The organism is Mesorhizobium delmotii, assembly GCF_900149755.1.
In the GTDB taxonomy this organism is placed as follows: domain Bacteria; phylum Pseudomonadota; class Alphaproteobacteria; order Rhizobiales; family Rhizobiaceae; genus Mesorhizobium; species Mesorhizobium delmotii.
Genome location: NZ_FUIG01000029.1, coordinates 108,938 through 166,608, shown reverse-complemented (window position 1 = coordinate 166,608; position 57,671 = coordinate 108,938). Strand labels below are relative to the sequence as shown.

General features: G+C 60.5%; 42 protein-coding genes, 4 pseudogenes and 1 riboswitch (1 of these 47 cut by a window edge). Of the genes and pseudogenes, 25 read left to right on the top strand and 21 right to left on the bottom strand.

Going from position 1 to position 57,671, the window contains the following annotated elements; genetic code table 11:
• The 9 genes from BQ8482_RS19525 to queC form a co-directional block, all read right to left on the bottom strand.
• A protein-coding gene (locus tag BQ8482_RS19525; RefSeq protein ID WP_244602884.1) for a chromosome partitioning protein ParB crosses the window boundary here: on the bottom strand, window positions 1–945 show its 5' portion. The gene continues 450 nt to the left of window position 1, outside the view; 945 of the gene's 1,395 nt are visible here — the first part of the coding sequence; it begins with the start codon at window positions 943–945; the stop codon falls past the left edge of the window.
• A complete protein-coding gene (locus BQ8482_RS39400) occupies window positions 915–1,091 on the bottom strand; it encodes a hypothetical protein (RefSeq protein WP_483237935.1) in 177 nt (58 codons plus the stop codon). The genes BQ8482_RS19525 and BQ8482_RS39400 overlap by 31 nt, the downstream gene beginning before the upstream one ends.
• Window positions 1,092–1,301: 210 nt before the next feature.
• Window positions 1,302–1,721, bottom strand: a complete 420-nt coding sequence (locus BQ8482_RS19520; RefSeq protein ID WP_123149120.1) for a DUF2958 domain-containing protein — start codon at window positions 1,719–1,721, stop codon at window positions 1,302–1,304.
• Window positions 1,722–1,857: 136 nt separating this feature from the next.
• Entirely contained in the window at window positions 1,858–2,820 is a 963-nt protein-coding gene (locus tag BQ8482_RS19515; RefSeq protein ID WP_123149119.1) for an ArdC family protein, read from the bottom strand.
• Between the two features lie 401 nt (window positions 2,821–3,221).
• On the bottom strand, window positions 3,222–3,938 hold the full coding sequence (locus tag BQ8482_RS19510) for a DsbA family protein (protein ID WP_123149118.1): 717 nt from the start codon (window positions 3,936–3,938) through the stop codon (window positions 3,222–3,224).
• A gap of 255 nt (window positions 3,939–4,193) precedes the next feature.
• On the bottom strand, window positions 4,194–5,243 hold the full coding sequence (locus tag BQ8482_RS19505) for a cation:dicarboxylate symporter family transporter (RefSeq protein WP_425294114.1): 1,050 nt from the start codon (window positions 5,241–5,243) through the stop codon (window positions 4,194–4,196).
• 338 nt (window positions 5,244–5,581) lie between these two features.
• Window positions 5,582–6,316, bottom strand: coding sequence for a 7-carboxy-7-deazaguanine synthase QueE (gene queE, locus BQ8482_RS19500; protein ID WP_123149117.1), 735 nt, complete (start codon window positions 6,314–6,316; stop codon window positions 5,582–5,584).
• The gene (gene queD / locus BQ8482_RS19495) at window positions 6,313–6,669 is read right to left on the bottom strand and encodes a 6-carboxytetrahydropterin synthase QueD (protein ID WP_123149116.1); all 357 of its coding nucleotides are present in this window, start codon (window positions 6,667–6,669) and stop codon (window positions 6,313–6,315) included. Before queD ends, queE begins: the two co-directional genes overlap by 4 nt.
• Window positions 6,669–7,367, bottom strand: a complete 699-nt coding sequence (gene queC, locus BQ8482_RS19490) for a 7-cyano-7-deazaguanine synthase QueC (protein ID WP_123149148.1) — start codon at window positions 7,365–7,367, stop codon at window positions 6,669–6,671. The genes queD and queC overlap by 1 nt, the downstream gene beginning before the upstream one ends.
• A 470-nt stretch (window positions 7,368–7,837) precedes the next feature.
• On the opposite strand from queC, the gene BQ8482_RS19485 reads away from it, so the two are divergent.
• From BQ8482_RS19485 to BQ8482_RS19470, 4 genes are all read left to right on the top strand, one after another.
• A complete protein-coding gene (locus BQ8482_RS19485) occupies window positions 7,838–8,227 on the top strand; it encodes a hypothetical protein (protein ID WP_123149115.1) in 390 nt (129 codons plus the stop codon).
• 561 nt (window positions 8,228–8,788) lie between these two features.
• A complete protein-coding gene (gene bluB / locus BQ8482_RS19480) occupies window positions 8,789–9,424 on the top strand; it encodes a 5,6-dimethylbenzimidazole synthase (protein ID WP_123149114.1) in 636 nt (211 codons plus the stop codon).
• A 78-nt stretch (window positions 9,425–9,502) separates the two neighbouring features.
• Complete coding sequence (locus tag BQ8482_RS40605; protein WP_425294113.1) at window positions 9,503–9,796, top strand: hypothetical protein; 294 nt, start codon at window positions 9,503–9,505, stop codon at window positions 9,794–9,796.
• Window positions 9,797–10,312: 516 nt separating this feature from the next.
• Window positions 10,313–11,971, top strand: coding sequence for a DUF6538 domain-containing protein (locus tag BQ8482_RS19470; RefSeq protein ID WP_244602881.1), 1,659 nt, complete (start codon window positions 10,313–10,315; stop codon window positions 11,969–11,971).
• 370 nt (window positions 11,972–12,341) lie between these two features.
• On the opposite strand, the gene BQ8482_RS19465 is transcribed toward BQ8482_RS19470, so the two are convergent.
• The 4 genes from BQ8482_RS19465 to BQ8482_RS19450 form a co-directional block, all read right to left on the bottom strand.
• On the bottom strand, window positions 12,342–13,793 hold the full coding sequence (locus tag BQ8482_RS19465; RefSeq protein WP_123149111.1) for an argonaute/piwi family protein: 1,452 nt from the start codon (window positions 13,791–13,793) through the stop codon (window positions 12,342–12,344).
• Window positions 13,793–15,550, bottom strand: a complete 1,758-nt coding sequence (locus BQ8482_RS19460; RefSeq protein WP_123149110.1) for an SIR2 family protein — start codon at window positions 15,548–15,550, stop codon at window positions 13,793–13,795. The genes BQ8482_RS19465 and BQ8482_RS19460 overlap by 1 nt, the downstream gene beginning before the upstream one ends.
• A 675-nt stretch (window positions 15,551–16,225) precedes the next feature.
• On the bottom strand, window positions 16,226–16,945 hold the full coding sequence (locus BQ8482_RS19455; protein ID WP_133254797.1) for a hypothetical protein: 720 nt from the start codon (window positions 16,943–16,945) through the stop codon (window positions 16,226–16,228).
• Window positions 16,942–18,306 carry an NAD(P)-binding protein gene (locus BQ8482_RS19450; protein ID WP_123149108.1) on the bottom strand — a complete coding sequence of 455 codons (1,365 nt, stop codon included), beginning with the start codon at window positions 18,304–18,306 and terminating at the stop codon, window positions 16,942–16,944. The genes BQ8482_RS19455 and BQ8482_RS19450 overlap by 4 nt, the downstream gene beginning before the upstream one ends.
• A gap of 377 nt (window positions 18,307–18,683) precedes the next feature.
• Between BQ8482_RS19450 and BQ8482_RS19445 the strand changes: the two genes are divergently transcribed.
• The 6 genes and pseudogenes from BQ8482_RS19445 to BQ8482_RS19420 all read left to right on the top strand — a co-directional run.
• Window positions 18,684–19,892, top strand: a complete 1,209-nt coding sequence (locus BQ8482_RS19445; RefSeq protein ID WP_123149107.1) for a Druantia anti-phage system protein DruA — start codon at window positions 18,684–18,686, stop codon at window positions 19,890–19,892.
• A gap of 31 nt (window positions 19,893–19,923) precedes the next feature.
• Window positions 19,924–22,668, top strand: coding sequence for a hypothetical protein (locus BQ8482_RS19440; protein ID WP_133254796.1), 2,745 nt, complete (start codon window positions 19,924–19,926; stop codon window positions 22,666–22,668).
• Window positions 22,668–23,738, top strand: coding sequence for a hypothetical protein (locus BQ8482_RS19435; protein WP_133254795.1), 1,071 nt, complete (start codon window positions 22,668–22,670; stop codon window positions 23,736–23,738). The genes BQ8482_RS19440 and BQ8482_RS19435 overlap by 1 nt, the downstream gene beginning before the upstream one ends.
• Window positions 23,735–29,323 carry a DEAD/DEAH box helicase gene (locus BQ8482_RS19430; RefSeq protein ID WP_123149104.1) on the top strand — a complete coding sequence of 1,863 codons (5,589 nt, stop codon included), beginning with the start codon at window positions 23,735–23,737 and terminating at the stop codon, window positions 29,321–29,323. Before BQ8482_RS19435 ends, BQ8482_RS19430 begins: the two co-directional genes overlap by 4 nt.
• Window positions 29,324–29,479: 156 nt before the next feature.
• Window positions 29,480–30,631: a hypothetical protein gene (locus BQ8482_RS19425; RefSeq protein WP_123149103.1), complete on the top strand. Its 1,152-nt coding sequence runs from the start codon at window positions 29,480–29,482 to the stop codon at window positions 30,629–30,631.
• A 196-nt stretch (window positions 30,632–30,827) separates the two neighbouring features.
• Window positions 30,828–31,460, top strand: a pseudogene (locus BQ8482_RS19420) (IS110 family RNA-guided transposase); the annotation flags it as partial.
• On the opposite strand, the pseudogene BQ8482_RS19415 reads toward BQ8482_RS19420, so the two are convergent.
• Window positions 31,458–32,410, bottom strand: a pseudogene (locus tag BQ8482_RS19415) (IS481 family transposase). The pseudogenes BQ8482_RS19420 and BQ8482_RS19415 sit on opposite strands and share 3 nt — an antisense overlap.
• A 78-nt stretch (window positions 32,411–32,488) precedes the next feature.
• Between BQ8482_RS19415 and BQ8482_RS19410 the strand changes: the two are divergent.
• Window positions 32,489–32,887: pseudogene (locus BQ8482_RS19410) on the top strand (transposase); the annotation flags it as partial.
• 450 nt (window positions 32,888–33,337) lie between these two features.
• Entirely contained in the window at window positions 33,338–33,907 is a 570-nt protein-coding gene (locus BQ8482_RS19405) for a recombinase family protein (protein WP_123149102.1), read from the top strand.
• A gap of 414 nt (window positions 33,908–34,321) precedes the next feature.
• On the opposite strand, the gene ligD is transcribed toward BQ8482_RS19405, so the two are convergent.
• The gene (gene ligD / locus BQ8482_RS38670) at window positions 34,322–34,552 is read right to left on the bottom strand and encodes a non-homologous end-joining DNA ligase LigD (RefSeq protein WP_208867764.1); all 231 of its coding nucleotides are present in this window, start codon (window positions 34,550–34,552) and stop codon (window positions 34,322–34,324) included.
• A 219-nt stretch (window positions 34,553–34,771) separates the two neighbouring features.
• On the opposite strand from ligD, the pseudogene BQ8482_RS19395 reads away from it, so the two are divergent.
• A pseudogene (locus tag BQ8482_RS19395) lies at window positions 34,772–35,236 on the top strand (IS110 family RNA-guided transposase); the annotation flags it as partial.
• A 515-nt stretch (window positions 35,237–35,751) separates the two neighbouring features.
• On the opposite strand, the gene BQ8482_RS19390 reads toward BQ8482_RS19395, so the two are convergent.
• The 4 genes from BQ8482_RS19390 to panB all read right to left on the bottom strand — a co-directional run bounded on the left by BQ8482_RS19390 (window position 35,752) and on the right by panB (window position 39,045).
• Entirely contained in the window at window positions 35,752–36,381 is a 630-nt protein-coding gene (locus BQ8482_RS19390; RefSeq protein ID WP_123149100.1) for an acyl-homoserine-lactone synthase, read from the bottom strand.
• Window positions 36,382–36,475: 94 nt separating this feature from the next.
• Window positions 36,476–37,201, bottom strand: coding sequence for a LuxR family transcriptional regulator (locus BQ8482_RS19385; RefSeq protein ID WP_123149099.1), 726 nt, complete (start codon window positions 37,199–37,201; stop codon window positions 36,476–36,478).
• Between the two features lie 111 nt (window positions 37,202–37,312).
• Window positions 37,313–38,212 (bottom strand): pantoate--beta-alanine ligase, encoded by a 900-nt coding sequence (panC, locus tag BQ8482_RS19380; RefSeq protein ID WP_123149098.1) that lies wholly within the window; start codon window positions 38,210–38,212, stop codon window positions 37,313–37,315.
• Window positions 38,209–39,045, bottom strand: a complete 837-nt coding sequence (gene panB / locus BQ8482_RS19375; RefSeq protein ID WP_123149097.1) for a 3-methyl-2-oxobutanoate hydroxymethyltransferase — start codon at window positions 39,043–39,045, stop codon at window positions 38,209–38,211. The genes panC and panB overlap by 4 nt, the downstream gene beginning before the upstream one ends.
• A gap of 175 nt (window positions 39,046–39,220) precedes the next feature.
• On the opposite strand from panB, the gene BQ8482_RS19370 reads away from it, so the two are divergent.
• From BQ8482_RS19370 to BQ8482_RS19325, 10 genes are all read left to right on the top strand, one after another.
• The gene (locus BQ8482_RS19370) at window positions 39,221–40,183 is read left to right on the top strand and encodes an NUDIX hydrolase (RefSeq protein ID WP_123149096.1); all 963 of its coding nucleotides are present in this window, start codon (window positions 39,221–39,223) and stop codon (window positions 40,181–40,183) included.
• Window positions 40,184–40,247: 64 nt separating this feature from the next.
• Window positions 40,248–41,222 carry a quinolinate synthase NadA gene (nadA, locus tag BQ8482_RS19365; RefSeq protein ID WP_077376319.1) on the top strand — a complete coding sequence of 325 codons (975 nt, stop codon included), beginning with the start codon at window positions 40,248–40,250 and terminating at the stop codon, window positions 41,220–41,222.
• The gene (locus tag BQ8482_RS19360; RefSeq protein WP_123149095.1) at window positions 41,219–42,766 is read left to right on the top strand and encodes an L-aspartate oxidase; all 1,548 of its coding nucleotides are present in this window, start codon (window positions 41,219–41,221) and stop codon (window positions 42,764–42,766) included. Before nadA ends, BQ8482_RS19360 begins: the two co-directional genes overlap by 4 nt.
• Window positions 42,763–43,650 (top strand): carboxylating nicotinate-nucleotide diphosphorylase, encoded by an 888-nt coding sequence (nadC, locus tag BQ8482_RS19355; protein WP_123149094.1) that lies wholly within the window; start codon window positions 42,763–42,765, stop codon window positions 43,648–43,650. Before BQ8482_RS19360 ends, nadC begins: the two co-directional genes overlap by 4 nt.
• Window positions 43,651–43,876: 226 nt before the next feature.
• Window positions 43,877–44,845: a biotin synthase BioB gene (gene bioB / locus BQ8482_RS19350; RefSeq protein WP_208867775.1), complete on the top strand. Its 969-nt coding sequence runs from the start codon at window positions 43,877–43,879 to the stop codon at window positions 44,843–44,845.
• On the top strand, window positions 44,842–45,981 hold the full coding sequence (locus BQ8482_RS19345; RefSeq protein ID WP_123149093.1) for an 8-amino-7-oxononanoate synthase: 1,140 nt from the start codon (window positions 44,842–44,844) through the stop codon (window positions 45,979–45,981). Before bioB ends, BQ8482_RS19345 begins: the two co-directional genes overlap by 4 nt.
• A complete protein-coding gene (bioD, locus tag BQ8482_RS19340) occupies window positions 45,978–46,613 on the top strand; it encodes a dethiobiotin synthase (protein ID WP_123149092.1) in 636 nt (211 codons plus the stop codon). Before BQ8482_RS19345 ends, bioD begins: the two co-directional genes overlap by 4 nt.
• The gene (locus BQ8482_RS19335; protein WP_123149147.1) at window positions 46,613–47,878 is read left to right on the top strand and encodes an adenosylmethionine--8-amino-7-oxononanoate transaminase; all 1,266 of its coding nucleotides are present in this window, start codon (window positions 46,613–46,615) and stop codon (window positions 47,876–47,878) included. Before bioD ends, BQ8482_RS19335 begins: the two co-directional genes overlap by 1 nt.
• A complete protein-coding gene (locus BQ8482_RS19330) occupies window positions 47,875–48,858 on the top strand; it encodes a beta-ketoacyl-ACP synthase III (RefSeq protein WP_123149091.1) in 984 nt (327 codons plus the stop codon). Before BQ8482_RS19335 ends, BQ8482_RS19330 begins: the two co-directional genes overlap by 4 nt.
• A 325-nt stretch (window positions 48,859–49,183) precedes the next feature.
• Window positions 49,184–50,830, top strand: coding sequence for an MFS transporter (locus BQ8482_RS19325; protein ID WP_077376298.1), 1,647 nt, complete (start codon window positions 49,184–49,186; stop codon window positions 50,828–50,830).
• 478 nt (window positions 50,831–51,308) lie between these two features.
• Here BQ8482_RS19325 and BQ8482_RS19320 read toward each other — a convergent pair whose 3' ends face one another.
• Window positions 51,309–52,595 (bottom strand): type II toxin-antitoxin system HipA family toxin, encoded by a 1,287-nt coding sequence (locus BQ8482_RS19320; protein ID WP_123149090.1) that lies wholly within the window; start codon window positions 52,593–52,595, stop codon window positions 51,309–51,311.
• On the bottom strand, window positions 52,592–52,924 hold the full coding sequence (locus tag BQ8482_RS19315; protein ID WP_123149089.1) for a helix-turn-helix domain-containing protein: 333 nt from the start codon (window positions 52,922–52,924) through the stop codon (window positions 52,592–52,594). Before BQ8482_RS19315 ends, BQ8482_RS19320 begins: the two co-directional genes overlap by 4 nt.
• 913 nt (window positions 52,925–53,837) lie before the next feature.
• Here BQ8482_RS19315 and BQ8482_RS19310 point away from each other — a divergent pair.
• Together BQ8482_RS19310 and thiC are read left to right on the top strand one after the other, a co-directional pair.
• A complete protein-coding gene (locus BQ8482_RS19310) occupies window positions 53,838–54,998 on the top strand; it encodes a porin (RefSeq protein ID WP_123149088.1) in 1,161 nt (386 codons plus the stop codon).
• 1,036 nt (window positions 54,999–56,034) lie between these two features.
• Window positions 56,035–56,151: riboswitch (TPP riboswitch) on the top strand.
• A gap of 103 nt (window positions 56,152–56,254) precedes the next feature.
• A partial coding sequence (gene thiC / locus BQ8482_RS19305) for a phosphomethylpyrimidine synthase ThiC (RefSeq protein ID WP_123149145.1) occupies window positions 56,255–57,671 on the top strand: 1,417 nt, incomplete at its 3' end.

Sequence of the window (57,671 nt, the reverse complement as noted above, 5' to 3'; positions counted from 1 at the left end):
GCCAGCGATTGTGCCGTCCTCATCCGGCTGCCCAAGCAGCGCCACGACCTCGCGCCGTTTTTCGGCGAACGCGGCCTCGGCCTTGCAGGCTGCCAGGCTAGCGGCCACGATCTCGTGGGCGGCACGCTGCGGTTCGCGGCGAACCTGCCACAGGCCGGAACCGGCTATTGCATGCGCCACCATCAGGCGAAGTGCTGCGCCCGGATGGTCGAGCAGGCCAAAGCGCACGGCGGCATGACGGTGCAGATCGACATAGTTCTGCATCGGTCCGGTGAGTTCGGGCCGCGACGGTTTCGCGGCCGTCTCCTCTGCGCCCTCGCCATTCGCGCGGGCGCGGCGAGCCTCCTTGCGCGATAGCCAGCCCTCGTGACACTCGACCTCGCCGCGATGCGAGACTGATATGAAGACCTTGCCGCCCTTCTTCTTCGGCGTCTTTTCGTGGTCCCATGAGTGGAAATGCTGACCCGGTTCGAGCACGATCACCTCGCTCCAACCGTGTTCCAGACAGGCGTCGCGCTTGGCGGCAATCGCCTCGTTCTGCTTTTGCCAGAACAGGTCGGCGTCGGCGAAATAACTTTCCTCGCCAAACAGATCGGAGACGATCAGGCCGGGATAATCCTCGATGGCAAACAGCGCCACCTTGGTGGAGATTGACTGTCCACCGAACAGCCATTGCTTCAACTGATAGCCGCGTGGCGCGTATTGCCCCGGATCGGCAAACAGCGCCAGCCAATCCTTCTGCTGGGCTTTCGAAGCCATGGTGAGATAGCGAGCGGTTTCGGTGTCGATTTCGTCCCGCCGATAGGCTTCGCGGATTTTGGGCAGCAGTTCGCCAAGCGCCAGAATGCGCTTCACCTGAAGCTCCGTAATGCCGAAGGTGCCGGCGATCTCCGGAACTGTGCGGCCTTCTCTGATCAGCCGTGAGAACGTCTCCCATTGCGACACTTCGTCGGGGCGTCCTCGCCAGCCTCCATGATGGCGCAGGGCAAGGGATCGGCTTTACCTCGCTCGTCGGCGAGCGATTTCGCGGCGAAATAGCGTCGCCGTCCGGCGACGATCTCGAAGCTTTCCGGCGAGCCGTTGGGCCGCACCAGAAGCGGCACGAGGACGCCGCGCGCGCGGACGGACGGCAGAATGTCGGACAGGTCGGGCGCGGCGTTTACCGTGGCGCATGTTGAGGGCGGAAATATTCAGTCGGTCGAGCGGAATATGGGCAAGCTGCATGTCTTTCTCCTTCGTTTGGGGTGCGATTGTCCCCGCCGGGGAGACCGAAGGCCGATGCGGCGGGGACGGGTTTGCGCCTAGCGGCGCTCTGGTTCCGCCGCGTCTGGCGGAAGCTCGGAAAGGGATTTGGCAAGTGCTTCCGCTGCCTGCCGCAGAAGCCGCTCGGCTTCGGTGATCTGGCCGGCGCTGCGCGCGGCCTCCGCATAAACGGACAGCGGAAAACGCGCTATGAAATAAAGGTCGCGCTCGATGCCCAGTCCGAGCGGACCCTTGATGGATTCGAGTTCGGCAAGGCTGACGCTGCCGAGTTCAGGGAAGCCGAAGCCGAGGTCGCAAAGGCCGAACAGCGTGTCGCCGTCGGCATCGAGTTCGCTCAAGAGCCAGGTCGCAGGACCGGCCGGATCGAACAGTTTCACGACCGGTGCGTGGTCGGTTTCGGTGTCGGCAGCGCCATTGGCGAGGAGACGGGCGCGCAGTTCATCGGTGATCAGGATCATTGCGGAATTCCTTCAAGACGGTTCTGGCTGAATTGAGAGCGGCTTTTTGAAACAGGCGGATCGAGCGACTTGCGCGCCGCGCGGGCGCATCGGCGCGCCATAAGCGCTAGGCGGTTGCGCATGGCGAGGAGCGCGCTCATGCGGCGATCTCGGCATGCGCCTCGCCTTCGACGTCGGCATTGAGGCCAAGCAGGAAATCGGCGGCTTTCGAGGCATGGCTGGCCGCGCGGAAAATGGCGCGATTGTCCTCGCGCAGAACCGTCAGCCATGAGCCGATGTAATCGGAATGGCGCACGGTCGGCTCGACGCCGAGACTGCTGCATATGAAGGCTGCGGCCATCTCGGCGACCAGTTCCTCGCGCGCATAGGTCCTGGAGCCGAATGAGCCTGACAGGTCGCGCGCGAGTCGCGTCGGGTGGCCGGTCCAGTGGCCAAGCTCGTGAAAGCAGGTCCGGTAATAGTCGATCTGGTGGAAGAAAGCCGGCTGGGGCGGCACCTGGATGGTGTCGCTGCCGGGCATGTAGAAAGCGCGATCGCCACCGATACGGAAATCCGCACCGCTTCTGCGAATAAGTTGCTCGGCCTGCGGGACGATTTCGCGCGCCGGCAGCGGCTCGGCGGCGGCATGGAGATGGTCGGGAAGATTATCGCACTGTTCGACATTGAAGACGGTAAAGCGCTTCAAAAAAGGCACGGCCTGCGGTTCGTCGCCATCGGCCTTGGCGCGTTCCTTTTCGTCCTTGGGAATAAAGCGGTCAGCGTGAACGATGGTCGTGCCGCGCTCGCCCTTCCTGACATTGCCGCCAAGGGCAAGCGCCTGCCGGAAGGTCAGCCAGTTCTGGCTGGGGTATGAGCGCTCGATGACGGCACCCCACAGGATCAGGATATTGATGCCGGAATAGCGGCGCTGGGTGGCTGCATTCCTGGGCAGGCCAAGGGCTGCCTTTGCCCTGCCCCAGGGCTTGACCCATGGCACGGTGCCGCGCTCCAGTTCGGCAACGATGCGGTCTGTGATCTCCTGATAGAGGCTGGCGACTGAGCGCCCGCCCTTGCCCGCGCCAGCCTCGCGGCTGCCGGAATGCTTGTTGTTTGCACGCATTGTCTGGTCCTCCGTTCGCCAATCGCGCCCTCCCCCGGAAGCGGGGTGGGCGGCGAAAGCGACCGAAAAGGCCCGCCGTAGAAGGCAGACCGCATCCGAAGGACCGGAACGAAGAGGAGGACCCGGAGCGGCAAGCGGAGGGTTGCGGGATGCCGCGGCTGGCCTAGAAGGGAGTGCCGCCCACCCCGTGCCACCGGGGAAGGCCACCACAAAAATCGACGCCGGCCAGCTGGCCGGCGACCGTCAGCAGCCGACAGGCTGCCCGCGTCAGGGGGCGAAGCCGGATGGCCGAGACCGCCTGAGCCTGTCGAAGAAAAGCGGGCTCGGTGCACGAGCACCCGGCGCGCGCCTTCAGGCGCGCGGGCGCTCAGGACTCTGGTCCCCGAGAGCAGTTGATGCGGTCAAAATGCCGATTTTGCAGCTGTGGAAGACTGAACCTTGGCGTTTGCGCGCACATCGGCGATGCAGCGTTGCAGCCCGGCCAACTCGACCACCCCGGCTATCACTTCGTCGCCGACCACCAACGCCGGCGTGCCGGTGATGTACAGCTCGTTGGCGAGCGCGCGATCGCGTGCGATGGCGTCGGTGATGGCCGGGCCTTGCATGTCCCGCTTGAGCTGCTCAACATCGAGGCCGACACGTGCCGCAACGGCTAGGGTGGTTCTTTGGTTCACCAAGCCGGGAAAAGCAAAAAGGGTGCGATTGAACGCCTCATATTTTCCCTGTTTGCGGGAGGCGAGCGCCGCGCGCGCGGCGAATTCGGAAGCAGGTCCCAGGACCGGGAGCTGTTTACGCACAATCCTCAGATTGGGATCATGCTTGAGGGCTTGCTGGAGAATGAGGTCCATTTGCTTGCACAGCGGGCAGTTGTAGTCGAGGAATGAGACCAGGGGGACGTCGCCCTGCGGATTGCCGGCGATTGGCGAGGCGAGGTCGTTGAGGAGTGCGTCGCGATGTTGCGGAATGAGTATCCTCAAGTCCGCCGCGAGCAAGGCGTTCATCTCCGAGCCGTTGCAGGTCGTCAACCTATCTGGCTGTCGCTTTAGCGTTCCCAGCACGGACAGGGCGAGGACTAGGAAACCGATTACGGCGACAAGGCCGGCGTTTTGCTTGGACATGGGTCGGGCTCCAATCAGCCGTTAACGGGGCAGCAACGGCTGGCCTTTTGGCGTGAAAGTTGGTCGTCGCTTTGGATCGCTTGCCCGGCAGTTCCCGCAGTATCGGCAGTCGCGGGGGGCTCACAATGTCGATGCCGGCGCCATCTGGCGGTTGCTTTATGACGGCTTCGCTCCAATGGGCTGACTGCAATAGCTGAGCGGCGTTCGCGAGTTGCCAGCCGAGACCACCGGTCATCACGCCGGGCGATCTGCCCTTCAACGCCCGAGCGCCGAAGGACCCGCTCGTGAGAGCCTTTGCCAATCGTCCATCATCCGGCTCGCCCTGCTCCGGGCGACAACGAGCCTTCCCACTGCGTTGCCGAGAAAAATGGTCAGCACACGGCACTCCGACACAAAGTGGTCGACGCGAAGAATAAGCGTCACGCCGGCAGCTGGGGCGGTCGGAACGACAAAGAGCGCCGCAGCCAACGTGAGGAGGCCCGCACCGGTAATGCGAGTTGTTCCCTTCGAAGAGAGCAAGGCGACGAACAGCAGCAGGATCCGACCGCCGATCGACAGATCCGTGTTCGTCGCCTGGGCGAGGAAGAGGGGGGCCAGCGCCATGTAGATATTGGTGCCGTGCAGATTGAATGAATATCCGGCCGGGATGCCGAGGCCCACGACCGACCGCCTGGCGCTCGCCCCTTCGACGGGCGCGGCCCTCATCAGAATGCCGACCAGCTTGAACACCGGCGCAAGGAGCGCCTGAAGCAAAGAAAGCACAGGCTTGCCGGTGTCGCCGACCATCGCCAGAGCGATGCCGAACAGGACCGAGAAGAACAGGACCTGCAGGATATCGCCTTCGGCGAAGGCACCAACGATTGACGGCATCAGCAAGCCGGTCACGAACTGCTCGTGGATCTTCGCCGCATAGCCCTTCACGGCCTGAGCATCGAGCGAGGCTGGATCGATGTTGAGGCCGGCACCTGGCTGAACGACATTTGCGACAATGAGACCGACAATCAATGCGAGGCTCGAGAAGGTGAGAAAATAGATCATTGCCTTGCCGGCGACCCGGCCGACCTTCTTGAGATCGTTCATGCCGCCGATGCCGGTCGCAATTGTCAGGAAGATGACAGGCGCGATGATGATCTTCACGAGCTTGATGAAAGCATCGCCGAGCGGCTTCAGAGCCTCTCCGGTCCCCGGATAGAAAAAGCCAACAGCGACGCCAAGGGCGACGGCGGCAAGCACCTGAACGTAAAGCCGCGCAATATGGGGCTTACGAGGCCCGGCGTTCGCGCTGTGGACTTGTGGAGCTAACACCGTTTCTCTCCCTGCCGGATCGGGGCGGGCTCTTCCTCGCTTCAAGGCCTCTCACTGGCGGCGCTCCGGTCGAACGCTGCTGCCATCTCGGGCGCAAGTGCCGTGCCAAGCAGCGGCGGCGCGATAACGCGCAGGACCGCTCACGCAGTGCCGCATTCGCCGCAGGCGCGTGCCCTCTTAAAAACAAGGGCAGACCGTCGGCGGACATGCGGCCTGGCAGCGGCCGAAAGGTCGTCGAGGCAACCTGTTTGCCTTGGTGGCTGCGATCGGGATCTAGATGGTCAACATCTGGCCGGTCGAACCGAAAATCCGCGGGCGCATTTCCCGCACAGGCGCGACTAAACGCCTCTCCTGTTTCCCCAGAGCATAACGTGCAACTGCGGCAACACGCGTGCTTCGAACCACCTGTCGTGTGTCACCTTTTCCACAAGCCACTCCATGCGTTTTATTATTCCGTCCAGGTCGACAGGTGCGTCTTCATTGCCAGGGCGCGGTGGCGTGTGATTGCCGGGTTGCAGATAGACCGGAAGGCGCGGAAATCGCGCCGCGGCGTCTTTGGCGTAGGCGTAGTCATTCTCGTCGAAAACAACGAGCTTGAGCACGATTTGCGGCTTCTCCTGCGCTGCTTCTATGCACGCCCCGAATGCAGCCCAGTTCGTCCTCATCTCGCTTGACGGCGGCTTTGGGCTGAGAACCAGCACATCAAGATCCGCAAACCAGTCCCTGACCACCGAACCCTGGGTTTCCAGCGCAAAACGGTAACCTTCACCATGGCCTCGCTCGATCAGCGCACCGAAGGGCTGAATGGCCGGATTGCCGCCTGACAGCGACACCATCACTGGCCGGCCACCGGAAAGCCCAACGACGCTTTGCCACACCGCATCGATTGGCATCATCTTCCATTCGTGGCGGAATTGACTGTCCACCGCATGGAGGCTGTCGCACCAGGAGCACCGGTAGTCACACCCGCCGGTTCTGATGAAGACTGTAGGCAAACCGATGAGCACTCCCTCGCCCTGGATCGTGGGCCCAAATATCTCGCTCACACGGATTGCGGGACACGTGTCCGTCACGGCCGGTATTCCGCCCAGGTTTTCGGGGTTTCGCTCACCCGCACGGCCGCGGTTTCCGGCAGGAGTGCCTTGCACCATTCATAGAAATGTCTGGCCAAGTATTCCGCCGTGACTTGCTCATGTCCCAGCACCTCGTTGAGGTGCCGATGGTCGAGGCTCTCGTCGATATAGCGTTTGAACGGCGCCAGATCGTGATAATCGCGCACGAAGCCGTGCGCGTCCAGGTCCTTCGCCGAAAGTTCCACTTCGACGATGTAGTTATGCCCGTGCAGGCGCGCGCACTGATGATCCGGCGGCAAAGAGGTGAGCTGGTGCGAGGCCGAGAAGTGGAATTCCTTGGTGATGCGGAACATCAGGCGCTCCTCCTCCGCAGCGCCTCGAGCCAGAAGACAGGGTCTTCGTAGTCGGTAGGATCAGCGTGCCCCGCGAGATGAAACGCCTCGCGCCGCTCCACGCAGGTCCCGCACCGTCCGCAGTGACGCTCGCCGCCCTTGTAACACGACCAGGTCTCCGCAAATGGCGTTCCGTGTCTTGCTCCATCCCGGACGATGTCGCCCTTTGTGAGGTTGACGTAAGGCGTATAAAGGCGAATCTCTGCGTAGCCTTCCAGCGCGCGGTCTTGCATCATCTGGAAAGCTTCGATGAAGGCCGGACGGCAATCTGGATAGATGAAATGGTCCCCACCATGTACGGCCATCGCCACCGCCTCGGCCTTGTGCGCGGTGGCGAGACCGAAGGCAATTGCCAACATGATGGCGTTTCGGTTCGGCACTACCGTGATCTTCATCGTGTCTTCGGCGTAGTGGCCGTCCGGCACGTCGAGATTATCGGTGAGCGCTGAGCCGGAAAGGCCGCGGCCGATTTCGGGGATGTTGATGATCTGGTGCATAGTGTTCAGTCGCTCCGCGCAGAGAGCGGCGAAGCCCAATTCTTTCCTGTGCCGTTGGCCGTAATCGAAAGACAGGAGGCCGGCGAGCTCGTGCTCCGCTGCCACGCTGTGAGCAAGGGAAACGGAGTCCAATCCGCCGGAGCAGATGACGAGAGTCTTCATCGTGGTATCCTTGTTTTGACCGGGTAAGGCTGCGACCGGAGATTTCTCTGCGGTCCCCCTACCCCAGCGAGTCAACTTTGTGAACCCGGTGGAGTCTGATCGCTGACATGCCGTGGCGCACCGGGCGCCGACAGCGGGCTCTTTCATTGATGTCCAAACCCAAGAAGCGACCTCGAGGCATTGCTGGGAAAGAAGCTGACCTATCCAAACCTGCGTTAGGGATGCTTGCATAGGCCACACGCGAATTGGCGAAGTGACGAGGAAGGTACGGAGTTCGTTAACGGCGGGGGTGCAGAAGCCCAAGTTCAAGGACAGTGCGCGCGCCCCGCTTCAGGATCAGTTCGATCTGGAACACGAATCCGTCGGTTGCCGAGTGGCAAAACCAGCTGAAGGATTGGTCGTGAGCCGGCACCTGTGAACAAGCCGTGTGCGTCGTTGCAATCACTCCTATATTGCGCGCAATAGCCTACATGGCGTTGGATGAACTGGATTTGGCGATTTTCAAGATGGCGGTCGAAAGCGTCCGCTCACTTTCCCTAAGCTTCAACCAAAAAGCCGCAGAGATAGCCACGAGGAGCCACGGTGTCCTGGTTTTCGACGTGCGGGTCGATGGTGACTCGGAGGTCCAGCGGATCGCAGCCATCCGATATCGAGCCGACCAGACGGGCGTGGTCGCGTTGGACAGACAAGGCCTTGTTACCCGCTCTTGCATGGTCAATGGCACTTTTTCACATTTCATTTCGCCATTGGAGAACTGGGCCAGCATGCCCCTGTCTATGCAGGCCAAGATCGATGTCACCGTCCATGCCGGTCTCTTCCTAGGCGCCTTGCGAAATGCCGGTCATATGCTTGGCAGCTAGCATATGACCGGAATGCATCTGTGGATTTTTGGATCCGCCTGCGCGTCCGAGCGGCCGGCCACCGAGGCTCTGTGGCGCGCGGATATGTCCGGGGAGAGCGCGACGATCTGCTGCACACGTTCGGATATACCTCACGCGCACGAGCCGCGCTCCTTAGTTACCTTCTCCTTCACGTTATAGGGATTGCGCGAAAATATTCCGCCGGTGGGCCTGCTTGGCGGTTACGCCGCGCTTCTGCAGTTAATCGAGCAGGAAAAGCGCGCAATCAGTGGAGATCCACGAGAACTGGCTCGAGGCGACCCGCTACCTCAACATGGATCATCTGCGCGAGCACAAGAAGGAGAACCTGAGGGCATTGGCCGCCTGAGACGCGGCCCGCCATGTCCGCCGCTCCGCTAAATACGGGGCTGCGCGGCGGATACGCCAACGTCACCGCTAATGCCACGCCATTTTTGCAGAACTTGACGCACGCAACCTACTGCCCTACTGCCCTACTGCCCTACTGCCCTGCTGCCTTATTGCCCTACTCCCCTACTTTCTTCGCAAAGGCAGTACGACACCATGACGTCAGACCCGGAATTTCCGGACGATTTTCGCGCCGATCTGGCCAATCTCTTCCTGTGGCGGCGAGACGTGAGGCGATTCAAGCCGACGCCGCTCCCCGAAGGCGCGCTGGAACGGCTGCTTGACATCTCCAGCATTGCGCCCTCGGTCGGGCTGAGCCAGCCCTGGCGTTTCGTCATGGTCGAGAGTGCGGAATGCCGCGCCGCCGTCAGGACATGCTTCGAGCGCTGCAATGCGGAGGCGCTCGCATCGTTCGGCGGCGAACGCGCCGCGCTCTATGCGCGCCTGAAGCTCGCCGGCTTGAACGAAGCGCCTTGTCAATTCGCGGTTTTCGCCGACCGCGCGACAGAACAGGGACATGGGCTCGGCCGTTTAACCATGCCCGCGACCATCGAATATTCGGCGGTGATGGCGATCCATACCTTTTGGCTGGCGGCGCGCGCCGAAGGAATAGGCATGGGCTGGGTATCGATCCTCGACCCGGCTGAAGTGGCAACGATCCTGGACGCGCCGCCGGAGTGGACGCTGATCGGTTACTTCTGCGTCGGCTACCCGAGCGAGAACCACAGCGTGCCGGAACTGGAACGGGAAGGCTGGGAAATCCGGCGCGCTTCGATTGTGATAAGGCGGTAGTGCAACGGCGACGCTGCCATCTCCCCCCTTGTGTCGGCCAGCGGGGAAACAATAGACCTGCACGCTTATTGGGATCGAATGTTCGGTGGCTATGTTTCGTGCCCGGAGCGATCTTCGATGCAAACGACAAGGCTGGTATTTCAAAGCTTCAGGTCGACCAAGCGAAGGCCAAGGTGCTGGATCCGGATGTCTGGGCGCAGGAGAGTTTTGTCCTTGGCAAGAAAGTTCGCCTATGCGGATCCTGTGCTGAGTGAGGGCACCTTGTCAGTGCTCGGCCGAACCTACGAAACTGATGCACGCAACGTCGCGAAAAGCCAAGCAGCGCTTGCTCCAGCCAGGTTGGCAAATGTCTTGAATGACGCATTCAAATGAGCGCCGGAACTGCCGGTAGAGGTCTGGGCTGCATTATGACAGCAGCGTCATCAGATCACATTCATGTGGTCAATGGTGTCGGTCCTCGGCTTCTGAAGCGAGTTCGCGTTCGCTTACATCGCCCTGTACATACACTCCGGGCAATTTGCGTGGCACGGCACTCCAACATCCAAAAGATCAAGATGCTTCGCCCAGAAATGCGAGGGGGCAAAGCGAGTTGAGACTGTAACTCAGAAGCGCCTCGCTGGTACAACTGGGAAAGCCGGCGCGAAAGCCGGATTCCAAGATGCTAGACAGCCAACGGAACACCAACTCAGTTGATTGCTACGCGACCTGCTCGCCGACAGACCCAACGGGCAACAAGTCTTCCCCTGGGTCAGGCCGCGTCCAATATGTCCTGGTCCGCCTCTGGGCACCATCACCCTCCTAAGGTGTTGATGCAGCTGAAAAACCAGCAAAATTATATGCTTAGGGCTACCCGAGTGCTACACACAGGTGTTACACATGGTCCTAGCTATGAGCCGTCCTGTCAAACATCGTAAGACCGGCGTTTACTGGTTCCGCAAGCGGGTACCAGCCGATATCGCTTTGTTGACTGGTCGCAAAGAAGTCAACAGGACGCTTCGAACGAAGGACCCCAACGAGGCAAAGCGAAAATTCGCAGAAGTCCTTGCGGAACACGAACGTGAGTGGGCGCAGCTTCGGCTAGGAAACGGCTCGGTTGATGGACGCAGCCCTGCTGCTGGCGTAGATCCGCTCACACCGCGCCTAATTACCGACCGTGAGGCGCACCTTCTTGCCACGGCTGTGCACGATGAGTGGCTTGCGAAATTCTACGATAATCCGAGTGAACAGCTGCACTGGCACACCGATCTGTACGAGGGCATGTGGAAGAAGTACCCGTTGCCGTCAACCGATCCCGTTGCTGGAGTGGAAGGCATTGCTGATCCCATCCCAGGGACAATGCCAATCGAGAACATCTTTTGGAAATCGATGAGGGATGGATGCATTAGTAGCGCCAAGAATATCCTGACCGAAAATGACTTCAGCGATGACGCCTGGAGCGTTCAAAAGACTGCACGTGCAGTGGCCGCCGCCCTGCAAAGAGCCAGCTTAACGCTGCAAAGGCTTGAACACGGCGAGTTTGAGCCAGGAGAGGAACCAAGTTGCCTTCATCGTTCGGCAGTTATTCAGGCAGCTTCAAAGGAGAACTCTGACACAGCGACCTTGACTGGGCTCGTGGACGGCTGGTGGAAGGAGAGCAAAGCAGCGGGCAGAAAACCGAGCACCTACGAAAGCTACAGGGACGCCTTTGCCTATCTTGCTCGGTTTCTGAAACACAACGATGCAACGAAGGTTACGGCCAAGGATGTCATCGCCTTCAAAGATCACCGACTGAGCACACCTTCGCCGAAGACCGGAAAGATGATTTCCGCCAAAACGGTCAAGGATAGCAATCTCTCGGCTCTGAAAGTCGTCTTCGGCTGGGGGGTCGCCAACGGACTCGTCGCTCATAACCCAGCTGTGGGTGTGACCTTGAAGGTCGGAAAACCTGCTCGCCATAGATCGAAGGGCTTTTCTGATGAAGAGGCCAAAACAATCCTTTCTGGCGCGATATTTCTTGAGCGGGGGCAGGAAAATCCGAAGACATTTGCGGCGAAGCGTTGGATTCCTTGGTTGTGCGCATTTACGGGAGCTCGCGTCGGCGAACTGGCCCAGTTGAGAAAGCAGGACGTCTCGTTGCGCGGTGACGTGTGGGTAATTCGCATTACCCCTGAAGCTGGAACGGTCAAAACCAATGAGGCCCGCGAAGTACCCCTACATCGGCAGGTGATCGATCTAGGATTCCCCGCTTTTGTGCAAGATGCTGCAAGCGGCCACCTCTTTTTGAATGTCGACTCGTCAGAAAATGTTCGGGGGGCTTTGCGCGGCCTGAAAAACCGGCTCGCCGAGTTCGGACGCACCTTTGTGGCAGATCCGCATGTGGCACCCAACCACGGCTGGCGTCACCGCTTCAAAACAATTGGCATGGAGGCTGGTATCCCTCCCCGCATTCTAGATGCAATTCAGGGTCAGGCAGCTAGGTCGGTTGCCGACACTTATGGGGAAGTAACACTGAGGACAATGGCCGGCGAGATCGCGAAATTGCCCTGCTACTCATTAGAAGCTCAATGACTGGTGAATGTGGATTGCTCAGGAGGTTGCACGGCGCGCTATGTGTTCGAATACCGCTCTCTCCGCCACTTTGACTGCTAGCCAGTTGAAATAGCTATAACTTTATTGATCGCCTACATCGAAGCCCTCATTTTACCCCACATTTTGAACAGGATAAGATCGGACCGCTACGGATGTCGTCGGACGATCAGTAAGGCAGTTGTCGAAGCGACGACTGGCGCCACGCACAGCCAGACGGGTGAGATCCGATCACCGCACAGCTAGCGGAATGTCCGGATTTGAGCGGATGTGTTGAGTTAGCTACCATCCGCGCGACGGGGACGGGCTGATCCCATCAGGCGAACCCAGCGGCGGTGAGGGCCAAAGAAGCTCACATGAATAAGCGATAGGGATAGACGTTCCTCGGCAGGTCCGGGACATTCGCTATCGTGCGCGCTAGTTTCTGCGAATAGCGGATGCTAACCGGCACCGGGTCGTAGAGCGCGTCGTTGTTCCAATCCATCTTGGTCAGTGCTAGCGCCTCGTGGGCGGTCAATTCGAGCGGTCCACTGCCGGCATGACGGATCAGTTGCAGCGGGCGCGGGATGCTCTTCTTGCCTTGATAATAATCGCCCTTGGTCGAGACCTCCGGCGCGTTGCCCGCGACCCAGACTAGCGCGGAATTGCCGGACCGCACCACCATCGTTCCCCGCGGCACCGGATAGCCTGACGGTCTGGTAGGGGGCCTGGGCAAGCCCGACTCGATCAGCCAGACGCCGCGCCAACAGGATGCCGAACTGACCTCGATGCACTCGATTTCCGGGACGCTAGCCAGCGCATCGAACGCCCCTTCGATCTCGCCGTCCTTGAAGGCCGTGGTCTTGTGGATGACCATTCGCCTAGGCAGGTTGCCGCCGTTGCGGCCCTGGTAGAGTTCTAGGCTACGGGCAAGAACGGCGCGCATGTCGTCGCGGCTCAGGAACGGATTTCTTCGCGCCTCGGCAACGTCGGCCACGGGGTCCTGGGCCTCGAAGGCCACGAACTGCATGCCGCCGCCATCCATATCGAACACCTGCGAACAGCAAGTCACATAATGGGCATCCCGCTGGTCCCCGCGTAGCGCATAGGCCAGCCCGATATATGCGGTATCGGCCGGCACGCCCTTCAGCGGCGCCAGCTTCCACGGCGTGCCTGCTGCCTTCACGTAGAGGGCGGTCGCCAGCCGCCATGCGAGCGACCCCTTATGGGTGAACGTGAAGGCACGGTCGTTCAGCACTTGGGTTGGAATATTATATCTGGCACCCAGTGCTTTGAGTGCATCATGGGCGTCGAAGAATTTGCCGCGAGTGGCCGGATTCCAACTGTCAGGGAAGTGAACCAAAACGACATCAAACGCGTTGCGAAGCATATCGAGCCGCCGCAGTGCCGCCTCCATCGCGAGGTAGAGCCGGGTTTGCGGATCGCCCTCGCCGGGCAGCTCGTGCAGATGCTCGGGCCATTTGATGTGAGCGTCGCGTGGGGCCGACTCTAGGGCTACATTGAAGAGCCGCTCAAACCCCGGATATTGCGGAACATATTCGGACCTGTCAGTCGGGCGATGCACGTTGCGCAGCAACAGCATCAAGTCGCCGCGTCGCTTAAAGGCGCTCTCCGGACCTACGGTCGCGATCCTTATCCGGGAGGTGAAGCCGCCGAACGACCCCTTCGAATAGGGCCCGAAATTCGCAAGCCCCCGGAGCGGATGAACGTCGACCTGACTGGAATCCGAAGGCGAGAAGGACAGGTACGGCTCGTCTAGCAGCGTGAACGGCGGAAGTTTTGTCAACGAGGCAGGGGAGCTCATTACGTGGTCCTGTCAAAATAGACGTGGTGATGGCCCGGCCGGCTCCAGCCGGTCACCGGGGACACCTGGAACACGGCATCAATCCCGGCGCCCTCCTCCAGCCCGAACGCCCGCTTCGTCCCGCCGCTGACGTTGGTCAGAAGCTGGGCCCAGCCAGCGATGATGCTCGCCCAGTTCTTGTTGTAGCGCTGCGCCCACCGTTCACGCCGCCAGTCGCCCGCAGGGTCACCGCTGCGGTCAGGACGCGCGCCCATGGGATCCGCATTGGAGAATTCCTCACGCCCCGGATTCCCATTCTGGGGCTCCTCGGCCCGCGGGATATTCACGAAGGTGTACGGCTCGAAGCCGCACCACCAGCGCCCGTCGACCATGTCCAGCTTCAGAAACACACCTTCCTGGAATGGAAATCCGGTGCCCGGAACGGTACCGGTCAAATCGCTCTTATAGGCGCTCCGGAGGTTAGACAGCGCGTGTGCGTCCCGACGGGCCCGCTCCAGATCGTCTGCTTCGCGGGGTGGGGCAATAACGAGGGAATGTCCGGCACGCTTGTAGCGCGGAATGAGCGGGAGGCGTCGTGCCAAGCCCCTGACGAGGGCGTCGTAAAGGAGGCCCATCGCCCAGCTATCGGCGACCGGATCCAGTTTGACCTCGCCATCCAGCGTCGCACCGAGTGGCGCTAGCGTATCGAGGATATCCCGATCTTTGCCGAAGACGGCCAGTTCCCTGCCTTGCGCCGCAACCGTCGCCCGAACACTGTTCTCCTTCAGCAATTCTCGGACGGCGGCGGAGGTCGTGGATTGTGCCAGTCTAATGCGCCGCGCCGTAGGCGGCATCCTTTCAACCAGAAGGGAGGAATACCGCAGGACGGGGAAGGCTCGGGCTTCGGTGGTTGGCATTTGCACCGGCACCAGGCGTGGTGTCGGACGCCCCTCCATCACCCTATCGAAGAGGGCCCGGGGCAGATCAGTCGTCTTGATGATGTTGGCAGCAAGTTCGTCGAAGGTCGCGCACTCGACGACAGCAACCTCAACGCCGACCGCCTGGGCCCGGCTCAGGAATTCATTGACTACGGGCAGCAGGCGCGAGGCTGACGAGCTTAGCCAATACAGCCCGTTGGGAAATGGCGCCGGCGTATCGAGAACGGCGGTCAGTGCCTCCATGATCGAGGCGTCGCGACCGCTATAGCCTACAAAGGCCATCCCGAACCGCTTACCGGCTTCCACCAGCACATGCCGCATCTGGTCGTCCTGCTCCTCCAACTCCGATCCCGTATTCTTGATCGCTATCGACTGATAATCGCCGTGAAGCTTCGCCACCAACGGCCAGTCCGACTCATTGAGGCAACGCATGGCCCGGCCAGCAGAATCGATCGCCGCTACTGCCGGCCGGTGCTGGTCTGGGACAGGGAGAATCACGTTTGCCGAAAGTGCCGACTCCTCGATCAGTGGATCGAAGTTCGTCGTAAATACGCAGTCGACTTTGCCAGCCGCCATCAGGCTCCCAAGCACCTTGTGCCCGAAGCAGGGCGTGCCCTTGGAGATCGCGTCGTCGATATATTGCCGGCGATGCCGGGGTTGCGGATATACCGCTTCGAAGGCCTTGGCATATTCCGTCGGGTCGCCGTCAGGGGGCAGCAGCAACGTTTTCCGGAAGAAGGCATCGATCCGCTCGATCCAAATCGGATCCGCCGTGTCAATCTCCCGCTTCGAAAGGTTGGTCTCACGGCAGAATATCTGTGCCTTGAAATCCCGGATCATGGCATAGCCGGTCGGAATACCGGAGGCGGCCGATGCCCCGGCGCCGAGGAACCATGCAACCAGATTTGGCCTGAGATCGAAGGCGGTCGCGAACTGAGTGGCGGATATCGTCGGGAGGGGATTGATGATGTTGTTCCTTCAATCGATATCGAAAGACGATAATATTTGGGGACGGCCGATTTCTGTAAAGTCATTCCGGCCAATTTACGCAGTGATGGTCCAAGACCCAGACCCCGTGCGAAAGTAGTTCGCTCACAAGCGCCTGTCTCCAATGCTGGGGAAGTCACGCATGGGTCGGACCCCGGCATATCGCTTACGCGTCGACAATGCCGGGCACGCGGTAGATCTATTCGAAGGCAGGCCACAAAGGCTCGCCACCGGTAGCGGTTGAATGCCCGCTCTTGCGGAGCGCCATCATATGCAACTTTCGGCCCGTTAGCGGCAAGAAAGGGTAGCAAAGCTGCCACTGCCGTAAGCCGATGAACTACTTAGGCGCGGAGCCGTATTGTCACTTCGAAGCCCCGGCTCCAGGCATTGTGGTCACTCGATGCCGGCCCAAATGTTGCGTAGTGGAGCGCGGGCTGAGTGACGCGGCAGGGTCCGGCGATGATGTTCAAAGCTGACACAAAGACGCTCTGCATTGAGACGCCCCAAACTGAGTCGACACCGGAGGCGCTAGCTCCCGGCTTCGAAATTGAGCGATGTAAGCTGAGCAAATTTTGGCGTCACATGGTCTTCAAGTACCTGCTGAAGTCTTGGATAGACGGTTGATGAATCTTCAACAGCCTTCCCTCGCGTCAGTTCGTAATTTCTAATTCCTGGAAGCGACTGCTCGGTTAGATTGTCAAGTAGCAGGCAAAATTCATCGCACATACCAACTAGGCAATTAAGTCGGTCGTCATCGGCAAAAGCGTTGAACGAAAAACTATCGGCATAGAGTATCGCAGCCACAGATTCGTCTGGAGACCTCATCGGAATTGCTAGATAGGACAGAGCTACCGTTTTGATATCGCGATTATCGCCAATGTCCTTCATATCCTCCTTCAAGTCGCTCAGTAAAGCATCGGAGGTCGGGTAAGCTCGCGTTCTCACTATCCTTTGGAGGGCAAAGGCTTTTCCCATGATGCCCGTAGTGACAGCGTTCATCCTACCGGCGGCATTTGAGTTGTACGGAATTCCTGAGTAGGCGCTCAGTTGCTGCAGATATTCTCCCCCCTCACGATTGACGGCACGATGGAGCACAACCCGAGTTCTGTCAGCGATACCCAAACTGCGCAGATATCCTGCTATGGCTGCGGTGAACGGCAGCGCCACCAGTTGCGATGCGCCCGGGACTGGCTCGGGGTGTTCTATTTTGCTTTGCTTAGGCTCGAATGGATGAACAGCAGGTGTCATGGCGCTAATCCTCTTGGATCAGGAGAAAAGAAGCCCGGCAGCCAGAGCTCCTCGGACGATTGATCGTCATTTTTCTTCAATGTCGTCAATCTCGCCTCCACCTTGGTATGGTCCGAGAAGAGACTGAGAATATGTGCATATGAGCCAGTCCCGTGACGCTGCACGATATGACTTTTCGGGATACCCTGCCGCTTCGCAAAATGAGCAATCGGCTCCAAGGTTATTGCAAATGCACCTGCATCATAAAGCAAGTACAGAAGAAACCTATTCAAAAAAGAACTCTTATTCTCGAAGAGACGATCGACACTCCAGTCCTCGCCCTCCTCGGGCTTCACGTGTAAAACCGCGCGCACGTCTTTGCGCAGCCGAGATCGCAACCTTTCTGTTGCGGTCTCAAGGTGTCTGGCCAGCGATTTTGGCGCGTTGTCGAGCATTTTCTTGACGTTGCCTGGCAGGCGACCACCGGCCGGTCCAATCAGTGTTCGCAATTCCTTTTCAACATCGTCAAGATCGCCTAAAAGTAGCTCCGCAAGTATGGTGTCTTGACGGAAACGCTCGATCGTCAAGCGGCAGAGATCCACCAAACCTCCGTCGCCATGGCCTGATACGACAAACACCGGCCTTGCTCCAGTTAGAACCGGCTGCCCCAAAGTGTCATTTCGCCAATAAGAAGCCGAGGCAACAGCCCCTTGGGTTAGCTGCCCGGCTTCCAAGCCAAACCCTGCAGCAACTACGATGGTGTCGTAACTTTGACGGTTACCGGCGGGTTCACCGGCGCGAAAGTGTCGTCCGGCCCGGTTAGCGGCCAAACCCAACCACTCCACTTCGCCCCGATGGGCGTCTACTCTGAGGTGACCCAAGCCGAGAAATACTTTAGGAACAAGCCCACCGCTGCCCTCATTCTCCGTGCAGCGGTCACCGAACGTGTCAAGCATTTTGGCGGCAACGTCTGAAGCCTTACCTGCGTTCCAGTTTAATACCGGTAGGCTGGCACTCGGCCTGCGACTTCCCGCTGCCGGCCAGTTATATATGAAGGGATGCAACCACCGCGTGTCGGAGCCTTGCTGGAGCGGGCACAAATCCCACCTCTGCTCAAATAGCGTCACGTGCACCCCGGTGAAGGACGATATCGCCGCAGCGAATGTTAAGCCTGCTGCGCCGCCGCCGATGACCGCGACATTGGTTAGAGCTCGTCGCCCCTGAACGTTAAGTTCCTGCAGCGCCCAGGCTAGGTTCAATGCTCGAACTTGTTGTTGATAAACCGTCACGCCCTTTGACAAACTGCCGAGGACAAACACCTTCGTCGTGACCTCATGCGTAGAGGCAACCTCGGAGGGGGCAATAGTGACACCGCGCATCATGACGATGAGATGTGCGTCAACAGGGACGCGGGATCAAGGCGAAAATTTCGCTGTCAGCAAGGGCCAGCTTTACTCCTGACATTGGCGGGCTACTCAACATGGCTTTGGCCCGGCCGAGTCGGCTTCGCGTAACCCCGAACCGATGCTGTTACACGTGGTGGCTGGACTTCAACTCAGATCACGCTGGCGACTACCTCGCCAAGGTTCTTGCGAAGCCTCATTTCGTCTAGCGGACATTCTGCTTTTTTGCCCATCCCGAGTGAAACCGTTCCCTTTGCTTTATCCATCCACAGCGCAAGAAATAAGTTTAGCGACGACAATCACGGCTTGTAGTTGCGTCTATAGAATGTTCAAAATCCATTTGGCCGGAGGGGACTATGATTTCTAAGCAGGCGCGTGTAGCGCAGCCATTTAGTGCTGAGGCGAAGTTAAAGCGCGCTCTCCGCAATCATTTGCGTACGCTCGGTTTTGCGAAAGACGACAATGGCGACCTCGTACTTCCTGACGGTGGAAAGGAAGTCGTGCGCAACCTCCATCGCAGCCAGTGGCGCGAGAAGATGACCGCTGCTCTGCCCCTCATTGCACGAGCACTTCCAAAGGCGTTGCCGCACTTTGCCAATGGCGCGGAGATCGATCCCACGAAGATCAAATTCCGCCTGATCCTGGTGCGCAGCCGCACGGCCGAAGCCGACCTGTTTCGCATCGCCACACTGACTTGGTCGGTCCCGGTATCCCCGGGGTTTGGCCGGCGCATGCGGTACCTCGTTTGGGATGATGGCCACAGCCGCCTAGCAGGCGTTATCGCCCTTGGTGATCCAGTTTACAATCTCTCCGTCCGTGACAACGAGATCGGCTGGGACGTTCACGACCGCGCCAGGCGCCTTGTTGGCCTTCTCGATGCCTACGTGCTAGGCGCGGTTCCCCCGTACAGCTTCCTGCTGGGTGGCAAGGCAGTGGCGTGCCTCATTCGCTCGAAGGAGGTTTTGAAGGACTTCAACCGTGCCTACGGCGAATCGATTGGGGTGATCTCAAAGTCAGCCAAGCACGCCAAACTTCTCGCCGTCACGACCACCTCTTCTATGGGTCGCTCATCCGTCTATAATCGTCTTAGACTCGACGACCTCACCTACCTGAAGCCCCTCGGCTTCACGAAAGGCTTCGGGCACTTCCACATTACCGACAGCCTCTTCGAAAAGATGCGGGCGTACCTTCGAGAACGGGATCACGACTACGCCGACAAACACGTCTTCGGCGAAGGCCCGAATTGGAGGCTGCGTACGATTCGGGCCGCACTGGTCGGTTTGAACGTCAACGAAAACATCCTGAAACACGGCATCCAGCGCGAAGTTTTTATCTCGACGCTGGCTGAGAACGCCTACGAGGTGCTTAAGGATGGCAAGGCGAAGCCCGACTTTTCGACATTGCGGAGCGTTTCGCAGATTTCCGACCTAGCACGTGAACGGTGGATCCTGCCGCGGGCTGAACGCGGAGAGATCGACTACCGATCCTGGACGCGTGAGCAGATTCCCAATCTGATCAAGCGCAAGGTCGGGTTGCCCACCGCTGCCAAGCGCGGTACCGGATAGCGGTATGCTCGGGGGAGTTCAGCACAGGCTCATGGAGACCTTTTCCGCGATCGCCAAGCGGCGCCGCGGGGCTCGGTATCCTGTCTATGCCCTCGAACACGGCCTGACGTCGGACGAAGTCGAAGAAGTTTGGAACGCGGCTAGCGCCTCGATTCGATATCTGCCGCCATCGGCCTCGCACTGGCTTGTATGGTGCGCAATCGGCGCAGAAGCCGGCTACCGGTATTCTGGAGACGAATTTTGGCCCGCACTCGAACGGCATCCGGACGAGTGGCGGACAAACGACTATCGGCAGCGACTACGCAATTTTTATCGGCGTTTCAGCGTGGAGTTCGGCGGGCCAGAACCGAAGGGACGCTGGGCCGGTCACTTTAATATCATTGCGTGGCCTATCAGCGGAGCAATCCTTCCACTCTACCTTCAGACGCCGTTCGCCCATCATCTCTTCGACCAGCGATTTGCATTACCCCGAGCCGTTCAGGCTGGCGGTGATGCAGTCGGCCAACTCCTCCTTGATCGCTACAGCGGAACCTCGTCACGCTTTCGCGACTTCCTCCAACAAACGGAATTGACAAGCCAGATCTTGCTCGCACTGCGTGACGAAGGGCGTGCGCCTGAAGTCACGCGTATCGAGCCGTCCGTCCTGAGCAAGATCGTCTCCGACTTGGAACGCAGACGGGACGCACGCTCCTACTTGCGCGACGCGCGTCGCGTGATTGAGACCACTACCTTCAAGATCGGTGCCGAGCTTCGACCCAAACCTTCAGGTCGCGATCTCGCCAAGCAAAAGGAAGCTTCCGCAGGCCGCTTCACGCTCCTCGCCCGCAAGTTCCCAGACGGACATGTCGCACTTGGTCTCAGGCTTCCAGATTTTCGCAGCGCTGGGCTCAACCGCGACAACCTCGCAGGGCAGCGCATTCGATTTGCCGGGAAGGATGAACCCTCCCAGCCGGCATCAGTCCTGCTCGCTCTGAGCGGCGGTGAACGTCGGCTCGATGTCTTCCCGGCACCGAATGCTGATCTTGTGACCGCGGAGGACTCAAGCGATGGGATGGCAGCCTTGCTTGGCAGCGTCGCTCGCATCGACGAGAGACCAGCCTGGGTTCTGCGTCGGCAACTCGATGGCGCATATAGAGAGGTGCTGGGCGGCCATGTGCGATCAGGTCAAGACTACCTTTTGCTCGTTCGAGGAAACTTGCGAAACGATGTGATCGAGAGTGCTGGTCTACAGCGGGCCGTGGTGCTCGCGAAGGACGTCGAAGCCTACGCCACTAGAACACCGTCCATACTCACCGAGGCCCATCGTAAAGCCTTTAAGGCACTCGGGATTAGCGTGCGCACAGGCATCAGTGTGGCTCCGGTCGGGCTTAGCCCGAGGCCCGGCGATCTACCAGCTTGGCTGGTCACCGAGCCTGTCCTTGTCGCCGCGTCCGCAGATATCGACGTCGCCCAACTGATGGTCTCGCTTGACGAGGCCGAATCCCAAATCATAGCGTGTTCCAACTCTAGAGCGTTGATCGGCATTGAGCATCTTGAGCCAGGGAGGCATTCGCTCGCCTTCAAGCCGCTTCTGACAGCGAACAGCGAGTGGGCCACCCCCTCCGACATGTTCGAGTTTGAAATCTTGGCCCCTCAGGCCTGGCCGGAGGCCATGCGCGGCAAATCGGGATTTCGCCTGATCATTGAGCCGCCGGACGCGACCTTCGAAATGGTAGTGAGCGGGGACGCCACGTTACAAGCCTTCGGACCACCGCGCCGGGGGGTTCAATGGTCCCTCGTCACCTACGGCGCAGCAGGACATCCTGAGTGCACTATGCAGCTCGGTGCAACGCGTGTAGGCGAGCCGTCAAACCTACTGTCCGCGGCCCTTGAAAAGGCGTGTCGCCGGTACTCGGACCAAATCGACGAAGCGTATCAGATCGACATCGTCGCAAGCCTCGACGAACTTGGCAGACAGGCGGAACGCTTCCCACGCACCGTCGAACCACTTCGCTGGAAGTTCAATCCCACCAATGGGGCGGTGCGGTTGATTGACGAAACAGATCACGAGGAATTGCCGACGCTCAGTTGCTACTCGCTCGGCAATCCGATGGAGAAGTCTCCACTCCCCCTAGAAACCGCGCTCGTTGGCGTAAGACCCGACGGCGAAGGAGCGCTATACGTCGCGCGGTATAAGAACCTGACGCAGTCGATCTTCGTAAGCGCTCCTTCCAACTCGAAGTTCAAGGACTTCTCGTCGCTCGGAACGAAGCAGAACCTATCGCTCCCACCGCACCGGGGGCTTGCGGTCATCCGGCTGATCGATGGCATGCGTCGGTGGGAGAAAGCGAAACCTGTCGGTCATTGGGCATTGGTTCGTCGCGACCTGACGGTGAGACGTTTGCGTGAGGAACTCACTGCCCTCTGCTGCGGGCGCGACTTCGCTGGCCTTGTGCTGAGTAACCCACCGTCGCTCGACCAAGCCCAGGCGAAGGTCGGTGGTTCGCAGGGCTTTGGCTATCGAATGAGGCGGAGCGACTGGCCCACTGACTACGTGTCGGCCGTCCCAGCGTTCGTCCACTACGCCAGGCACTACCAGGTGGAGTCGGACGAATGGTTGGCGCGGCTCGCTCTCACCTTAGCCTATCGTCCGCTCAAGCTTCGCCTCGACGCCATCGACGACAAGACGGAGTTTCTCGCCCATCTTCTCGACCAAGGGCATTTACTGCGCGGTGCGTTCCTTGCTCACGCTGTTTCACGAATGCCCGCAACCGCGATCTTAAAGGAGACCGCGTGATGCGTGCGATCGAACCTGCCGAACTTGTAGCTCTGACATCAGTCGCTTTGGGACTTCCACCGTCTGGCGCCATGCACGGCGTACTGAAGCCTGCGTTGCGGCGTGGGAGCTACTTGCTGGCGCCATGTTCGTCAGCGGACCTGATCAGGTTTGTCAGCGATCCTCTTGGTGGCACCCAAAACATTCGCGACGCTGTCGAACTAGCGTTGGAAGATCTCATCGCCTACGGGGACATTCTCGAGATGCGTAAGATTGTTGGTGACGAGTGGGATGTCCCCGCTGTCATCTTACGTCCGGCCTCTCCCGCGTTCGTGCTCCGCTCACCGCATGAAGCAATCATCCTCGGCGTCGCCGGCGACTTCCCATCGGCGCTGCCCGACGACCTCGCAAAATTGGTCAATGACGATGGTCCAGTTCGCACCTTGAACCGTCCTGATGATCAAGAGCTGGGCGCACATTTGCGAAGCCTCGGTCTTTCGGAACTCAAAGAAGGCGCGTGGCTGCGGCTGCCTGCGGTAGCAAGCGCGAAAGATTACGTTGATACCTTGAGAGCGCGGCTGACGGTCGCGCCTTTTTGTGCGCCGATTATCGACGGACTTGAAATTCTTGGGCCCGAAAAATCGTCGAGGTTTTACAAAGGGCGATGGCGGTCCCCTCTCGCCACTGACAGCGGAATGTTCGTTGCTCGTCGGCCGCAAGCCTACGGGTTCAAGCTGTGGTCTGTTGTCGATCTAGAGATGGGCAAAGCCCGTCGCTTGATCGACCTGTCGCCTACCGACTCATTCGAACGGGGCTGTGATTCGGCTTGGCGGCTTCAGGCAGCCATCGACGCCACACGAGATTCGCCGCAGGAGTTCGATGTGCTCGATGAGGGCGCTCTTACGCACTTCGATTTTCATTGCCCGCTGCCGTCGTTCGCTGAGCGGCGACTTGCGTTGGTCGGCTCTAAGTCGCCGGCCAATAACGGTCTCTTCCGATATTCGATGCCAACGGCTATGCAAAAGGCGGAGATCGCTTTGCTTCAATCAACACTGTGGATGCAGCCAAATCGCGAAGGAGCACGGCGATGACGCTCACTATCCAAGAGACGATTGTGAGCCTACAATCCTCCCTGATCGGCTACATCGAAGCGACCTACCACATCGCCGACCCGAAGGTGGTCGCACAACGCCACACGCTGCTGGAACAAGCCGGTGGCATCTTTCAGCCGCCGTATCTGGAATCGACTCCACGCTACCAAACCGGGGCCAAATACGCCGAGATGGAGGGAGTTCCTTCGGCTGCGCTTGAGGCCTATCTGCGGCTATCGAACGAGCAATATGGCAAGCCGCTATTGTTCGATCCTCCCTACACGCACCAGGCCGATGCGATCCGCACGGTCCTGAAAGACCAAGCGAATCTTATGATCATGACGGGGACTGGCTCGGGTAAGACCGAGTCCTTCCTACTTCCCATCCTCGGCAAGCTCGCCATCGAAGCGCGGGACAAAAGCGAACAGTTTCTCGACTACTCCGCTGTCAGAGCGATGGTGCTCTATCCAATGAACGCGCTGGTCAACGATCAGCTTGGACGTCTGCGCCTGTTGTTCGGGCATGAGCGCGTGCGCTCGATGTTTATCGAGTGGTCCGGGCGCACTGCGAAGTTCGCGCGCTATACCAGTCGCACGCCTTACGCTGGCGTGCGTTCACGAAAGAAGGATGGCCAACGGCTCAGGTCAATCGGGGAATTTTTTGTCGAGATCGACAAGGCGGCTGAGCGTCACCTAACCGGCAAACCAATTATCGCGGACGAGGACAAACGCGCCTTCGAACTTCGTGGCTCACTCATGAAGCGAGGTAAGTGGCCTGCGAAAGAAGACATCACCGAATGGTTTGGATCAGGCGAATGGAAGAAAGGCGGCGAGTTTTGCCGCGCAGTCACCCTCGATGACGATGCCGAACTCCTAACGCGTTACGAAGCGCAGAAGACGGCACCCGACCTCCTGATCACCAACTACTCCATGCTGGAGTACATGATGCTCCGCCCCATCGAGCGGACTATCTTCGATCAAACCCGCGAATGGCTAGCGGCCTGTCCCAATGAGAAGTTCCTGATCGTTCTCGACGAGGCGCATCTATATCGAGGCGCGCAGGGCGCGGAAGTCGGCCTGCTGCTTCGCCGACTGCGCGATCGGCTGGGGATTCCGCCAGAACGCTTCCAGGTCATCTGCGCGACAGCCAGCTTTAGCGAGGAGGGCAAGAAGAAGGCGGGAACCTTCGGCAACCAGCTTAGCGGCGTTCCCGCCGCCTCCTTCGTTCCTGTGCTGGGTGATTTGAAGCTCAGGAAGGCCGAAGCACCAGGCGTCGAAGCCGACGTCCAAGCGCTCAACACTGTCGATCTGAACAAGTTCTTTTCCGACGACGCGAACAAGCAGGCTGCGGCCGTCTCAGATTTTCTGAACGCTCGCGGGGTTGTGGCGGACGGCAACAACATTGGCTCACGACTCTACGACGCCTTGAGCGAGTACGGCCCCTTCAGCCTCCTCGTGAACTCGACGATGAGGGCAGCGCAGTCGTTCGATGAATTGCGCGACCTCTTGTTTCCAAAGGCCGACCCGACTGCCGCAGATCGCGCCGTGAATTCTCTGATCGCCATGGGGAGCAGGGCACGCCGAACGGACGACGATGCGAGCCTGCTGCCCTGCCGTGTCCATGCATTCTTCCGAGGCTTGCCTGGACTGTGGGCATGCCTCGATCCCGTTTGTACTGAGCTTAAACCCGCCGAGCGTGGCGGTCCTATCGGACGGCTTTACACCCAGCCTGTCGACCGCTGCGGCTGTGCGGCGCCAGTCCTGCCATACTTCACCTGTCGCTACTGCGGCACCTCTTATGCGCGAGCCTACACGCGCGACGTTTCGAAGCCCGACATTCTCTTTTCAGAAGCGGGACACCGCCTCTTCACCGCCGAAGGTGTTGTCGAGGAATTCGAAGCTCTCGACATCATGCTGCAGCCGCCGACCCAGGATCACATGGGCCTGGAGGCGACTTATGATCTCGGAACTGGACGTCTTAACCAGCACGCGCCCGGCGCCAAGACCCGCTCTGTTTTTCTACCCCCGTCCACGCAGGGCCTTGTCACCGTCTCAACAGAAAAGCCGAGGACGGATGAGGCGGACGACGAGGACGAAGTGGAAGATGCAACCGCATCGGCGAGCCTGGGGCTCTTCATCCCATGTGGCTGCTGCGGCAATAAGGTTCGTGGCGGAAAAACCAGCGTCCAAGACCATCAGACGAAGGGCGATCAACCTTTCCAGGCGTTGGTGTCCTCACAGATCAGCGTGCAGCCGCCAAGCCCCGCAAAAGCCACTGACTTTGCTCCTCTTCGAGGTCGGAAGGTGCTGGCATTCTCCGACTCTCGGCAAGTCGCAGCACGTCTCGCGCCTTCGCTCCAAAATCTTTCTTTGAGAGACACGCTGCGCGCGCTGGTGCCGGCAGGCTTCAACATGGTCGCAACTGATCCTAGCTTTAGCCCAATATTGCGGCTGAACCACGCTTGGATCGCAGCCGTCGTTGCGGCCAACAAGTTCGGCATTCGCCTTAGGCCGAAATTGGCCAATGCGTCAGAGACCTTACCGCGCGTGAAAAACACCAAGTCGGGCGAACTCCCGACGACAGCAGCCCTTTTCGGGCTCATGAACACGACGCCTCCGCAGAATCTCACGGACGCGATCCACGAACTGATCCGTCACAATATTCTTGGGCTTGAACCGCTCGCGGTCGCGTCGGTCGTCGAGGCGCCAGACGTCGCATCCAAAATCGAGGCGCTCCCAGCGATCGAAGGTCTCGCTATCGCACCAGCCGACAAGGTCGCGCTTGCCCGGCTGTGGGTTCGAGCGTGGATCAGAAAGAATGGCGTTTGGTTCAAAGACATGCCCGACGATTGGTGGGGTACGGGCAAAAAAGTGCGCGCCCACAAGGGGGACTTCCGCGCCCTCAAGCATGTCTGGGCGAGCCCAGATCAGAAGAAGTTTTTCCTAAAGCACTGGGTGCCGCTTCTCAAGATGCAACTTTGTCAGCAAACGAGCGCAGGCGACCGCTTGCTGGCATCCAACCTTTCACTCCTTATCGGTGGCGACTGGCGTCGATGCAACACCTGCACGTCCGTGCACCGTCCGCTTCCGACACTACATCGATGTGTCGAATGCGGCTCTACCGACGTGCACCTGTTCGACCCGGACAACGATCCCGTCTTCGAGGCCCGCAAGGGCTTCTATCGTGATCCCGTGATCGAGGCATTGAGCGCCACCAAGCCCAACCTCCTGTCCATCATCGCGGCCGAACACACTGCGCAGTTGGGAACTGCCGCGCCCGATGAAGCCTTTTCCCAGGCCGAGCAGCACGAAATGGAGTTTCAAGACATTGACATCGGCTGGCGCGAGATCGACCAGTTCGAAAAGACCAGCATCGATGTGCTCAGCAGCACCACGACGATGGAAGTCGGCATCGATATCGGCGAGCTGTCAGGAGTCGCGCTTCGCAACATGCCGCCTAGCCGCGCGAACTATCAGCAGCGCGCCGGGCGCGCAGGCCGTAGGGGCAACGCGGTCGCGACAGTCGTCGCATTCGGAAGCGCCGACAGCCACGACGAGCACTATTTTTCAGACCCAAAGGCGATGATCCGTGGACAAGTCGTCGACCCGCGTCTGACTCTCGAAAACCCAGACATTGCTCGGCGGCACATTCGCGCCTTCCTCCTTCAGCGCTACCACGAAGATCGGCTGCCGCAGCTCGATGAGAAAAGCGAGGGCCTCTCGAACCTCTTCTCGGTGCTCGGGACGGTGCAGGACTTCCGCGAAGGCATCGGCACAATCCATCGAAAGGATTTCGCCAACTGGCTGAAGACGAACGAGACGAAGCTGCGTGCCGGAATCGACAACTGGCTTCCAGATCAGATTCTCCCGGCTACACGCCAAGCTTTACTCAACGGATTCGTCGCCGACGTGACGAAGGCGTTTGACCAGGCGATCTTCGGAAATCAGGAACCACCGTCAGCCCCAAATGACGAGGATTCGGAGGACGATGGAGCTACCGCTGATTCGAAAGGTCTGGAGGCCGCTGGAACCGATGCCACCGAAGAACTGGAAGCCGATCCATCGCCGGTGAATGACGAACTCGTTGATTCTTCCAGCGACAATCTCCTCGACCGGCTCCTTTATTGGGGTGCCTTACCGCGGTACGCTTTCCCCACCGACGTGGCGACGTTCACGGTCTTCAGCGAAAAGTCGACTGCCTACCGGGCGGTCCCCAAATTCTCTCCCAGTCAGGGCTTGAACGTCGCTCTCTCTCAGTATGCGCCCAACAAACAAGTCTGGATCAAGGACCACCAGTACACCTCGAAGGCGATCTACTCGCCATTCAAGGGGGAGAGGAAGCGAGCCTGGGGCCGCCGCCGTCTCTTCTATGAATGCGAACGCTGCAGTCATGCGAAAACGGTTCCCGAATTCGACTTCAGCAAAATCGGCGAGCGACTGACCTGTGAGGCTTGCGCTTCACCCAAGAGCTTCGGCCCAGCCCGCCCTTGGTTCCGCCCACCCGGCTTCGCTCACGCGTGGGGTGATGAAGCACCGACGGTGGCGGATGAGCCGAATGACACTGCATACGCCACGCGCGCCAAGCTTATTATGGCTCTTAACGCCGAGGAGGCTGGCGAAGCGGTTGGACCGCGCATCCGCGCTTTGCCGGTGCGGGATCATCTTCTCGTTTCGAATTCGGGCCCGGAGCGCGAGGGCTACACCTATTGTCTGATGTGCGGACGAATCGAATCCGCGACCTCGCCGGAATGGAATCTCAGCCAACCTCACCCTCTGCCCTATCCAAGCAACGGTGACGAACAGTGCCAAGGCCAGTATGTGTCCCGTCACGTCGTCCTAGGCGGTGACTTCCGCACAGACATCGCGCTGTTCTCGCTTAAACTCGACCCTGCGTTCCGTCTTCCCCCAGCGAATTCCGAAACGCAGATGGCGATGCGGACAATTTGCGAAGCGCTATCTGCTGCGGCCTGCCGGCTGCTCCAAATCGAAGCAGGAGAAATTCTCGCCGAGTATCGGCCCGCACTCAACGACAATGGAGCGCATGGCGTCCTGGTAGAAGTCTTCCTCTATGACACGTTGGCGGGCGGTGCTGGTTTCTCGCCTCAGATGGTGCCCCGTGCCCAGGAACTATTTGAGAAAGCTCTGAAGATCCTCGAGGATTGCCCCGGCCCCTGTGACGCCTCCTGCTACCGATGCTTGAGGACCTTCCGGAACAAGCTCGATCATGCCGCGCTAGACCGCTTCGTCGGCGCACAGCTCCTGCGTCACGTGATGTTCGATACGGTACCGCAGTTCCCCAAACGACGGGCGGCGGCCTCCCTCGAACTTCTAGCTAAGGAACTGGAGCGCTTGTTCAGCGCGAATTGGACCGTAGAGCGCCACTATGACGTGCCCGCCGCCGAGGCTCCGCTTGTTCTGACCCGGAAAACGGACGGGAAGAAGACGCTCGTGGATGTCCACTCGCCCATCGCAATGAACATTCGCGTCTTTGGTTCCTCGTCATCCGTGGTCGAGGTCATCGACGAGTTGAAGCTAAGACGGCATTTGCCCGAGGCGGTGGAGCAGGTTGTGAGGGCTATGGGCTGACTTTGGGATTGGCCCTCGGCGCGCCCAGCTTCCGTCATTTCGCTACCTGCCGCCGGTTCCTGCCAAAGGCTAGCTCCGCTTGCACCTCCGCGTTCGCCACCTGGCCGGGGTGCAGATAACCGGCTGAAAGATTTGTGAATCAAGAAGGAGCGGAATGTGAACAGGACGATCAAAGTAGCTCTCAAGGACTTTCCCTCGGTCCCGCCTTCACTTTTTGCGCAGTCCAGCCCACCGGCGCTGGCTGAAGAGATCGAGATCGACCTGGGGCGACTCTTTCATCACTTCTACCTCGATACTCAAGGCACCCCGCCGCCTGACCCTGACGCGGCGCAGTTTCACCACCTGAAACTCCTGGCGGCCACGACAGATTTCCGCGCTCGCGACCAGGGATTCGGCAGCCACGCAGCCTACAAGGGGCACGTATCCAACGAACTGGGCCAGGCCTTCTGTCGGTGGTTCCTCTATGACCATCTCGACATAACTTACTTCGCGCACATGGAGCACGTGCTAGACCGCGGCGCGCTGGAGGGCTCCGGCAATGCACGTGTTGAGCGCGTGCAAAAGGGAGACGCGCCGGACTATCTCTGCGCGGGGAGAACCGGCGAACTTTTCCTTGCGGAAGCCAAGGGGCGTACCTCCACAGTCTCCTTCGGTAACGCCGAGTTCAAGCGCTGGAGGAAGCAATTCGGCCGGATCGTTGTCAGAGACGAGTCGGACGTGGAGCGAGCCGTAAAGGGCTTCATCGTCGCGACGCGATTCTCCTGCGAGGCCAGTCCGAGGGTCTGTTCGAAGCTTTTCGCTGAAGACCCAAAGACGCGTGGAGACGGGCCGTTGCGCGATGACGGTTCGCTGCTCGGGACCGCCAAGACGCTCCACTACGCAGGCATCGCAGCAAAACTTCGTCAACCGATCCTATCGGCGGCGCTCGCTACCGGCGGGCTCGTGCCCGAAGAGATAATCATTCTGGGTATGGTCTGGGAGTTGATCATGCCGCCCTATCAGGGTCGACGTTTTGTTGGGGGCTATTTCCCTGGCCCGGGCGGAGTCCAACCGATCCAAAATAGCGATGGTAAGGTGGTCTTTCTGCCCGAGAACCCGCTTCGGCTTGACTATGCCTCCGGCACCTTCTTCGGGGTGGAGGAACACGTTTTCCGCGCAGTGTGCCAAGCGGCTAGAACTGGCAGTACACAGGCGGTCCAGCCCCTCGAAGAACCCGCCTTCTTCTACAGCGCGATCAGCTTCCTTCGGGACGGGTCAATTGTGGGTCCGGTGGACTTTTTCAGGCCCCAGGGGCAGGTTGCTTTCTGAGCATGATGCACCCTTAGTCCTTAGTGCGACCTTTCAAAGGCTGGAATGGGTCAGTTCGGAAACTCGGCCCCGCTTGAATGAGCGTGTGGATTCTCGCGCTGTCGGCCCAGAACCGGTTGGACCGCTTTTGATGCGGTGGACGGCTCTCCACCCCTTGCGGCTATAGTCGTGGGGCTAGAGCTGGAGGAGAGCTGCCATGGGCATTGCTACGACGATTGGTCTGGATATCGCGAAGTCGGTCTTTCAAGTGCACGGCGTGGATGCGGCTGGCGAGGTTGTCATCCGCAGGAAGCTGACCCGTGGGCGGGTCCTGGGATTGTTCGAGAATCTGCCCCGATGCCTCGTCGGGATCGAGGCATGCAGCTCCTCGCATTATTGGGCTAGAGAACTGATTGCACGAGGCCATGATGTGCGGCTGCTTCCGGCGCAGTATGTGAAGCCCTACTTGAAGCGGCAGAAGAACGATGCGGCCGATGCTGAGGCCATCTGCGAGGCCGTGACCCGGCCGACCATGCGCTTCGTGCCGGTGAAGACGCCGGAGCAGCAGAGTGTGATGATGTTGCACCGGGTTCGGTTGATGCTCAACCGCCAGCGTACCCCGCTATCGAACGCGTTGCGGGCGCATCTCTCGGAGCTCGGTATCGTGGCGCCGACCGGGCGCAGCGGGATCGAGCAGCTGCTTGCCGTCATCAACGACGAGAACGACCCGAGGGTGCCAGCTGACGCACGGCTCTGCCTGCAGATGCTCGAGGCGCAGCTCATGGTCGTGAAGGCGCAGATACTCGAGAATGATCGAAGGGTCGGGGCGAGTGCGAGAGAGACCGAGCTAGCTGTGGAGCCTCAATAGGTTGTTCCCGGCCAGACCGAGTCGGCTGATGGGCGGTTTTGAGCCGATACTGCCATGAGGTCTATGCCAGTTATAGCGGTGGAGCCATCGCGGCAGCTCGGCGTTGCGTTCGTCGGAAGTGTTGTAGGCGCGGGCATAGGCCCATTCGCGCAAGCTGGTCTGAATGAAGCGTTCGGCCTTTCCGTTGGTTCTGGGCGTATAGGGCTTGGTGAAGATCTGGCGCAGGCCGAGACGTTTGCAGGCTGCCCGGAAAGCCCGTGATCGGTAGCAGGAGCCGTTGTCGGTCATCACCCGCTGCACTTTGATTCCGAGGCTGGCGTAGTAAGCGACGGCGGCCTCGAGGAAGGCAACGGCGCTCTCCTTGCGCTGGTCGGGCATGACCTGGACGAAAGCGATGCGCGAGGCATCGTCTATGCAGACATGGACGAACTCCCAGCCGATGCCGTGGTGGCGGTTGATTGCACCAGGATATCGCCCGGTGATGCGGTGTCCGACAGAGCCGATCCGGCCGAGCTTCTTGATATCGAGATGGATGAGTTCACCGGGATGCTCGCGTTCATAGCGGCGCACAGGTTCCTGTTCCAGCGCGCTCAACTTGTTCAAGCCCAGTCGGCGCAGCACACGGCTGACGGTTGCTGGCGAGACGCCGACCTCGGCAGCGATCTGCTTGCCCGTCCGCGCTGGCGGCGCAGCCGTTCGATCGTCTCGACAACCGCCTGAGGCGTTGGCCGGCGCAGCCGATGCGGCCGGGATGAGCGATCTCGCAATCCCGCCGATCCTTCGCGGCGATATCGGTCGACCCACTTGCGGACCGTCCGCGGGCAGACGCCTGCGGCTTCGGCCACGGCCTGCGGCGTCTGCCCGCTCTCGACCTGCCTTACAATTCGCTCTCGACCGCGCGGCGTCAGACGGGCATTCTTGTGGATGTTCATCCGGTCCTCCGAGAATCACTGAAGCTTCGACAACCTCAGCTTTCCCGGTCCGGGCCGGATGGACAACCTATGGAAAGGTCACAGCTAGGTCGCAGGTTGATGGAGATACCAGGCGTAGGCCCGTTGCTGGCGAGTGCGTTCGTGGCGACCGTCGCCGATGCGCACGCTTTCAAGTCGGGGCGCTGCCTCTCGGCCTGGATCGGTCTCGTGCCGAAGCAAAACTCAAGCGGGGGCAAGGAGAAGCTCGGCAGCATCTCCAAAGCCGGCAATCGTTACTTGCGCCAGATGCTCGTGGTCGGCGCGATGGCGGTGATCCGATATGCCGAGCGGAACGGGACTAGGCGGCCATGGCTCGTGCAGCTGATGACCCGGCGAACGGCCAAGGTTGCAGCGGTTGCGCTCGCCAATAAGACCGCCCGGGTGGTCTGGGCGTTGATGACAAGCGGCGAGCGCTACAGGGAGCCAGTCATCGCATAAAACGAGACAAGGCGAGCGAACGCCGACGAGGTTGGAAAGGGCGGACAGGAGCTAATGCACAAAGCCGGTTGATACCGCCGGATCAGGAGAACCCAATTGGGCCGTGCACCTTCGAGTGCGAGCTTTCGATCGGGACCTGAGCCGCGCGAATGGCATTATGGCCAGCGGCATATGAAGAGCCGCACCTATAGGTCGGATACATGGCCGCACCAACCAGCAACTGCAGAGCGCTCAAATAGAACCCTTGCCAACGGAGAGCCGTCCATACACGGCCCATATAGGCCATCAAGCAGTCGCTAGGCACCCGCCACCAGCCAACCTCGTAGCTCGCACTTCAGGGTATACCCTGAAGTGACGTAACATGGTTCGCTTCGGGCGATGTAACATCGGAGTTGACATTGACTATTTGTGACAGTGTAGCCTCGGGCTTAAACCTTGAGGTGACACTTTATGAGCCGGATAGGCTACGCCCGCGTCAGCACGATTGATCAGGATCTCGACACGCAAATCGCCAAGTTGAAGGCCGAAGGCTGCGATATCATTCGCTCGGAAAAGGTCTCAGGGGCAAGCCGCGATGGTCGAGCCGAACTGGCTATCATTCTGGACTTTTTACGACCCGGCGACGAGCTGGTTGTCACCCGACTCAATCGGCTCGGCCGCGATACACGAGACGTTCTGAATTTGATCCACGAATGCGAACAACGAGGAGCCTTCGTGACCGTCCTCGACCCGCATGTCTCGATCCGTGGCGAAATGGGCCACGTTGTGCTGACCGTCCTTGGCATGGTCGCGCAAATGGAGCGGCGATTTATTAAGGGGCGACAGCGCGATGGCATTGAACGGGCAAAAGGCAAGGGCGCGTACTCAGGTGGAAAACGCCGCGTCGACTATGCCGCTATCTGCAAGTTGGATCAGGAAGGCCTCGGCCCATCGGACATTGCCAAGCACATCGGATGCTCGCGTATGCAGGTCTATCGAGTCCTGGCAGATAGGCCCGGCATTCTGCCTGTTAAGGTGTGATGAGATGGTGGTCGAAACCAACCACTTCGCTAGGATCGGTCGGTTGAGCCCAGTAAACATTCTGCCAGTGAATGTCGCGTCCGTCGTGTTTTCCACAATGCTCGGCGCTTAACAGCACGAGCCAATCGGCGGCGGAATGGGTGCACCACCTCGGCGGCATTTTCGCCATGCTCTCGGGTCCGGCCTACGCTGCCGTTTTCACAGCCGCCCTGAACGGGTGCTCGAGGGTGAAGGCGACTGGCCGCACGCCTTGATGAACTTGGCTCCAAGTCAGGGCATGGGCAATTGGGAAGCCGAGTCGCGTAGAAGGCGCTCACGGCAGTATTGCCCCGGCCGTCGCGGAGGTAGCAAGAAAGTTGCGGCCCGTTCGGGCTGCTGGATCGGCTGATAGGAGGTAACGATCAGGATTGGCAATCAGGCAGTGAGCGCGCGATTGGCGAGTTGCCGAGCGCTGTCATGGGTGATCTTTGCTTGAAGCGGAGCCATCAAGTGAATCCCGTTGCCGCCGGCGACTTTCGGCCAACTCGCCAGGCCTGCCGCTTCCATGATGTCGCGGAGCGCCGTCTCGGTCACTTCCCCCCATTCGACGCCTCCACCGGGGTCGAGGTCTAAAAACAACGCGGTCGGCGTGCTCGATGTTGTCAACTGTGGCGTTCCAAGGATGCAGCTTCTACGGCATCCTGCATGGAAGACATCGGCACGGCCGAGGAACGAAAGTCAGGGTCGTGTCCCACCGCGTGGTGTAGGTCGGCGGTAGCGAAGCCGCTGGCGAGGCGCGCCCTCAACAGCGCTGTAGATGCTATGGGCGGCGGCGAGCGTGTGGCACCCTCGACGCTGTTGAGCAGCTACCTAAGGTAGCGCCCCATGTCACCATCCTTTGATGCAAGCAAATCCCTTACCGCCCTTGATCAGGACAGCACGTTGGTCGCAGTGATTGAGATGAGCCAGACAAAGTGGCTCATTGCTGCGACGGTCCCTGGCTTTGAACGTAACCCTCTCAAGAAGCTCGATGCCGACCCGGATTCGGTGTTCAGGCTGTTGCGCCGCTGGCGCAGCGAAGCCATCCAAGCCGGGCGTGAAGTCCGGCGCATCGTTGTCGCCTATGAGGCTGGACGCGACGGCTTTTGGTTGGCGCGCTGGCTCCAGGCGCGCGCTGTCGAAGCTTATCTCATACATCCATCGAGCGTCGCGGTTTCCCGTGAACATCGGCGTGCCAAGACCGATCGCCTCGATACCGAACTGCTGATGCGCGCCTTTCTTGGCTGGCTGCGGGGCGAGAAGCGCCACTGCAGCATGGCAGCCATCCCAACCATCAATGAGGAGGAGGCCTACGGCAGCGTTGATCCACGCCAGCGCACTTCTTACATGGGAGCATGAATACGAACCCCGTTCGGCGAGCTATTGCGCGATTCACCATTCGTTCACTTTATTAGCGCACGTTCATAAGCGGACATGTTGGTGTAGCTCGTACGTGCCCAAAGCCCCGGCGCAACGACCCAGCGCCGGGGCTTTTTTGGACCAGAAGGCACCGCTGAGAGGAGCAATCGTCCAGCGGTGTAGGCCTTGGCTGCTCTGTGAACGTTTCCGGAGTTGCTGCTTTTTTGCGGCGTAAAGAAATCCGGGCTTTTACGGCGTCCAAAAACTCGGGTGTCTGCGGCGGGGCGCGCCATTTGGCGTGGTAACGCTGGAATTGCGGATTGCACCTAAAGACTTCCTGGGCCCAGGTCGTGTGGGGAAATCCACCGGAATAGTCGTAAGCTTCGCACTACGCCGTCCGGCCAGCATATCAACCGTACGTAGCGCCCGCGGGCAGGAGCATTGGTCAGGCTGAGCATCGTTAAGCGCTACGCCGACAGGCCGAGAACCGGTTGCCATAATACAGGTCCGTTCAGACGTCCCCTCCAGCGGATGCGCTTGAGGCTATCGTGCGAAATCTCGAGAAAACCGGCGACCGCCTCCGTGTTACCGACCGGCTTCGGCTGTCCGATGCGCGACAACGGCCACGTTGCGAGACGCAGGATCCGTTCCATGCGCGTATCGGTCACTGTCACAATCCGAGTGAGATTGTTCGCCAAGCCGAATTCGATCATGCCGGCGAAGAGCTCGTAGGTTGCTTGCGCCAGTCCGCCAGACTTAGGCGCTGATGGAGGGAGATCGAGTGCGAAACGACTGCTCTCCCAAATGCGGGCACTCGCGGGCGCCGCAGTCTCACCCAGCAGCATCGGAAAGGTATCGCGCAACATTGTCGGTCCGGTAGTCGGTAAAAGACGGACGCAACCGCAAATTCGCCAGTCGGATCCCTTGAGAAGCAGATAGACGGGGTTCAGGCTGTCAAATGCGTCTGTTTCCATCTCGCTTTCGGTCTGAACTTCCCAATCCAGCCTTTCCTTGAAGACCCGATGCCTGAGCCCGTGCATTTCGTTGAGCTCGTTTGGAAACTCGCCGTAGAGTTCAGGTGTTATCAGCTGCATCATCTGTCGCCTCCGTGCAGGATGTGTTCCCGCCATCGAAGAGCAAAGCCGACATTGATGCAGCCTGTAGACCTTTACAGCTTTCCAACAAAAGGAGTCAGGATCTCCACTGACGGGAAGCAGTCAGCCGTGCTACGCCCTGGTTTATGGTTCGCACGCCAAGCTTTGCCTTGGCGTTTTCCAGATGGAAGGTCACGGTGCGTTTCGAGACGCCGAGGATCTGGCTGATATCCCAGGCGGACTTACCGCGCGCCGCCCATTTCAGGGATTCGAACTCCCGAGGGGTCAGCGTTATGCCATCCACCACGCAATCTTCGGCGAGCTGGCGGCGGGCATGTATATGAAAGTTGATTGCGACCAGCTGCAATGCTTTTTCGTAGCGAGTGAGTGACCGCAAGAGAGGCGGACGGGACTGGTCGGAAGCGAAGGTCAGCGCCGCAAACCGGCCGCGATGGTCATGCATGGACATGGTCAATCCGCCGCGAATGCCAAAGTGAGCTGCTTTTTCCAGGATTTCTTGCTGCGAGGCCGGCAGACACTGGCGGGGTCGATCCACGCCCCAATCAAAAGTATCCCAGCCTTGCAGCCCGCGCAGGATCACCGGATCATGGCTGTGGTAGCGCAGTTGCAGATAGTGCGATGTCCAGGATGAAGGATAATTTGAAATCAATCGCGGCGTCTGGCCGGAGACCGACGGGTAACTGAAATAGGCGAAGAGCGGAAAGTCAAAGCCGGCTGCGGCGGACGCCATCGCCTCATGGAGGTCGACCGCATCGACGCTTGCAGAGAGTTGCTCGACGAAGTTTTCGAATACGCGATACATCAGCCCTTTGCGCGACCTCCTCGAATGTTGCTCGATGCCAGGCGGAAACCTGGGTCTAAATGACCCCGCATCGATGCGACGCGGACGATTTGGTCGCCATCATCGCCGGCATTACTTTGCTGCTTCCCCGTGAAGTGAACGCCGCGCACCTGGCCGCTTACCAACCGGGGATGTTGAGACGTTATCGATGAGCCGTGTGTCGCCGAGCCAAGCCGCGACAAGCAAGCGTGCTGGTCGGTCAAGCCCTGCTAGCGGCTGCAGGTCTGTTTCGCCGCGAAGTTCCAGGTACTCGACCTCGCGATAGCCTGCCGCCAGAATTGTTGCACGCGCTTCATCAAGCATGGGCAAGACAGGAGAGCCACGCGCAAGCCGCTCAGCCGTGTCGAGCAAGACCGAAGCCAGCTTTGGGGCAATGGCGCGTTCTGCTGGCGAGAGCCGGCTATTGCGCGACGATAGTGCAAGACCATCGGTTTCGCGGACTGTCGGACATGCGACCACGGTGATCGGGATGTCAAGGTCCCGGACCAAGCGCCTGACAAGCTGAAGCTGCTGGAAATCCTTTTCGCCAAAGAAGGCGAAGTCAGCGCCGGTCTGCAGGAAGAGCTTGGCCACGACCGTCGCCACGCCATCGAAATGGCCGGGCCGGAAGGCGCCGCACAGGCCCTCGCTGAGAGCGGACACCGAAACGGCGGTGGCGAAGCCCGCTGGATACATCTCGTCTGCATCCGGCACATACAGCAGATGTGCGCCTGTCGGCACGAGCTTGGCAGCATCTTCGTTTTCCGTCCGGGGATAGGCGGCAAGGTCGGCGGCACTGTTGAACTGCTTGGGATTGACGAACAGCGTCACGACTACCCGCTCGGCCTTCTGAAGCGCGGCACGCACGAGGCTCAGATGGCCTTCATGCAAGGCTCCCATGGTCGGGACAACGGCGATACGGGTGCCTGAGCGACGCCATCCCGCGGCAACAGCGCGGAGCTCGGCAACGGTTCGAACGATCGGCACGCTCATGTGACGCCTCCGGCCTTCGTCTCGTTGGCGTAGAGATGTTCGGCCGCCGGAAAGCGCCGTTCCCTCAGGTCGGCGGCGTAAGCCGCAATCGCCGCATCGGCGTGGTCGCCTAGTTCGGCGTAGCGCTTGACGAATTTCGGCCGGAAAGAGCTGAAAAGCCCGAGCATATCGTCGCTCACCAGAATCTGACCGTCGCAGGCGAGCGAGGCGCCGATGCCGATGGTTGGGACGGCGATCTCCGCAGTGATGCGCTTTGCGAGGGGCTCGGGCACTTTCTCCAGCACCACGGAAAAGGCGCCGGCCTCCGTGACCGCACCGGCATCGCGCCTGATGCGCTCGGCATCGTCTCCCCGCCCCTGGACGCGGTAGCCACCGAAAGTATTGACCGACTGCGGCGTTAAGCCGACATGGGCCATGACAGGCCCGCCGCGGGCGCCGAGGAAGCGAATGGTCTCGGCCATTTTCTCACCGCCTTCGAGCTTCACAGCTGCACAACCGGTCTGCGCCATCAGGCGCGCAGCGTTGCGGAAGGCCTGCTCGGGGCTCTCTTCATAAGAACCGAATGGCAGGTCTACGACCATCAATGATCGCACCAGACCCCGGCGCACCGCCTGGCCGTGCGTGATCATCATGTCGAGAGTGACGCCCAGCGTCGACGAGAGGCCGTGCAGTACCATGCCGACGCTGTCGCCAACGAGCACGATGTCGCAGTGTCGATCAACCAATCTGGCGATCGGCGTAGTATATGCCGTCAGGCAGACGAGTGGAGTCTGGCCTTTCCGCATTCGAATATCCGGCGGTGTCATCGCCTTTGTCTCACCAGTTGCGCTCAACCCACGCATCCTTCCCTTGCGTTACCCGCCGCGGGTGTCGCGTTTGGCATATTTTTGTGCGAGTGCGAAGAGCTAAAAAAGACGTGCAGCTGTGCGGTGTTGACGTTCGTGCAGCAACGCTTAAATTCAATCGATTCAGTCACCCTGAATTTGGGGCCAACTCACTTTCGCGAACATGGACCATCAGGCAAAAGGAACCAGAAAAGGCAGAGCCGCGCTCAAGGCCGACGAAGCAAAAGTGGACCTGATCGCCGTTGTCGTCGCCGTAAACGACAGTGAACCCTGTCTTCTCACCATCGGGAACGCGGACACCCTTCCGTCCGGACCATATGCGCTAGAGCATCGATCGCTGCAATCCGGTCTGAGGGGTTGGGTGGAGCAACAGACCGGCCACCCGCTGGGGTACATCGAGCAGCTCTACACCTTCGCCGATCGGGACCGCATAGGGGCCGAGCGCCAGGAACGCGCCATCTCAATCAGCTATCTCGCACTCACTCGGAAGGAACAGGCAACAGGCTCCGCTAATTGCGGGTGGCGGAGTTGGTACGAGTATTTTCCCTGGGAGGATCATCGCTCCGGCACGCCGGTGGTGCTCGATATTTTACGTCCACGCCTGATTGAGTGGGCTGAGGGCGCCAGCGACGCCACCACGCGACGCGAACGCCGGCAGCGCGCCGCGATTGCCTTCGGTTTCGACGACCGCAATTGGAACGAGGAACTCACGCTCCAGCGCTACGAGTTGCTTTACGAATCTGCCCTGATCGAAGAGGCTGGTGGCGGGCGGGACGTCGCGCCTGCGGCGGTATCTGGCAAGGCAATGATCGCTGACCATCGACGAATCCTGGCGACCGGCATTGCGCGGCTACGTTCAAAGATCAAGTACCGACCGGTGGTGTTCGAGCTCATGAGGCCGTCCTTCACACTGCTTCAGCTGCAGCGGACCGTGGAGGCGCTCGCCGGGAGGCTCATCAACAAGCCGAACTTCCGAAGACTTGTTGAGCAGCAAGAGCTGGTCGAGGAAACTGGCGAGACCTCCCTCGAGACGGGCGGACGGCCGGCAAAGCTTTATCGGTTCCGCCATGCCGTCCTCGACGACAGGGCTGTGGCCGGGACAAAATTGCCGCTCGCGCGGGCTTGACATACTTATAGTCAAGGTAGACATATTCCCCTTATTGTCAGATCGAATATAATCGGAGGCGCTGATGACTGGGGCGTTACCTACGGCTGCGTCCCTGTACGAGCGCGTCAGGCGGGTGATCCCGCCAGTCGAATGGCCGGCCTTCACCAACGACATTGAGGCCATCCTCGCGCTGAAACGCGATCGCAATGCGGTCATCCTTGCGCACAACTACCAAACGCCGGAGATCTTCCATTGCGTAGCCGACATTGTCGGCGACAGCCTCGCACTGGCCCGCAAGGCGGCTACGGTCGAGGCGCAAATCATCGTGGTTGCCGGCGTGCATTTCATGGCCGAGACCGCCAAGCTGCTCAATCCGAACAAGACCGTCCTCATCCCGGATCTCAGCGCCGGTTGCTCGCTGGCCGACTCGATCACGGCAGAAGACGTGCGGCTCATGCGGCAGCGCTATCCGGGGGTCCCGGTCGTCACCTACGTCAACACTTCGGCGGCCGTAAAAGCGGAGTCGGACATCTGCTGCACCTCGGGCAACGCCAGGGCGGTGGTGGAATCGCTCGGCGTGCCGCGTGTGATTATGGTGCCCGATGAATATCTGGCGATAAACGTGGCGGCGGAGACGGAGGTCGAGATCATCGCCTGGAAGGGCCACTGCGAAGTGCATGAGCGCTTCACATCGGCCGACATCCGGGAACTGCGCGATGCGCATCCAGGGGTCATCGTGCTCGCCCATCCGGAATGCCCGCCAGAGATTGTAGCAGAGGCGGAATTCTCCGGCTCGACTGCGGCCATGTTGGATTATGTCGAGCGGGAGAAACCGCCGCGCGTAGTCCTGCTAACGGAATGTTCGATGAGCGACAATGTCGCGGTCGCGCATCCCGACGTCGAGTTCGTCCGCCCCTGCAATCTCTGTCCGCACATGAAGCGCATCACGCTGGCTAACATTCGCGTCGCACTCGAGGAGAACCGGCATGAGGTTCGGATCGATCCCGGGATTGCAGGGCGCGCGCGCCGCTCGGTCGAGCGTATGCTTTCCATATGAGCCTCGATGTTCATGACATCGGCGGGGCGCCGGTCATCATCGGCGCCGGTGTGGCAGGCCTGATGACGGCGCTTCATCTGGCGCCGGAACCGGTTGTGCTTCTGTCCAATGCGGGGCTGGGAACCGGAGCCTGCAGCGAGCTCGCCCAAGGCGGTCTTGCGGCAAGTGTCGGCGGCGAGGACAGTCCCGAACTTCATCTTTGTGACACCCTCGCGGCCGGCGACGGCCTCTGCGACGTGACAACGGTGCGGCGAACGGTCCGAGCTGCACCTGAAGCGATCAGGACTCTAGAGCGCTTCGGTGTCGCATTCGACCGACGCGCTGACGGCGCGTTGCGGCTCGGGCTTGAGGCGGCGCACTCGCAGCGGCGGATCGTGCATGCGGCGGGCGATGCCACCGGTCGCGAGCTGGTCCGCGCGCTGATCGCCGCGGCACGGCGCACAGCCTCCATCACTATCCTGGAAAACGTGGAGGCCCGCCGGCTTGTCGTGGAAGACGGGGCGATTATCGCCGTGGTCGCGGCCGGGTGCACGGGCGCAATCGCCTTGCCAACGCGCCGCGCGGTCCTGGCGACCGGCGGCATCGGCGGCTTGTTTAGCGATACGACAAACCCGCCTGGCTCATGTGGACAGGGGCTCGCGCTCGCCGCCTGTGCCGGGGCGGAGTTCGCCGACCTGGAATTCGTGCAGTTCCACCCGACCGCCCTCGAGGGTCCGCGGCGGCCGATGCCGCTGGTGAGCGAAGCGGTGCGCGGCGAGGGTGCTGTGCTCGTCGACGAGCAAGGAGAGCGTTTCCTCGCTGAAACCCCCGGGGGCGAGCTTGCGCCTCGCGACGTGGTTGCGCGCGCGGTTTGGCACCAGCTCGCTGCCGGACGCCGTGTGTTCCTGGACGCAAGGCAATGTCTCGGCCTCAGATTTGACAAGCGCTTTCCGGCGATCGCCGATTTGTGCCGCCAGGCCGGCATCGATCCCGCGACCGACCCGATCCCGGTGCGCCCGGCGGCACATTATCACATGGGCGGCGTTGCTGTAGACGCTGCCGGCCGCAGCTCCATCGAGGGATTGTGGGCATGTGGCGAGGTCGCATGCACCGGTCTGCACGGCGCGAACCGACTCGCCAGCAACTCGCTTATCGAAGCGGCGGTCACATCGAGCTGGGTTGCTGAAAGCGTCGCCGACGTATCACACACCCGGCGACCACGCGTGTGTTCCGCTTTCGTGCCTCGACGGCCAGACGCCTCCGGCATCCGCCCAATCGTCTCCGCCGCGCTCGGCATCATCCGCGATGGCGAGACGCTACGCGACGGGGTGGCGACCCTGTTACCGATTGCAGCTCACGACGGCGCTGCCTCCGACCCCGCCTTGGTCGCGCTGATGATCGCCATTGCGGCCCTGCGGCGGGAAGAGAGCCGCGGATCGCACTGTCGTTCCGATTTCCCCGGACGCGATGCAGATGCGCGCCAGTCACGGCTGACACTGCCCAGCGCAATACAGGCCGCCGTCGCACTCAGCTGGCGGGCGCCGATGCGGAGCACCCTGACATGAATTCGTTCTCACCCCTTCCCTCAACCCTCATCGAGCCGATCGTGCGCGGTGCTCTTCTCGAAGACTTGGGCAGATGCGGTGATCTGACCAGCGACGCCGTGATCCCGCGTGATCGCACGGCCACCTTGGTGCTCAAGTCGCGACAGTCGGGGATCGTTGCCGGGCTCGATCTGGCCGCCTTCGCCTTCATGCTCGTCGAACCTGCGATCGACATGCAAATCTGGCGAGGTGACGGCAGCGATGTCGCGGCGGGCGAGACTATCGCCAAGCTGTGCGGACCGGCGCGAGGCCTGCTCACGGCCGAGCGCACGGCGCTCAATTTTCTGTGCCGCCTGAGCGGCATTGCCACTGCCACGGCGACGATGGTCGAGGCCGTGCGTGGCCACAAGGCGAAAATCGTGTGCACGCGAAAAACGACGCCCGGCCTGCGCGCGTTGGAGAAATATGCGGTACGCGTCGGCGGCGGCGCCAATCACCGCTTCGGGCTCGACGACGCCGTGCTGATCAAGGACAACCACATCGCGATCGCCGGCGACATTCGCACGGCAATAGAGCGGGCACGCGCCGCCGCAGGCCACATGGTGAAGATCGAGGTCGAGGTCGACACGCTGGAGCAGCTCGATGCAGCGCTCACGCTGGGAGTCGACGCAGTGCTGCTCGACAACATGTCGGTTGAGGATCTTGCCCGCGCCGTGGCAATCGTCGGTGGCCGCGCCGTCACCGAGGCTTCCGGTCGGGTGACACCGAAAATGGCTCCGGCGATTGCCGCGACGGGGGTCGACCTCATCTCAGTCGGATGGCTGACACACAGCGCGCCCATCCTCGACATCGGCCTCGATATGCCGGCACATCGGCGCGCGCTTGAACTGATGGAGATGGAATGAGAAGCATTCCCACCTCCGCTGGAGCGCGCCGACGCAGGAACTGCTCCATGCGAGCCTGCATTTTTGTGCGGCGCACCGTCCAACTGGTTCAGGCTCATCGGGCTGATCGACGATCATAGCGAACCCGAGGAGGGTCGACAGACTCCTGCACGCGCTGTCGGAACCAGCAACAAAGCTTTTGATGATGACGATTGGAACGGACTCGGAGTGCGACGTGAAGCAAGCCATGCAATCGATCGAGGGGGCACTATCCCGATGGAACCGCAAAGAGGCCGAGGCTATCCACGGGATGCCGTTCAATGACCTGCTCTTCCTGGCGCAGACAATCCACCGCCAGAACTTCGATCGCAACCGGGTGCAGCTGTCGCGGCTGCTCAGCATCAAGACCGGCGGATGCCCGGAGGATTGCGGCTATTGCAGCCAGTCTACACATTACGAAACCGGCCTGAAGGCGTCCAAGCTGATGGAGGTGGAGCGTGTCATTGCCGAAGCGATCAAGGCGCGGGACGCCGGCGCCACCCGCTATTGCATGGGCGCCGCATGGCGCAGTCCGAAGGAACGCGACATGGGCTCCGTGGTCGCCATGATCGAGGGCGTGAAGGCGCTCGGCATGGAGACCTGCATGACGCTCGGAATGCTGGACCTCAGTCAGGCGCAGCGCCTGAAGGCGGCCGGTCTCGACTACTACAACCACAACATCGACACGTCCGAGCGCTATTACGGCGAGGTTGTTTCAACCAGGACCTTTGCCGACCGGCTGGAAACACTTGGGCACGTGCGCGAGGTCGGCATGAAGGTCTGCTGCGGCGGCATTGTCGGGATGGGAGAGGAAAAGGCCGATCGCATCGACATGCTGGTCACACTCGCGAACCTGCCCGAACCGCCGGACAGCGTGCCGATCAACATGCTCATCCCCATCGAAGGCACGCCGCTTGCCGAGGCCGAGCCCATCGATCCGATCGATTTCGTCCGCACCATTGCGCTCGCCCGCATCATGTTGCCGAAGTCCTATGTAAGGCTCTCCGCCGGCAGGACGGCGATGAGCGACGAAACGCAGGCGCTGTGCTTCTTTGCCGGCGCCAATTCGATCTTTGTCGGCGACATGCTGCTGACGGCGGACAATCCCGGCGAGGACAAGGATAATCGTCTATTTAGACGTCTCGGCATTGAGCCGATGCCACGCGAGGCAAGATGAACGAGCCGCCGCTTGCCCGCTATGAAGCAACCCTGCAGGGTCTGGCACGCAAGGGCCGGCTGCGGACACTGGCGCCGCGCGCCGGGCTCGACTTCTCGTCCAACGATTATCTCGGGCTTGCTGCGTCGAAGAGACTTGGCGATGCAGTCGCGGCGGCGATCGAGGGGGGCACCCCGGTCGGCGCTACCGGATCGCGGCTCCTGCGCGGCAACGCGCCGGAGCATGAGGCATTGGAGGCAGATGCGGCGGCGTTCTTCGGGGCCGAACGGGCGCTGTTCTTCGGCAGCGGCTACATCGCCAACTTCGCCCTGCTGAGCGCCCTGCCGCAGAAGGGCGACCTGCTGATCCTCGACGAACTCGCGCATGCCAGCATGCATGAAGGGGCGCGGGCTGGACGCGCCGAGTTCAGGCCGGCCACGCACAACGACATAGATGCTTTTGAGGACGCGATCAGGCGCTGGCGCGCCGAAGGTGGCATGGGGCATATCTGGATCGCAGTCGAAGGCCTGTACAGCATGGATGGCGACTGCGCGCCGATGGAGAGCCTGGTCGCGCTTGCCGATCGGTACGAGGCGTTCATAGTGGTCGACGAGGCGCATGCCACCGGCGTCTGGGGACCGGACGGCCGGGGGCTGGCCGCCGCTTTCGAGGGCCGCGACAACATTGTCGCGCTCCACACATGCGGCAAGGCGCTCGGCGCATCCGGCGCGCTCGTCACTGGGCCGGGAGTGCTGTGCGACTATATTGTCAACCGCTGCCGGCCCTTTATCTACGCCACCGCGCCATCGCCGCTAATGGCAGTGGCGGCGCGCGAAGCGCTCGCAATCGTGGTCGACGAGCCGATGCGCCGCGTTCAGCTGCATGAGTACGTTGCCTTCGCGGGCCGCCAACTGGCCGAGCGCTGTGGCGTGGCGCGCAGCGGCTCGCAGATCCAGCCACTTGTCATTGGCGACGTCAGCCGCACCATGGTGATGGCGGCGGCACTGCAGGCCCGCGGCTTCGACATACGCGGCATTCGCCCGCCGACCGTGCCGGAGGGCACGTCGCGGCTGCGCATTTCGCTGACGCTGAATGTCGGCAAGGCTGACATTTCGGCCATGGTCGAGACGCTCGTCGAGGTGTTGGGCACGGCATGACCACGCGTATCGTCGTCACCGGAACAGACACCGGAATAGGGAAGACCGTGTTTTCGGCTGGGCTGGCCGGGCTGCTCGACGGCTTTTACTGGAAGCCGGTGCAATCGGGTCTCGATGAGGAGACCGACAGTGAGGCGGTTGAACGGCTCGCCGGCCTGCCGTCAGGGCGCGTGCTGCCGGAAGCTCACCGCTTGAAGAGCCCGCTGTCGCCGCATCGTTCAGCCGAAATTGACGGCGTCTCGATTGAGGCTGCCGATCTTGCATATCCGGTCCTGCCGACACCGCTCGTCATCGAAGGCGCTGGCGGACTGATGGTGCCGATCAACCGACAGACAAGATTTATTGACATCTTCGCTGAATGGCGGCTGCCGGTCATTCTGTGCGCCCGCACCGAGCTCGGCACGATCAACCACACTCTGCTGTCGATCGAAGCCCTGCGGGCTCGCTCCATCCCGCTGATCGGCATCGCCTTCATCGGCGAAGAGGTAGCCGATACGCAAAGGACAATCACCGAATTCGGCGCGGTGCATCAGCTCGGCAGGCTGCCACACCTCGTTCCGTTGACGCGCGAAACTCTGCGGAAGGCGATGTTTGCCGGCTTCGACCTCGCCAAGATTGCAGGAGGCGAATGATGTCGCGGTCGCCGGTCTGGCATCCATTCACCCAGCACGCGATCGAGCCGGGTATACCGTCCGTTGTCCGCACGGAAGGGGCTTGGCTAAAGACGAATGACGGAAGGCATATCCTCGATGCAATCTCCTCCTGGTGGGTGGTCACCCACGGGCACCGCCATCCACGGATCATGGAAGCAATCCGAAATGCGACTGAGATGCTTGACCAGGTGATCTTCGCCGGTCTCACCCATCAGCCGGCAGAGCAATTGGCCTCGGCGCTGATCGAAATAGTGCCGGCAGGCCTCGACTGGGTCTTCTATTCCGACAGTGGATCCACGTCGGTCGAAGTCGCGCTGAAGATGGCGCTCGGCTATTACCGCAACATCGGCGCGCCGCGTTCGCGCATCGTCGTCATGGAACACAGCTATCATGGCGACACGATCGGCACGATGAGCGTCGGAGCCCGCGGCGTGTTCAACGCCGCCTACGAACCCCTGCTGTTCGAGGTCGATACCATTCCGTTTCCGGCCGCAGGGCGCGAGCAGGAAACGCTGGATAGATTCGAGGCTTTCTCTCGCGACCGCCGCGCCGCCGCGCTGATCGTCGAGCCGCTGGTGCTCGGCGCCGGCGGCATGTTGATGTATCCGGCCTGGGTTCTGACCGAATTGAAGAAGATCACTGAGGCCTCCGGCACGCTCCTGATCGCCGACGAAGTGATGACCGGTTGGGGACGCACCGGAACCATGTTCGCCTGCGAGCAGGCGTCCATCTCTCCGGACATCTTGTGCACCTCGAAGGGCCTGACCGGCGGCGCCATTCCGCTGGCCGCCACGCTTGCCACCGATGCCGTCTTCCAGGCCCACTATTCCGAGGACCGGAAGAAGACGTTTTTCCACTCGAGCTCCTACACCGCCAATCCGATCGCCTGCGCGGCCGCATTTGCCAATGTCGAGGTCTGGCGGAACGAGCCTGTCGCCGAGCGGATTGCGGCCTTGAGCGCCGGGCAGGCCGTCGGGCTTCGACGCTTTCGCAACAATGCCAACTTCACAGATTGCCGGGCGACCGGCACGATCGCAGCTCTCGATCTGCGCGCCGGCTCGGCCGGCTATCTGGCCGAGATCGGACCAAAGCTGCGCGCTTTCTTCCTCGAGCGCGGCCTGCTGGTGCGCCCGCTCGGCAATGTGCTCTATCTCCTTCCGCCCTATTGCATCACCGGCGAGGACCTCGACCGGCTCTATGACGCCATCGAGGAGGCCGGCGAACGCTTCGGTTCGCGGTCATGAACCGGTCGTCGCGCATACTCGGCTTCGGTCATCATGCGCCGGCGCGCAAGGTTGAGAACCCGGAGATCGAAAGCCGCCTCGGGCTCGAACCCGGCTGGATCGAGCGACGCACGGGAATCCGTTCGCGCTTCTGGGCAACGGGCGAAGACACGCTGTCGGGCCTTGCCGCGCACGCGGGCGACATGGCACTGGCGAATTCCGGCCTCGACCGTGGCGACATCGGCCTGCTGTTACTCGCCACCTCGACGCCCGATCACCTTCTGCCGCCCAGCGCGCCGCTGGTAGCACATCGCCTGGGCTTAGGCCGCGCCGGTGCGGTTGACCTCACAGGCGCCTGCGCCGGCTTCATCTATGCCCTGATGTTTGCGGACGGATTCACCCGCCTCCATGGCAAAGCGAGCCTGGTCATTGCCGCCAACATCCTCAGCCGCCGCATCAATCCGGCCGAGCGCGCTAGCGCTGTGCTGTTTGCCGATGCCGCCGGCGCCGTGGTGGTTGGTCCGTGCGAAGAGCCGGATCGAGGCATCCTCGGCGCCGCGCTGGCGTCGGACGGCTCGCGCTACGGACTGATCCAGATTCCCGCCGGAGGAAGCAACACACCGTTCCACGGCGGCATGGACCTCGGGCAGACCCGCATGACGATCGCCAACGGCCGCGAAGTGTTCGCCAAGGCCGTGGAGATGATGTCTCGCTGCTCGCAGGACGCGCTCTCTGCTGCCCGAATGCGGTCGCAAGACATCGATCGGTTCGTGCCACACCAGGCCAATGTCCGCATTTTCGATGTGGTCGGGAGGAACCTCGGAATAGCGGATCAAGCAATCGTCAAGACGATCGCCGAGTACGGCAACTCTTCCGCCGCGACCATCCCGCTCTCGCTCTCGCTTTCGCATCGGGCGCAGCCGTTTCGGCAGGGCGAAAAGATTCTCCTTGCGGCGGCGGGTGCCGGTCTCACCGGAGGCGCCCTCATCATCGGAATTTAGCGGTACGACGGCCATGCACAGGATTTGTCTCGAATGACACTAGCAAAACGGGCCCAATGCGAAAAAATGATCGCCGGCAAGCTGCATGGGTGCTGGTTCGGTGACGCGAGAGCGAAAACCCTGCAGACGATTTTCTCGAGCAGGACGATCGGCAAGGCTACTTTGCCGGCGAGGAGTGGTTGGCGCCAGTCTAGAGAGCGGAGGTATCCAACTCCTCATTGCGATGAAGTCATCCTCGATATGTCGGCCCTTATTGGTCAACATCGTAACGGCAGTAGTGGCAGCCGTGAATTGAATAACCGGCCCCTCGAAGGCATCAACCGTCATGCAGTCCGAAAAAAACGCTCATCTGCCTGTCTCAACAACGCTGGCTCCATTTCGGAACCCGGTGTTTCGCTCGATCTGGACGGCCACACAAATATCCAGCCTCGGGTGGCTCGTGCAAACGGTCGCCATCAGTTGGCTGATGGCCACGATTTCCGCTTCGGATCTGATGGTTGCACTCGTGCAGGCCGCATCCACGTTGCCGGTATTCTTCCTCTCAATTCTTGCCGGAGCCATCGCCGACAACTTCAGCCGCCGATGGGTGATGTTTGCGGGGCACTGCCTGATAGCATTGGCATCAACGACGCTGATGATTTCTGTCGGTCTGGGATTTGCCGGTCCCTGGCTAATTCTCGGACTAGGTTTCCTGGCCGGCTGCGGCTTTGCCTTGAATGATCCGGCCTGGCACGCTTCTGTTGGTGATATCCTTCACAAGCGCGACATCCCGGCTGCGGTGACGCTTATGTCCGTCGGATACAACATTGTGCGCAGCGTTGGTCCGGCTTTGGGTGGCGTAATCTTGGCATTCTTTGGACCGCTGGCCGCTTTCGCCTTGGCAGCTCTGAGTGATCTGGCGCCTCTAAGCGCAATATGGCGCACTAGATGGAATGTTCGCACTTCACCTCTCCCTCGTGAGCGAATGACGATGGCAATTCATGACGGAGTGCGCTTCACGGTATTGTCCTTGGAGATCAGGGCAGCGATTGCCCGTGCAACCTTTTTCGGGCTGGCAAGCATCTCCATCCTTGCGCTACTCCCACTAGTCGTCCGGGATCAGCTGAAAAGCGGCCCAATCGTCTACGGCATCTTGCTGGCCGGCTTCGGCATGGGTGCTTTCGTCGCGGGCATGAGCAATAGCTTTCTAAGGCGGATCACGTCTCAAAACAGGCTGGTATCGTTCGCCTCTGTTGCTTGTGCAGCATGTTGCCTTTCCCTTGCACTCACATCATCGGTCGCCGTGGCGGCCATTTCGCTGGCAGTTGGAGGCGCGGGCTGGCTTATCACCTGGACGGGCATCGACGTGTCGGTGCAGCTGGCAAGCCCAAGGTGGGTCGTCGGCCGCACACTGTCGATATACTACGCCCTGAGCGCAGGGGGTATGGCGGCCGGCAGCTGGATCTGGGGTACTGTCGCACAGGACTACTCCTTAGCCTGGGCTCTTGAGGGCGCCGCAGGCGCTCTGTTGCTGGTTGCAGCTGCGGGGATACTGTTGCCGGTCCGTCCATGGGAAGAAACGGATCAGGAAAGTTCGGATTTTCACCCCCCGGAGCTGGCACTCGAGTTGAAGCCCAGGAGTGGCCCCATAGTCGTGAAGGTCGAGTATCTTATAGCCGAAGAGAATATCGAGACCTTTCTGGGCTACATGCGCGCAAGGCGCCATGTTCAGAGCCGTGCCGGTGCGCGAAACTGGACACTCCAGCGAAATCTTCAAACGCCTTCGATTTGGACAGAGACATTCCGCACGCCAACCTGGATGGACTTTCTTCGCCTGAATCATCGGCTCACGGCAGCGGACAAGGACGTCGGCCAGCGTCTCCTGGCACTGCATGATGGAGAGCGTCCTCCGCACACAGTGCTTTCGATCGAACGAACGACTGAGGCAGCTCGTACCCGTGCCTCGACAATCTTTTCTCGTCCTCCGAGGTGACGTGATCACGAAAGCGATCGCATCGCGCATTGGGATCTGCCGCGCCGGTCGACTGAAGCAGCGCGAAGGCCGCATCGCCAGTACGCGGAGCCTATGCGTCCGGCGCTCTCTCGCGAATACCTATGCCGCCGCGGGGCTCGAGGCCGGGGGCAGGAACGGTCCGTTCCGGGCCATCTTCGATGCGGCGCGCGACGGCAAGACGGAGGGCATGGGTTTCGAGCGCTGGTGGTCGCGCCTGCGCACAAGCCGATCAGCAGCACGTTCGACGTGCGCTTCAGCAGCGCTGTGCGGCTCAGAGACTGGCAGAGCCGGATTTGACGCGCTACCGGCTGGCGCTGGGCCAGCCAGAACCAGGCCTGTTCGAGGACGGCGGTGGCGCTCGACCTTTCGGCGCCGAACATGGAATCAGGGCGGGGGGAAGCCGCCTTGACGCCCTTGCAGGACGCCATCTCAACCGCGAACGACAAGCTTTCAGGGATCATTGCTGCGCCCTTTGGGCGGCTTGCCGTTCCCGATGTTCGAACGCGTCGGTGAAGCTATCGAGTTCTTGGGGGGTCATCCCAAGCGCCCGCCCCTCCTCACGCCATGAGGCAACCGCCTTTTCGACGTCTGCGAGTATCGTCTTCGCTCGATCGCTCCTGATCCGGAAATAAGCGATTACTGACATCAGTGCGTCCACAGTCGCTTCGGGCCCAGTTTCCTCGGATATCCAGGTTTTCAACTCTCGCACACGCTCAGGGAATGGGTTGATGTCGAATGCAGGCGCCAGGCGCCATTGCCCGCGATGCACATGGAGAAAGCCGTGATTGTGGAGGTGGTCATCGACATTGGTGATAAGGATCGAGAACGCGATGCGCCGCCAAAGCTCTTCGATGTTGGCCGCTGGCTGGCTGCCGTGCTGGCGAAGCACATCCACGAGTTCAGTATAGCTATGCTCGCCAGCATCCGCTGCCTCTGCGCCGATCATCGTGGCGGCCGAGATATACATGAGTCGATTGCCATTCGGGGTTCTATCGAAGCGACGGATGAGCGCGACAGGAGCGCCGTCGCTGTCGAGCAGACGTGTCTCAGCAGCATCTACGCCGGCTTTTCTGGCCAAATTCATGGCGAGCACTTCGCCTTTTGTGACAGCCCGATCATCGGCAACGCTCGGAAACTTACCGATAGCGAGGCGTCCGTCGTCGTCGACGACAGAACACTTCGGACGAAGGCCCCCAAGGGACGTGCCACGTCCACGCAAATAGGCGAGGTCCGTTGCCGTCTCGGTGTTCGTCTCGACCGCCTGCGTCGCTGCGAGGAGTTGACCGATTTCAATGAGCGGCGGCGTGGTGCGTCGACCCTCCTCGGTCGTTCTTTTGTAACGCCCTTCTTCGTCCTGCAACCGGAGCGCACCAACGCGGCTCATGTCGTCCACTGCCAAGAGGTAATCCATCGCGTTCAGAGGCCGCGTTTCGGCGACATTTCCCGCCCGGCGCGCCTCTTGGCGACGCTTGGCGTGGTCGCGCTGGATGACACGCCGGCCCCATCCGTCCGGCTCCGTGTCGGCGATCGCGTTGTGGAACACGGACCCGTCGCCGGTCTTTCGATGGAATTGGGGGCCTGAGACGAGTGGCAGACCGGGTTCGATCGAGAAGCCTTCCGCTGCTCTCAGCCAACCTGCATGATATTCAAAGGCAGCGCTCTCGCGCGCACCCTGCTGATCATAGCGCAACGTGCCCAGTGGCGTCGCTTCCTCGCCAATGTGAACAGCAATAGAACGTCTCATATTGCACCCGGTGGCTTCCTGACCCTTACCCTTTTGGGCAAACGTTCGGCGTCGAGGAGCAGGCCTTGCTCATCGCGATGCGCGTCGACGATCTGCGTCAAAGCCTCATCAAAGCCCAGAACAAAAAAGGTCATGGCGTAGGCCCCCATAGCGACGGTCGGGTCTCCTTTTTCGATCTTCAGATAGGTGCTCTTTGCGACACCCAATCGTTCCGCCATCATCATGATCGTCAGGCTGCGCTTCTTACGGGCGAGCGCAATGTCGGCGCCGAGCTTGCCAAGCGCCCTCTTGACTCTGGGAGGCAATGCATCTGTCACTGTTGAGCGCATTTTTGTCTCATAAAAACGACCTTAACTGATTTTAGGGCGTTTATATAAGCCATAAACCGTGATCTGTCGAGAGTTGGCCTGTTTGACCGAATCGAACAAGGCGGTGGCGCTGAAACCCAACCACGCCAATCTCGTGAGCATGCATCCATGCGATCCGCAAAGGGCGCCAGGTGAGTCGCACAGGGATGTGAACGATTGCGCCGCTGCAAAACGGAACGGGCCATGCTTGGCACGATCCAGATGGCGGCGCTCCCGCCTGGCGTCCGAGCGGCGGCGCCGCATGCTGTCTCGACCCGAGCTTCACAGCAAACAGATGCTGTCGGTATCGAACGAAAGTGTCAGATATCGGACATACGAACCGTGTCCCAAACCTCTGCTTAGTGCTCAGCCTGACCCCCAAAAAGCAAAAAAGAAGGGGAGCGCGACGAAGTTGCGCCGGCCAATTTAAGTGTCAGCGCGGAGCTACCTCTTCAGGATGGCACGTCGCTTGCTGCTCCGCATCGAACGCCGACGGCCAACCCACACAACGGAGATGGATATTGGTTCAGAAGTGCTGAATCCCTGATGTAACTGAAAGAGTTTGACTGACAGTTGTGTGGAAGCGCAGCAAGGCAATAGGCGTTTTGCCTTTTCTTTAAGCCTGACGCTGGTCGAATCTCACCTCCTTCGGACAGTTGATGACCAACCACAGTTGTTTTTCAATAAGTCATGCAGTTGAAGAAGTGAGATTAAGCAAAATTACAAGTATCACTCGGCTTACTCTTAAAGTACACCGGAACTCCTCTAGTCAACTAAGTATCGCGCATTCCTTAGGCACGAAGGAGGAGCGCGATGCACATGTTTTTTCTCCTCGGATAGGCCACGGGTTCGCTCTTTGACGCTTCCGACTTTAACCTTTGAATCGAGATCCAGAATGAACGTAAGCAGCCTTCTTCTCGGCTCAGTTGCGGCCCTGATCTCCGTTTCCGTCGCTCGCGCGGCGGACGAAGTCTCCGCGCCGGGCCCGACCGAATACGTCAAGGTCTGCGACGTCTACGGTTCGGGCTACTTCCATATCCCCGACACGGAGACCTGCGTGCGCATCGGCGGCTACATCCGTTACGACGTCGGCCTCGGGGATGTCCGATCGTATGACGGGACAAGAACCTCCGATGTGAGAACTGGCGAGGCTCAGGGCACCTGGCGAAACAACACGCGTTTCACGTTCAAAACTTGGACGCGCCAAGAGACCGAACTCGGCGCACTGAAGACCTATACTGAAACCCGCGTGAACTTCGGCAACCGCAACGCTCATCCGGGTCCGGACAGTCCTCACAACTATAGCTTCAACAGCGGCGTCAAGCTGACTTCCGCCTGGATCCAGCTTGGTGGCCTCCGAGTTGGTAAGGACGAGTCGGCCTTCGACACGTTTACAGGCTACGCCGGGAACGTCCTCAATAACATACTCGTTCCGTACAGCGACTTCGATACCAACGTGGCTCAGTATTACTTCGATGCCGATAATGGCTTTTCGGCTCTGGTTTCACTTGAACAAGGGTCGGGTGTAGTCGGTACTATCGACAGTCATGTTCCGCACGTCGTCTTCGGCGTGAAACAGACGCAGGGCTGGGGCGCGATCACTGGCGTAATCGCTCGTGACAGCGACTACGAAGCTTTGGCCGGCAAGGTCCGAGTCGATGTCAATGTCACAGATGACCTGTCGCTATTTGGAATGTTTGGCTACGGCTCCATTGGCAATCTCAGCGATGACCCAACTAACGCAGTCGCCGCTCACGGTCGCGGCTTCTACAAAATTTGGAGCGGCAATTGGGCTTTGTGGGCCGGCGCCACTTACACGTTCGACGAGAAAACTTCGTTCAACCTTCAGGTCTCGGGTGATCAGCTCAGGAACTCTGGTCTGGCTGCAAACGTCGCCTATATGGTCGTTCCAGGTTTCACAGTCACAGCCGAAGTCGACTATGCCCACTACGGCAACTTCGGCGTCGGCACGCTCGACCGTTCCGGCGTGAACTGGACTCACCTCGGCAAAAAGAACAGCCTCGGCGGCATACTCCGATTCCAAAGCTCATTTTAGCGGAATCGAAGCTGCATCTCGGGTGGGCTGTAAAGCGGACCCAATCCCGCAAACGCTTGAGGACATTGCAAGCAAGCGTGCCAGGCTGAAACCTCGCCCTCAGGCGGACGATGTTTTTCGCCGAGCCGAACCGTGCGCCGGCTTTCGGTCGAACCGCCTCAGGAGCCTCTCGGTGAAGATCCGGCGCTGGCCTTATGAATTCGCGCATCGAAACCGCCTGCGTGGAGCCGGATTTCGACAACCCGCGCCCCTGCGACGGCAGATCGGTCAACTGGCGCATTAGTGACTGTGGGAAGCGGCGGGCCGGCGGCCGCAACTCGGACAGCACGAGTCCATCGCCTTCGGCCCGGCCACAGCCACTGTCGGCCTGCGGGAGAAGTTGGACAATCGAAGGCTCGGGTGAAATCAGCGGGCGGAAGGCATGGAGCACAGGCAAATCACGGCGTCGACCGCGATTCCGACTCTTGGAACGTATTCGCACCAACAGTGAATACCGGAACCTGCACCAATGTGCGGAAGAATCCTGTTCGTCGAACTATGGGTGGCGCCACTAGCGAGCTTTGTCAGCTCGTTCAGCTATAGCATCAGGCCGTTGTTGATAGTTGCCGACACTAGCCGCCATGTCGCCAACCGCGCATGCAGTGCTGTTCATGGATCTCGCTGGATGGCACACAAGGGCAAATCGCGACGTGCCGGAGAACCCATGCCGTTTCCTGCCGTCGCGATGCCCCCGAACTAAAACCGGTGAAAAACCTCGGGCAAATACCTGCGCTCCAACTTGCTCTCAAACTGGCCTTCGAACCTACGAGCCCATCATCAACGCGGCGTGCGAGGCTTGGCAGAACTCATCCCAAGTCCAGAAAGCATCACGTCAATCGCAATGACGTGTGGGTGCAAGTCGTCGGTAATCATCCACGACCCCCGGTGTAAGCCATTTGGTATGGCATCCACAAACGGATGCTGCCAACTAGGCGATTGCTGCTTTCGGCCGGACCCGAATGCGCTTGACAAAACGGAGCCGGCCCGTTCAACCTGAGGCATTCACCAGGGGAGTCCCGGCAAGGGGCTGAGATACTGCTGGCTTTCGCGGCGCAGTGACCCGTTGAACCTGATCCAGTTCATACTGGCGTAGGGACGGTGCAAGCGCTTTGCGGGAGTTTACGCCCGAGGTCCTGTTTCGGCAGGTCAACAGAAGCGTCTTTTCATCCTTCCGGCACAGAACTGGGTCTCCAATGCATGAGCAAAGGAGCCTCAAGATGAATGCCCTCACCCCGGCGGTCTCGACGGGACCACTGCCCGCCTCGCGGAAAATCCACAACCCCGGCGTCCTCCACCCGCAAATCAGGGTGCCGATGCGCGAAATCTCCGTCCATCCGACTGCCGGCGAACCGCCTGTCACCGTTTACGATCCGTCCGGCCCCTATACGGACCCGACTGTCGAAACCAGCATCGAAAAAGGCCTCGCCAGGTTTCGCCATGAATGGGTTACGGCACGCGGCGACGTCGAATTTCACGATGGCCGCAGTGTCAGGCCGGAGGACAACGGCTTCGCGTCAGGTGAGCGCCTGACGCCGGAGTTTCCCGTGCGCCACCGGCCGCTAAAGGCAAAAACGGGCAAAGCGGTGACGCAGCTTGCCTATGCGCGCGCCGGGATCATCACCCCCGAAATGGAGTTCGTCGCCATTCGCGAGAATCTCGGCCGCGAGAGCTTACGCGGCGGGATACAGCGCGACGGCGAGTCTTTCGGCGCGGCGATCCCGGACTTCGTCACGCCGGAATTCGTGCGCGACGAGGTGGCGCGCGGGCGGGCTATCATTCCAGCCAACATCAACCATCCGGAGAGCGAGCCGATGATCATCGGCCGCAATTTCCTGGTCAAGATCAATGCCAATATCGGCAATTCAGCCGTCACCTCGTCGATGGCCGAAGAGGTCGAAAAAATGGTCTGGGCGATCCGCTGGGGGGCCGACACCGTCATGGACCTGTCGACCGGTCGCAACATCCACAACATCCGCGAATGGATCGTCCGCAATTCGCCGGTGCCGATCGGAACCGTGCCGCTCTACCAGGCGCTTGAGAAGGTCGGAGGGATCGCCGAGGACCTGACCTGGGAAATCTACCGCGATACGCTGATCGAACAGGCCGAACAGGGCGTCGACTATTTCACCATCCATGCCGGTGTGCGGCTGCACTACATCCCGCTGACGGTCGACCGGGTCACCGGCATCGTGTCGCGCGGCGGTTCCATCATGGCCAAGTGGTGCCTGCATCATCACCACGAAAGCTTCCTCTACGAGCATTTTGAGGAAATCTGCGACATCTGCCGCGCTTACGATGTGTCCTTCTCGCTCGGCGACGGCCTTCGTCCCGGCTCGATCGCCGACGCCAACGACGCAGCGCAGTTCGCCGAACTGGAAACACTCGGCGAGTTGACAAAGATCGCCTGGGCCAAGGATTGCCAGGTCATGATCGAGGGGCCGGGCCATGTTCCCATGCACAAGATCAAGGAGAACATGGATAGGCAGCTCGAAGTCTGCGGCGAGGCGCCCTTCTACACGCTTGGCCCGCTGACCACCGACATCGCACCCGGCTACGACCACATCACCTCAGGCATCGGCGCAGCGATGATCGGCTGGTACGGCACGGCGATGCTCTGCTATTTCACGCCCAAGG

What these genes read in the sequence shown, in the direction of transcription:
- BQ8482_RS19325 (WP_077376298.1), top strand. Translation starts at nt 49,184, where the DNA reads ATGCAGTCCGAAAAAAACGCTCATCTGCCTGTCTCAACAACGCTGGCT.
- BQ8482_RS19335 (WP_123149147.1), top strand. Translation starts at nt 46,613, where the DNA reads ATGTCGCGGTCGCCGGTCTGGCATCCATTCACCCAGCACGCGATCGAG.
- BQ8482_RS19460 (WP_123149110.1), bottom strand. Translation starts at nt 15,550, where the DNA reads ATGATCCGGGATTTCAAGGCACAGATATTCTGCCGTGAGACCAACCTT.
- BQ8482_RS19320 (WP_123149090.1), bottom strand. Translation starts at nt 52,595, where the DNA reads ATGAGACGTTCTATTGCTGTTCACATTGGCGAGGAAGCGACGCCACTG.
- BQ8482_RS19430 (WP_123149104.1), top strand. Translation starts at nt 23,735, where the DNA reads ATGACGCTCACTATCCAAGAGACGATTGTGAGCCTACAATCCTCCCTG.
- BQ8482_RS19385 (WP_123149099.1), bottom strand. Translation starts at nt 37,201, where the DNA reads ATGTATCGCGTATTCGAAAACTTCGTCGAGCAACTCTCTGCAAGCGTC.
- BQ8482_RS19310 (WP_123149088.1), top strand. Translation starts at nt 53,838, where the DNA reads ATGAACGTAAGCAGCCTTCTTCTCGGCTCAGTTGCGGCCCTGATCTCC.
- queD (WP_123149116.1), bottom strand. Translation starts at nt 6,669, where the DNA reads ATGTTCCGCATCACCAAGGAATTCCACTTCTCGGCCTCGCACCAGCTC.
- BQ8482_RS19470 (WP_244602881.1), top strand. Translation starts at nt 10,313, where the DNA reads ATGAGCCGTCCTGTCAAACATCGTAAGACCGGCGTTTACTGGTTCCGC.
- BQ8482_RS19360 (WP_123149095.1), top strand. Translation starts at nt 41,219, where the DNA reads ATGAGCCTCGATGTTCATGACATCGGCGGGGCGCCGGTCATCATCGGC.
- nadC (WP_123149094.1), top strand. Translation starts at nt 42,763, where the DNA reads ATGAATTCGTTCTCACCCCTTCCCTCAACCCTCATCGAGCCGATCGTG.
- BQ8482_RS19465 (WP_123149111.1), bottom strand. Translation starts at nt 13,793, where the DNA reads ATGAGCTCCCCTGCCTCGTTGACAAAACTTCCGCCGTTCACGCTGCTA.
- BQ8482_RS19520 (WP_123149120.1), bottom strand. Translation starts at nt 1,721, where the DNA reads ATGATCCTGATCACCGATGAACTGCGCGCCCGTCTCCTCGCCAATGGC.
- BQ8482_RS40605 (WP_425294113.1), top strand. Translation starts at nt 9,503, where the DNA reads ATGTTCGGTGGCTATGTTTCGTGCCCGGAGCGATCTTCGATGCAAACG.
- BQ8482_RS19405 (WP_123149102.1), top strand. Translation starts at nt 33,338, where the DNA reads ATGAGCCGGATAGGCTACGCCCGCGTCAGCACGATTGATCAGGATCTC.
- bioB (WP_208867775.1), top strand. Translation starts at nt 43,877, where the DNA reads ATGCAATCGATCGAGGGGGCACTATCCCGATGGAACCGCAAAGAGGCC.
- bioD (WP_123149092.1), top strand. Translation starts at nt 45,978, where the DNA reads ATGACCACGCGTATCGTCGTCACCGGAACAGACACCGGAATAGGGAAG.
- BQ8482_RS19330 (WP_123149091.1), top strand. Translation starts at nt 47,875, where the DNA reads ATGAACCGGTCGTCGCGCATACTCGGCTTCGGTCATCATGCGCCGGCG.
- BQ8482_RS19435 (WP_133254795.1), top strand. Translation starts at nt 22,668, where the DNA reads ATGCGTGCGATCGAACCTGCCGAACTTGTAGCTCTGACATCAGTCGCT.
- panC (WP_123149098.1), bottom strand. Translation starts at nt 38,212, where the DNA reads ATGAGCGTGCCGATCGTTCGAACCGTTGCCGAGCTCCGCGCTGTTGCC.
- BQ8482_RS19485 (WP_123149115.1), top strand. Translation starts at nt 7,838, where the DNA reads ATGGCGTTGGATGAACTGGATTTGGCGATTTTCAAGATGGCGGTCGAA.
- BQ8482_RS19315 (WP_123149089.1), bottom strand. Translation starts at nt 52,924, where the DNA reads ATGCGCTCAACAGTGACAGATGCATTGCCTCCCAGAGTCAAGAGGGCG.
- queC (WP_123149148.1), bottom strand. Translation starts at nt 7,367, where the DNA reads ATGAAGACTCTCGTCATCTGCTCCGGCGGATTGGACTCCGTTTCCCTT.
- nadA (WP_077376319.1), top strand. Translation starts at nt 40,248, where the DNA reads ATGACTGGGGCGTTACCTACGGCTGCGTCCCTGTACGAGCGCGTCAGG.
- BQ8482_RS19440 (WP_133254796.1), top strand. Translation starts at nt 19,924, where the DNA reads ATGGAGACCTTTTCCGCGATCGCCAAGCGGCGCCGCGGGGCTCGGTAT.
- BQ8482_RS19345 (WP_123149093.1), top strand. Translation starts at nt 44,842, where the DNA reads ATGAACGAGCCGCCGCTTGCCCGCTATGAAGCAACCCTGCAGGGTCTG.
- BQ8482_RS19510 (WP_123149118.1), bottom strand. Translation starts at nt 3,938, where the DNA reads ATGTCCAAGCAAAACGCCGGCCTTGTCGCCGTAATCGGTTTCCTAGTC.
- BQ8482_RS19455 (WP_133254797.1), bottom strand. Translation starts at nt 16,945, where the DNA reads ATGACACCTGCTGTTCATCCATTCGAGCCTAAGCAAAGCAAAATAGAA.
- BQ8482_RS19390 (WP_123149100.1), bottom strand. Translation starts at nt 36,381, where the DNA reads ATGATGCAGCTGATAACACCTGAACTCTACGGCGAGTTTCCAAACGAG.
- BQ8482_RS19450 (WP_123149108.1), bottom strand. Translation starts at nt 18,306, where the DNA reads ATGATGCGCGGTGTCACTATTGCCCCCTCCGAGGTTGCCTCTACGCAT.
- BQ8482_RS19515 (WP_123149119.1), bottom strand. Translation starts at nt 2,820, where the DNA reads ATGCGTGCAAACAACAAGCATTCCGGCAGCCGCGAGGCTGGCGCGGGC.
- bluB (WP_123149114.1), top strand. Translation starts at nt 8,789, where the DNA reads ATGACGTCAGACCCGGAATTTCCGGACGATTTTCGCGCCGATCTGGCC.
- BQ8482_RS19370 (WP_123149096.1), top strand. Translation starts at nt 39,221, where the DNA reads ATGGACCATCAGGCAAAAGGAACCAGAAAAGGCAGAGCCGCGCTCAAG.
- BQ8482_RS19445 (WP_123149107.1), top strand. Translation starts at nt 18,684, where the DNA reads ATGATTTCTAAGCAGGCGCGTGTAGCGCAGCCATTTAGTGCTGAGGCG.